Here is a 57,671-nt window from a genome sequence, read left to right on the forward strand (position 1 = left end):
ATTCACGACTGCTACGCAGCCGAACGCAGGCTTCGCCAGCTGCTACAGATCGCATTACGGCTTAACTGACTGGCATTGCCCCCCTCGCCACATAAGCCTCTCAGAGGCCTTTAAAGCGTACCAAACACCTTCTTCGCCAAACTGGTCGCCGCCGCAGCAGGGTTCTGGCGAATGGTTTCTTCCTGCTTGCCGATCATCTCGAACAGACCGTTCAACGCCTGCTCGGTCACGTAGCTTTCGATGTTGGCGTTTTTCGCATCCAGCACGCCCAGAGTCGCCGCTTGTCCGGCGAACGAGTTGTATTGCTGGGCCAAACCCACTTGGTCGGTGGCTTGTTTGACGATCGGCAGGAACTTGGTGCGGATCTGCTCGCGGCTGGTTTTGCTCAGGTATTGAGTGGCCGAATCCTTGCCGCCGCTGAGGATCCCCTTGGCATCTTCCACTGTCATCTTCTTCACCGCATCCACCAGAATCGGCTGAGCCTGCGTCACGGCCGTTTCAGCCGCTTTGTTCATGCTGGTTTCCAGTTGATCGACCTGATCGCCCATGCCGAACTGTTTCATTTTCTTGGCGACTTTACCCAGTTTGCCCGGCAGCTCGATTTTCACCTCCGGGTTGTTGCTGAAACCGCCGGGCGCGCCGAGTTGTTTAACGGCCAATTGCGCGCCTTGGGTCAGAGCGTCCTTGAGACCGCCGGTGGCGTCTTGTTGCGACAGGTCATTGAGAGACCCTGCCAAGGCGTTGGCGCAGATCATCAAGCCTGCGCACAGGCCGGCGAAGCGAAGGGGAGGGCGGAGCATGGCGGCTTCCTTGTTCGTAAAAAAGGTTCAGACAAAAGGGCGCCAGAAAAAGCCTGGCGCCTGTAGGAATTTAGACGGTCTGCACTGGCGCCGCGACTTGGTCCGCCGCATCTTCAATGCGATGCAGCGCCACCTGACGGATCGACAAGCGAATCTCCGCCGGCAACACACGTTTGGCGGCGCCTTCGGCCAGTTCGCCGAGCAGTTCGTGATAGCTCAACTTGCCGGCTTCATCGCGGCGCAGCACGTCGAGGTCCAGCATTGTCTGGATGAAGTGACGGAACAGGCTCTTGTCGAAGAACTCCGGGGCGTTCAGGCCGTGGAGGATCGACAGGCGCTGGGCCATGACCGTGCAGAGGTCTTCGAGTTCTTCGGCGCTGATACTGTTCTGGCCGCTGTTGAGCAGCAAGGAAACGGTCATGTAGAAGCGCTGCAAGGTCTGGGCGATGCTTTTCGACAGCAACGTCAGCAGCACGAAATGCCGCGAGCTCGGTGCCGGACGCAGGTACAGGTCCTTCTCGAAACGCAGCAGGCCTTGCTCGACGAAGGCTTCGAGCCATTGATCGATCACGCCGTCGAGTTCGTCCAGCGACCAGCGAATGAACAGCTCCGATTGCAAGTACGGGTACAGCGCGCGGGTGTAGCGCAGGATTTGCTCGCGGCTCATGCGCGAGGTGCTCTGGAAAAAACTCGCCAGCAACGACGGCAACGCGAAGATGTGCAGCACGTTGTTGCGGTAGTAGGTCATCAGGACGGCGTTTTGTTCGTCCAGGTACAGAATCTTGCCCAGCGCATCGCTTTGCTCGGACAGCAGGTCCATGTCCTTCACGTGTTCGATCAGTGCCCGACCGTCACCTTCCGGCAGGGTGGTGTGCGAGGAGTAGGGAACCTTGCGTAACAGCGCCAGATACAGATCGAGCACCCGCGCCATGGCGCGATCGTCCAGGGCCAGACGGCTGGTGGACAGCAACGCCAGGGCCACCAGATTCACCGGGTTGATCGCCGCCGCTTCATTCAAATGCTGTGCGACTTTCTCGCCGAGGCGGTTGGTGGTTTCGTTGAGCCAGGCCGGTTTGAACTGCGGGCCGAGTTCCTGTTGGCGCCAGTCTGGCTGTTCGCTGTCGAGGAATTCCGCCAGTTTGATCGGCTCACCGAAGTTGACCGCGACCTGACCGAAGCGCTGTTTGAGCGCGCCGATGACTTTGAAAATGTCGAAGATCGATTCTTTCTTCTTGCTCGCGCCACGTAATTCGCCAAGGTAGGTGCGGCCTTCCAGCACGCGCTCATAGCCGATGTACACCGGCACGAAGACGATCGGCATGCGCGACGAACGCAGGAAGCTGCGCAGAGTGATCGCGAGCATCCCGGTTTTCGGTTGCAGCATGCGTCCGGTGCGCGAGCGGCCGCCCTCGACGAAGTACTCGACCGGGAAGCCTTTGGTGAAGAGGGTGTGCAGGTATTCGTTGAACACCGAGGTGTAGAGCGGGTTGCCCTTGAAGGTGCGGCGCATGAAGAACGCCCCGCCACGCCGTAGCAAACTGCCGATCACCGGCATGTTGAGATTGATCCCGGCGGCGATGTGCGGCGGGGTCAGGCCGTTGCGGAACAGCAGATACGAGAGCAGCAGGTAGTCAATGTGGCTGCGGTGGCACGGCACGTAGATCACTTCGTGACCTTGGGCGACTTTCTGCACACCTTCGATGTGGTTGACCTTGATCCCGTCGTAGATCTTGTTCCAGAACCAGCTCAGCACCACTTCCAGAAAGCGGATCGCGGTATAGGTGTAGTCCGAGGCGATCTCGTTGCCGTAACGCAAGGCCTGGCTCTTGGCTTTTTCCGGGGAGATGTTCTCGCGCTCGGCTTCGTCGAGGATCGCCTGTTTGACCAATGGCTGATTGAGCAGGCCTTTGACCAGGTTGCGACGGTGGGAAATGTCCGGGCCGATCACCGCGGCTTTCAGGTTGCGGAAGTGCACCCGCAGAATCCGCTGGGCCATGCGCACGGTGCGCTCGTGGCCTTTGTTGTGATCGATCAGTTCACGCAAATGAATCGGTGCCGAGAACTGCACCCGGGTCTTGCGCCCCAGCACGATGATGCTCAGCAGTCGCCGCAAGCGCCCGGTGACCGCCCAGCTGTCGGCGAACAGCAGTTTCCACGGGCTCGACTCGCTGTCCGGCGACTGGCCCCAGAACACGCTGACCGGAATGATCTGCGCGTCTTCGGCGGCGTTCTGGCTCAGGGCGCTGACCAGACGGGTCAAGGTTGGTGGCGCGCCGCGCTTGTCCTGACGGCCGAGCCAGTCGGGCTCCGGCGTCAGGTAAAAGAACGCGGCGGGCTCCACCAGCGTACCCACTGATACAGGCAACACCGGGCGGGGTAGGCCGGCCTTGCTGCATTCGGTATCGACCACGGCGAGGTCGGTCAGTGAAGGATTTTGCAGGACGTAGAACACCGGCCGGCTGCGGTCGAGGTTAAGGGTGAACGACGACTGGTTGATCGTCTCCGAGCGAACCCAGAGGTACAGCAGTCGGCGCAGGGTGCCAAACACAAGACGGCGGAACGGGGAACGGGTCATACGGCTTCTGCGTGAGTGAAAAAAACCGAGCGTTTGCTCGGGCAGCAGATAGTGTGCCGTATTAGCCGAAAATCGGCAAAAAAGCGGCTAAGTAAACTTGAGTTGAGAGTTTTGATGGCTGTCATATACTCGGCCGTTCAAAATAAAAATAACGGGGTAACTGGAAATGGCTACGCGCGAAACCGGCAATGTGAAGTGGTTCAATGACGCCAAAGGCTATGGCTTCATTCAGCGCGAGGACGGGGTGGACGTGTTCGTGCACTACCGCGCGATCCGCGGCGAAGGGCACCGCTCTCTGACTGAAGGTCAGCAGGTTGAGTATGCGGTGGTGACCGGCGAGAAGGGCTTGCAGGCTGAGGATGTGGTGGGTCTCTGAAGATCGTTCCCACGCTCTGCGTGGGAATGCCTCAACGGACGCTCTGCGTTCGGCTTTTGAAGGGACGCGGAGCGTCCCGGGCTGCATTCCCACGCAGAGCGTGGGAACGATCAACGCGGAGCGTGGGAACAATCAGAGTCAGGCGGTTTTCCAGGTGATTTCTTCTTCACCATCGGCGCTGATGCGCATCCAGCGATCCGCCGTCTCTTCACCTTCTTCCTCGACCCAGCTACCCGGCGCGCAACGCACTTCGACGTTCAGTGCGGCAAAGGCTGCGCGGGCGCAGGCGATGTCGTCTTCCCATGGGGTCTGGTCGCTTTCCAGGTACAGGCTGTTCCATTTGCCGACGGCTTTCGGCAGCCAGGTGACTGGCACGTTGCCGGCCTTGCACTTGTAGGTCTGGCCTTTCTGAACCCAATCGGTGCATGGGCCTAAAGCCGCGCCGAGCCAGGCCGCGATGGCCTTGTGGTCGACGTCGGCGTCTTTCAGGTAAATCTCGATATCGGGTTGGCGCATGGATGTCCTCACTGCGGGTCTGAAAAATCCATTCGCGGATTTAGCCGGTCTCAAGCCATTGCTCAAGACCAAAAAATTAAGAAATCATTGAAGCACGAAGTAATCGTAGCGCATCGAAACAGTGACCTCGAACGGCTCGGCCTGTTCGATGACGGCCGCCCGGCGTTCGGCACTGGCGCGCCAGCCGTGGGGTGTCATGGCCAACAGGTTCGCGCGATCCTGACCGTTAACCAGCGTCAGTTTGAACTCCAGGGTTTCGCTGTGTTGCAGCGCCATGCCTTCCGGCACCAGGGCCAAATGCTTGTCGTCGGTGTACTCACGGACTTCGTCGTACAGCCGCTCGCGCAGTTCCATCAGATGGCCGCTGGTCGGCCCGACTTTCATCAAGCCGCCGCCGGGGCTGAGCAGGCGTTTGGCTTCTTCCCAGTCCAGCGGACTGAAAACGCTGGCGAGAAACTGGCAACTGCCGGAGGCCAAAGGCACCCGGGCCATGCTGGCGATCAACCAGGTCAGCGCAGGATTGCGTTTGCAGGCGCGTTTGACCGCTTCCCGGGAAATGTCCAGGGCGTAACCATCGGCGTTGGGCAAGGCTTCGGCGATTTGCGCGGTGTAGTAACCCTCGCCACAACCGATGTCCAGCCAGCGCTGGGGCGCGTATTGCGCCGCCAGTTCCGCCAGACGTTTGGCCACCGGCGCGTAATGGCCGGCGTTCAAAAAGTCGCGACGGGCTTCGACCATCGCCAGGTTATCCCCAGGGTCGCGGCTGTTTTTATGCTGCACCGGCAACAGGTTCAGGTAACCCTGCCGCGCACGGTCGAAACGATGCCCGGCGGGGCAAGCCACGCCGTTATCCACCGCGCTTAGCGGTTCGCTGCAGATCGGACACGCAAGCATCAGGCGAGCAACTTGATCAGGGTCTGGTAGTAGATTTCGGTCAGCACATCGAGATCGGCCGCCAGTACGCGCTCGTTGACCTGGTGAATCGTTGCGTTGACCGGGCCCAGTTCGACCACTTGAGTACCCATGGTCGCGATGAAGCGCCCGTCGGAGGTGCCGCCGCTGGTGGACGCCTTGGTCTCGCGACCGGTGATGTCCTTGATGCTCGCCGATACCGCGTCGAGCAGGGCGCCCGGCTCGGTGAGGAACGGCAGGCCGGACAGCGCCCAGTCGATGTGCCAGTCCAGACCATGCTTGTCGAGAATATCGGCGACGCGCTTTTGCAGGCCTTCGACGGTGGATTCGGTGGAGAAGCGGAAGTTGAATACCGCCACCAGATCACCCGGAATCACGTTGGTCGCGCCGGTACCGGAATTGACGTTGGAGATCTGGAAACTGGTTGGCGGGAAGAAATCGTTGCCGTGGTCCCAGTGCTCGGCGGCCAGTTCGGCCAGCGCCGGGGCAGCGAGGTGGATCGGGTTCTTCGCCAGATGCGGATAGGCCACGTGACCCTGCACACCGCGCACGGTCAGTTTGGCGCCAAGGGAACCGCGACGGCCATTCTTGACCACGTCGCCCACCAGGGTGGTGCTCGACGGTTCGCCGACGATGCACCAGTCCAGACGTTCCTTGCGGGCGGCGAGGCGCTCAACCACAGCTTTGGTGCCGTGATGAGCCGGGCCTTCTTCGTCGCTGGTGATCAGGAACGCGACCTTGCCCTTGTGATCCGGGTAGTCGGCGACAAAACGCTCAGCCGCCACGGTCATAGCCGCGAGGCTGCCTTTCATGTCTGCCGCGCCACGGCCGCAGAGCATGCCCTGCTCATCGATCAGCGCGTTGAACGGATCGATCTGCCAGGCACTTACCGGACCGGTCGGGACCACGTCGGTGTGGCCGGCGAAACACAGCACCGGGCCTTCGTGTTTACCGTGGGTCGCCCAGAAGTTATCCACATCTTCGATGCGCATCGGTTCCAGTTTGAAACCGGCATCGCCCAGGCGCTGCATCATCTGCTTCTGGCAATCGGCGTCGACCGGCGTCACGGACGGACGGCGGATCAGGTCGATGGCGAGTTGAAGGGTCGGCGAAAGGTCGGCGTGGGCCGTCATGGAAAGCTCCGAAAACATGAAGTATGGGCGCGGGCTAAATGTGGGAGCGGGCTTGCCCGCGAAGGCGTCGGCACAGTCAACATGGATCTTGAATGTTCCGGCCTCATCGCGGGCAAGCCCGCTCCCACAGGAATTGAGTTCGGTCGACAAGACCGTATATCACGCCAAGGCCTGCAAAATGGCGGTTATCTTAAAGCAAAACGGCGGCCATTGGCCGCCGTTTAGTGCATCTGTACTGATTTAGACAGCCGGTGCGGTCGTGGCTTCAGCCACCGGTTTTGGCAGCGAAGACAGGAACGCCATGATCAGCGCCGCCAGGTACGGCAGCGACTGCACCAGCAACATGGTCACCCAGAAGCGCATGTCGTTGCTCGGCAGGCCGTTCACCAGGAAGATTCCCAGTGCCGCGCCCCACAACAGCAGCATGATGAACACCTCTTCGCGAGCCTCCGAAATCGCTACCCAGAAGCCGTGGTTATCGGCGTTTTTCGGGGTGCGGAAGAACGGAATGCTGCTGGTGAAGAAGCCGTACAGCACCGCTTTGGCGATGGTGTGCGACAACGCCAGCCCTGCCAATGCCGCGCAGAACGCATCCTTGAGGTTGACCCCGACCGCGCGACGGTAGAGGAAGATGATCTTGCCGACCTTGAACACGAACAGCGCCAACGGCGGAATCGCGAAAATCAGCAGCGGTGGATCGACCCGTTGCGGCACGATGATCATCGCCGCCGACCACAACAGAGCGCCGACGGTGAAGAAGATGTTCATGCCGTCCGCCACCCACGGCAACCAGCCCGCGAGGAAGTGATAACGCTGGCCACGGGTCAGTTCGGTGTCTTTGCCGCGCAGCAGGCTGGCGGTGTGACGCTTGATGATCTGAATCGCGCCGTAGGCCCAGCGGAAACGCTGTTTCTTGAAGTCGATAAAGGTATCGGGCATCAGGCCCTTACCGTAGCTGTCGTGGTAATACGCCGCCGACAGACCTTTCTCGAACACGCGCAGACCCAACTCGGCGTCTTCACAGATGCACCAGTCGGCCCAGCCCAGTTCCTCGAGCACCGAGCGCCGGGTCATGGTCATGGTGCCGTGCTGGATGATCGCATCACGGTCGTTACGAGTGACCATGCCGATGTGGAAGAAGCCTTTGTATTCCGCGTAGCAGAGCTTCTTGAAGGTGCTTTCGTTCTGGTCGCGGTAATCCTGTGGCGACTGCACCACGGCGATTTTCGGATCGGCGAAGTGCGGCACCATGTGCTTGAGCCAGTTCGGGTCGACACAGTAGTCCGAGTCGATCACCGCAATCACTTCGGCATCTTTGGCGGTGTGCGGAATCAGGTAATTCAGCGCGCCGCCCTTGAAACCGGCCAGCGGTGCCACGTGGAAGAACTTGAAGCGCGGGCCGAGGGTTTCGCAATAATCGCGCACCGGTTCCCAGACCGCCGGATCTTTGGTGTTGTTGTCGATGATCAGGACTTCGAAGTCCGGATAGTCGAGGTTGGCCAAGGCGTTGAGGGTCTGTTTGACCATCTCCGGCGGCTCGTTGTAGCAAGGTACGTGGATCGATACCTTCGGTCGGTAGTGCGAATCGCCCACTACCGGCAGGAATTCGCGCCGGCGTTTGTGGGTCCAGACCGCTTCGGCCAGTTCATGGGCCTCGGTCAGCAGAACGATAAACACCCCGAGTGCACCGAGGGCGAGCAGGAACCCTACCGTCAGGCTGAACCAGGTGCTGTATTGCTGGCTGTAGTCATAACCGATCCACACCAGCACCGAACCGCACAGGAACGCGATAAAGGTCAGGAAGGTGCGGCCACGTTGACGCAGGGCCGAGCCGTCGATCATCAGCAGGGTCAGCGACAGCAATGCCAGCACTACCGAGCCGATCGCCAGCACGCGCCATTGCGGGATCGCGACGACCGGGCCTTCGAAATTGAATTTCTGCTGACGCGCGGCGTTGAAAACGCCCCAGTACGCGCCCACCGAACCTTCGTCACTGGCCTTCCACGGTTGGTCGAACGCTTCGATCACGAAGTAGTTGAAGCCTTGGCGGTTGAGCTTGTTGACCAGCGTGCGCAGGTAAATCGCCTGGTCCGCCGGCGACGCATCGGCGCCGCCACGCATGCGGCCGTTGCTCGGCCAGCCGACTTCGGAGAGCAGCAGCGGTTTTTTCGGGAACATCTTTTTCAGGTCACGGGCGCGGTCAAGAACGAATTGACCGGCCTTGTCCACCGGAACGAATTCCCAGTAGGGCAGAATGTGAGCCGCGATCAGGTCGACGTGCTTGGCCAGGCTCGGGTTTTCTTTCCAGACGTGCCACTGTTCAGAAGTGGTGACCGGAACCTTTACGGCCGCGCGGACGCGATCCAGGATCAGGCTCAGTTCTGCCGCGGTAATTTCCTTACGGAAGATCGCCTCGTTACCGACAATCACACGAACCACGCTGCGCGAGGTGTTGGCGATTTCGATGGCGCGGGTGATCTCGCGCTCGTTGCGCTCTTCGTCCGGGCTGATCCAGATCCCCAGGGTCACCCGCAGGCCGAATTCTTCCGCCAGTTTGGGAATGTTCTCCAGCGTGCCGTCGACCGAGTAGGTACGGATGTTGTCCGTCAGCTTGCTCATGATCTCCAGATCGCGACGCATTTCATCGTCGGTCGGCCACTGGGCTTTTTGCGGGTACTGGCCTTGTTGAAACGGCGAGTACGAAAAGCCGGAGATCTGTTCAGGCCAATTGGGGGCAGTGACGGGGCGATTGACCAGCGCCCAGAAACCGGTGAACAAGGCGGCGATTGCAAGAACCACGACCAGGTTGAGTCCAAATTTACGCGATGACATAGCTATTTCAGGTTCCAGGGGCTACTGAACGAAGTAACGGTCGGCGGCCGGCTGCCATGAGGCGGGGGCGCGCATCCTACACCGGGCGTTCACTGACCGTACAGCGGACAGGGAAATGCCGGACGTTGGGCAATCCAGGTCGACTTAAGTTCTTTGACCGGGGCGCCATAGCCCAATTCCAATAATTTGTAGTCATTTGAAGCGGTCAAGACTGCCGTCCATAGCCCAAAGGTGCTCTTGGCCGCCGACGGCCCTATAATGCGCGCCGGTTTTTGGGGTAATGGTCATGAGTACAGAAGATCCGCGGTTTGCTGGCATTGCCCGCTTGTATGGCATCGAAGGCCTTGAGCGTTTGCGCGCGGCCCATGTGGCGATCGTCGGCGTCGGTGGCGTCGGTTCCTGGGCGGCGGAAGCTGTTGCCCGGTGTGGCGTGGGCGAGATTTCGCTGTTTGACCTGGACGACGTCTGTGTCAGCAACGTCAACCGTCAACTGCATGCGCTGGACAGCACTGTCGGCAAGCCCAAGGTCGAGGTGATGGCCGAGCGTCTGCGCGGGATCAACCCGGACTGCACGGTGCATGCGGTGGCGGATTTCGTCACCCGCGAAACCATGGCCGAGTACATCACGCCGAACATCGACTGCGTGATTGACTGCATCGACAGCGTCAACGCCAAAGCGGCGCTGATCGCCTGGTGCAAGCGACGCAAGATTCAGATCATTACCACCGGCGGCGCGGGCGGGCAGATCGACCCGACACTGATCCAGGTCTGCGACCTGAACCGCACGTTCAACGATCCGCTGGCGTCGAAAGTGCGCTCCACGCTGCGCCGCGACTACGGCTTCTCCCGGACCGTGACCCGCCACTACAGCGTGCCCTGCGTGTTTTCCACCGAGCAACTGCGCTACCCGAAACCTGATGGCAGCATTTGCTTGCAGAAGAGTTTTGTCGGTGATGGCGTGAAGCTCGACTGCGCCGGGGGCTTTGGCGCGGTGATGATGGTGACGGCGACATTCGGCATGGTCGCGGCCACCAAGGCTGTGGATAAGATTGTGGCCGGAGTTCGGCGCCCCGCCGATAAGATCAAGCCTGCTTGATACTGATCGTTCCCACGCTCTGCGTGGGAATGCAGCCCGGGACGCTCCGCGTCCCTTTCAGAGCCGAACGCGGAGCGTCCGCGGAGGCATTCCCACGCAGAGCATGGGAACGATCAGTGCGCTAGCTCACGCATCCGCTGCAACACCGCATTCAAACCATTACTGCGCGAAGACGACAACTGCCGCGACAACCCCAGCTGATTAAACCAGTCCGGCAAATCCACCTGTTGCAGTTCAGCTGCCGATAACCCATTGACCCGGGCCAGCAGCAGCGCCACCAACCCGCGAATCAAGCGTGCATCGCTGCTGGCGCTGAACTGCCAATGACCGTCCTGCAGCGCACCGACCAGCCAGACCTGGCTTTCACAGCCATGCACGCGGTTGGCTTCGACTTTGTCCACATCGCTCAACCCAGGCAGGCGGTCGCCCCATTGCATCAGCAACCGCGCCCGCTGTTCCCAACTCGCAGTCTTCTGAAAAGTATCCAGCGCGGTGACGGCATCGGCGGGCAAGGTCATCGCAACAACTCCAGGGCCTGATCCAGCGCTGCAAAAAAGCGCTCAAGGTCTTCGGAGTCGTTGTACAACGCCAACGACACCCGAATCGCCCCGGCCAGTTCGAAGCTTTTGAGCAACGGCATGGCGCAATGATGACCGGCGCGAACGGCGATTCCCTGTTCGGTCAGCAAATGCGCCAGATCAGCGTTATGCACACCCTCGACGACAAAACTGGCCAGCGCCAGTTGTGGCTTGCCCAGCAGACGAATGCCGTTGCGCGCTTCAAGGCCTTTGAGTAAATAGTCATGCAGCGCCGCTTCATGAGCGGACACGGCGTCCTGATCCAGCCCTGCCAGATAATCCAGGGTCGCCCCCAGGCCAATCACGCTGGAAATCGGCGGCGTACCGGCCTCGAACCCCAGTGGCGCAGAACGAAAGCGCGCGTCATGGTAGTTGGCATCCAGCACCATTTCGCCGCCGAACTGCCACGGACGTAGTTGCTCGAGCGCTTCGTGACGACCGAACAGCGTACCCAGGCCATCCGGGCCGTAGAGCTTGTGACTGGAAAACACATAGAAGTCGCAGCCCAGCGCCTGCACGTCATGCCGACCATGCACCACGCCTTGAGCGCCGTCGACCACGGTCAGCGCGTTGTGCGCCTTGGCCATCGCCAGTAACGCGGGCAACGGCTGCCAGGCGCCGAGCACGTTGGACAGCTGACTGACTGCCAGCAAACGGGTGCGCGGGCCGATCAGGCGAGCGGCGGCTTCAAGGTCAATCAAGCCGTCGGCATCCAGCGGCAGGATCAGCAGTTTCAAGTCGCGACGGTGGGCCAGTTGCTGCCACGGCAACAGGTTGGCGTGATGCTCCAGAGCGCTGATGACAATTTCATCGCCCGGATTGAATGCGTGTTCCAGGCCATAGGCCAGGAGGTTCAGCGCGGACGTCGCGCCGTGAGTAAAGATGATCTTCCCGCAGTCGCCGGTATTGAGCCATTGCGCAACTTTGCTGCGGCTGTCTTCGAATGCCTGAGTCGCGTGGGCGCCGGGCAGGTGTTGCGCCCGATGCACGTTGGCCGCGCCATTGGCGTAGTAATGCGCCAGGGCGTCCAGCAGGGCTTGAGGTTTTTGCGTGGTGGCGGCGTTGTCCAGATAGGTCTGGTCTTGCCGTTGCAATGCGGCGATGGCCGGAAAATCGGCGCGCCAGGGAGAGGGAATCATCATGCTATTGGGCCCTGGTGAACATGGGCGGGTGGAACGCCTGACCTGTAGGAGCGAGGCTTGCCCGCGAAGGCGTCATCACTGGCGCTAAAAGCTTCGCGGGCAAGCCTCGCTCCTACAAGATCAGGTGATCGTGTGACGCTCTGCTTAGTTGTGAGCGTGCAGCGCTTCGTTCAATTCGATGGCCGATTTGTGGGTTTTGCACTCCACGGCACCGGTCTCCGAATTGCGGCGGAACAGTAGGTCAGGCTGACCGGCCAGTTCACGGGCCTTCACGACTTTGACCAGTTTGTTGTGCTCATCCAGCAGCGCAACTTTGGTGCCGGCCGTCACGTACAGGCCCGACTCAACAGTGTTGCGGTCGCCTAACGGGATACCGATACCGGCGTTGGCGCCGATCAGGCAGCCTTCGCCGACCTTGATCACAATGTTGCCGCCACCCGACAAGGTGCCCATGGTCGAGCAACCGCCGCCCAGGTCCGAACCCTTGCCGACGAATACGCCAGCGGAAACGCGGCCTTCGATCATGCCCGGGCCTTCGGTGCCAGCGTTGAAGTTGACGAAACCTTCGTGCATGACGGTGGTGCCTTCGCCCACGTAAGCGCCCAGACGAATACGAGCAGCGTCAGCGATACGCACGCCGGCCGGTACCACGTAGTCGGTCATTTTCGGGAACTTGTCCACCGAGAACACTTCCAGCAGCTCGCCACGCAGACGGGCTTCCAGTTGATGCTCGGCCAGTTCGGCCAGATCGATCGCGCCCTGACTGGTCCAGGCCACGTTTGGCAGCAGCGGGAACACGCCGGCCAGGTTCAGGCCATGCGGCTTGACCAGGCGATGAGACAGCAAATGCAGCTTGAGGTAAGCCTCAGGCGTCGTAGTCAGCTGAGCGTCTTCGGCCAAAACAGTGGCGACCAGCGGCTTGTGGCTCTCGGCCAGACGGGTCAGCAGCGCAGCCTGGGCAGCGTCGACGCCTTTCAGCGCTTCAGCCAGTTGCGACGCCTGAGCGGTACTGAAGGCGATGGCCTGATTGCCATCGGTGTAGCCCAGAATCGGCGCAATGGCAGCGACCAGTTCGGCCGACGGGTTGAGCAGTGGCTGCGCGTAAAACACTTCCAGCCATGCGCCTTGACGGTTTTGAGTGCCGACACCAAAGGCCAGGCTGAACAGGGTAGTGGACATGTTGATACCTCTAACAAAATGGAACGGGCTGCCTTACTTGAGTGCGGCCGCGTAGATATCTGGCTTGAAGCCAATCAGGGTTCGGTCACCGAGATCGAGCACCGGGCGCTTGATCATCGAGGGTTGCGCGAGCATCAGTTCGATGGCTTTCGGCTGGTCGAGATCGGCTTTGCGTTCGTCGTCGAGCTTGCGAAAGGTCGTGCCTGCACGGTTCAACACCACTTGCCAGCCGTGCTCGTCGCACCATTGGCTCAGGTGTTCACGGTCGATTCCGACCGTTTTGTAATCATGAAAGTCATAGCTGACAGCGTGTTCATCGAGCCAGGTGCGCGCCTTTTTCATGGTGTCGCAGGCTTTGATGCCGAAAAGGTGCAACGTTTTGCTTGAAACGGTCAAGGATTTGCCCCCTTTGCAGGTGCTGAAAATAAAAGGTGACGGATTATGCCATGACCGGACGGTTTCGCGTCGGCTGTGGTCGGGTTTGTCTTTTTGACTTGGCCATCCGCTGTACAGTCAGCCAGCAGTCTAAGGGGCTAATATGGCACTTCAATGCTGTCTATTGCCTGGTCGCCTGCACCGTCCTCATCATGCTGATGCTGGTCGGCGCTTCTCGCCTGGTCCGAGTATCGGCATGAGCTTGAAGTGTTCAACTATTCGGCCAAAGCCCGTCCTCACCGGATCGGTGATGACGTGCTGTGGGGAGGTGTTGGGTGAGTTGGATTTGAGTGAGGCTAATCCAGAGCCGATCAAATAGCCTCTACGCCATTTGCGGATTATTTACTGCGTATTCCAAGGAGTATCGTCAGGGGCCGCGGGGTAAATCTTTGAAGCTGCGTATTTGTCCCTCTCACTCAATCGAGTATTTATACCCACCTCCCAGACACCGTCGGTCAATTCGTTGGGAACAGGATAGTGCATGATCGATGCTTTATCGTATTCGGTGTCGACTAACGCTCCATTCGCGGGAGTCAATATATTTTTATCTACTTCCGCCTGAGTCCAACCCATCTTTCCATAGTATTCATATACCTTCTGTTTGTTCCACGGGATGTTGGCTTCGAGATGTGTGTGCTCGTGCAGAAGGCCTATGGCGTGACCAATTTCATGCAGTAGGTTGGCTTCGAAGTACTCCTCATCTGGGCGGAGGGAAATTGACATGGTGGGTTCGCTCTTATCAATCGTCAGTGCATCGGTGCCCAAGGCGGAGCGATCTTCGTCGGTTTTGGTTCTGATCCTGATTTCGGCCTCTCCGGTTAGTGCTAATTCAAAGTGCAAGTTGATGTGCTGTTCCCATTGCGCGAAGACCTGCATGAACATAAATAGTTCATAGGGTGACAGGGGGTCGAGAAAGCGCACTTTTAGGGTGCGTCCAGGTTTCCAGAACTTTGTGTGCTCGGCTACAGCACGTTTCTTGCGTCCGGAACTTTCGGTTATGGGTGAATTGCCGGGATTTTCTTCGATGGCGGCATCGTAAGATGTTAAATAATCCGCGGGTGGAATTATCGTGCATGGTTTTGTTTTATACATGTCATATTACCTTTGGATAAATGTTTTTCGTTTATAGGCTAAGAGCGCTTGGCGAAACGGAACAACGGGAGTGGCTTTAGGGCGGAATCGGACATTCTGTCGATCCTTTGCCGGATTATTCGCTTTGCTCTTGCTGGAAGGGGTAAACCTTGGACATGAAAGCCTTGTCCTTTTCACTGAGGACAAAATTAAGGTCAATCTTGAAGTCGCCCTCAGTCCAGTCCTGGCTGATTACATAGTGCATGATCGACAGCGGATCATAGGGCGAGTGATTGACTGCGCTGGCATCAAGAGGATTGAAGTAACGTTCGTCGACCATGCTCCGCTGATAATGGTCTTCGTCAGCGTGTTCATCCGCGCCATGCGCCGCGTAGACGGCTCGCTTATTCCAGGGAATATTCGCCTCGGGATGCAGGTGTTCATGTTCGGCGCCCAGTAAATGTCCAAACTCGTGCATCACATTGGCGGCGAAAAACGCAGGCATGCGCAAATCGGGCGACAGGCCCATGGTAGGCCCCTCTTCGCGCAGCAGGGCGTTGGTGCCGATTTCCGACCAATAGGTGCCCGGCGTCCTGCTGATACGGATATCGCCCTCTTCACCTTCGACGAAATCGAACGTCAGATTGACGTGCGGCAACCAGTTGTTGGCGGCAGCTTTGACGGCATTCTTGAACGCTTGATCGCCGTTCAGAAAGGCAATTTTCAACGTGCGGCCTGGCGCCCAGAAATGGGTGTGCCTGGCGACTGCCCGCTTCTTGCGACTGGAGGTGGAAACTTCGTGATTCGCCGGGTTTTCGGCGATGGCCACCGCGTAAGAGGCATTGAGATCTACTGGGTTGATGGCCAGGAAAGGTGTTACGATCCATGTTAAAGGTGATGAAAGTGTTACGGCATACTGTGCCAGTTGTGGTTTAGAGATTTTAAAGTTGCAGGTGGGTAAGTTAGTTTGAATGGGAGGGTGGGATAAAGTTATTTGTTGGTTGTTTGTATTGCTTGATATTGAAAGGTCCGCAGAGCGTTGCGCCATGCAGACTTGAAAGTGTGTGTTTATGGGGCGGGGTTTTAATTCGGGCGCATCGAAGTGCGCTGCCAAAGACTAAACTTCGATCTGCCGGTAAGTGAGGTATAAAGTTATATGAATTGTAACTTGATAGGCGAAGTGCCCGCGCCAGATTGCCTGGCACGGGCATTCAGGGGTTACTGGTGGCGAGTAATGAACGCACGAATGCGTTCAGCCGCTTCTACGCACTCCGCCAATGGCGCGACCAACGCCATACGCACACGCCCGGCGCCCGGGTTGACGCCATCCACGTCGCGGGACAAGTAGGAGCCCGGCACCACGGTCACGTGTTCTTGCTCGAACAGGTCACGGCAGAACGCCGCATCATCGCCCTTCACACTAGGCCACAGGTAGAAACCACCGTCCGGACGCTGCACATCCATCACCGGGCTGAGAATCTCCAGGACCGCATCGTACTTCTCGCGATACAGCGCACGGTTGGCGCGCACATGCACTTCATCATTCCATGCGGCAACGCTGGCCAGTTGTGTTTGAACCGGCATCGCACAGCCGTGGTAGGTGCGATAGAGCAGGAAGCCCTTGAGGATGTCGGCATCACCGGCCACAAAACCGGAACGCAGGCCCGGCAGGTTGGAACGCTTGGACAGGCTGTGGAACACCACGCAACGCTTGAAGTCCTTGCGGCCCAGTTCCACGCACGCGCTGAGCAGGCCCGGCGGTGGGGTTTGTTCGTCGAAGTACAGTTCGCTGTAGCACTCGTCGGCGGCGATCACGAAGTCATATTCGTCGGCCAGGGCGATCAGTTTCTTCAGGGTGTCGACCCGAATCAGCGCGCCGGTCGGGTTGCCCGGCGAACACAGGAACAGGATTTGGCAGCGTTTCCAGATGTCTGGCGAAACGGCGTCGAAATCCGGGTTGAAGCCGTTTTCATCCAGGCATGGCAGGTAATGCGGCTTGGCCCCGGCCAGGAACGCGGCGCCTTCATAGATCTGATAGAACGGGTTCGGGCTGACCACCAAAGCATCATCGCCACGGTTGACCACGGTCTGAGTGAAAGCGAACAGCGCTTCACGGGTGCCATTGACCGGCAATACATTGCGCGCCGGGTCGAGCCAGCCGTTCGGGACGTTGAAGCGACGTTCGCACCAGGCGGCGATGGCTTCACGCAGGGCCGGGATGCCGAGGGTGGTCGGGTACACGGCCATCTGATCCAGATTGCTCGCCAGCGCTTCGGCGACGAAGCTCGGCGAACGGTGTTTCGGCTCGCCGATGGACAGCGCAATGGCGCGTTTGTCCGGGTTTGGCGTGACGCTGCCGAGCAGGGCGCGGAGCTTTTCGAACGGGTAGGGCTGCAACTGGTTCAGAGCGTTGTTCATGGGGGACCTCTATAAATGTGGGAGCGGGCTTGCTCGCGAAAGCGGGGTGTTAGTCACCGACAATGTTGTTTGACAGGACGCTTTCGCGAGCAAGCCCGCTCCCACAGGGGGAATCTGTTAATTCAGATGCTGATGCGTGACAGTTTGATATCAGGTTCCTGGCTGACGCTCAGCTGTTCGACGATTGCGTCCTGCAATCGGCTGCACAGCAACGGGTCGGACAGCGGCTGATTGTTGGCGTCGGTGATGAAGAACACGTCTTCCACGCGCTCGCCCAGGGTGGCGATCTTGGCGTTCTGCAGCGACAGGTCGAACTCCAGGAAGATCGTGCCGATCCGTGCCAGCAGGCCGGGGCGGTCGGGGGCGCTGAGTTCCAGCACGGTCACCGGACGTTGGGCGTCGTTGTGGATCGTCACCTGTGGCGCAAAGGCAAAGTGCTTGAGCTGGCGTGGCACTCGGCGCTGAATGATGGTCGGGTAGTTGTCCGGATTACGCAGGGCTTCGGTCAGGCCTTCGCGGATCTGCTTGACCCGCGCCGGGTTATCGCCGATCGAGTCGCCATCGGTGTCGAGCACGATGTAGGTGTCGAGGGTGAACTGGCTGCTGGAGGTGATGACCCGGGCGTCGTGAATGTTCAGGTTGAGCTGGTCCATCGCCGCCACGGTCACGGCGAAGAAGTCGTGCTGGTCCGGTGCATAGATGAAAATCTGCGTACCGCCCTCGAACTCGCGCTGGGTGGTTTCCTTGATCAGCACCAGCGGGCCGCCGTCGATCGGCTGTTGCAGGATCGCATCCGTGTGCCAGGCCACGTCGCCGGCGGTGTGGCGCAAAAAGTAGTCATCGCCCAATTGCGCCCAGAGCTGCTCGACATCGTCCGGATCGTTGCCGCCGCGTACCAGTATGTCCAACGCCGCGCTCTGGGTCTGGCGGATCTGCTCTTCGCGATCCACCGGGTTTTCCAGGCCGCGACGCAAGGCGCGCTTGGTCTCGGTGTAGAGCTGGCGCAACAGGCTCGCGCGCCAGGAATTCCACAACGTCGGGTTGGTTGCGTTGATGTCCGCGACGGTCAGCACATACAGATAATCGAGGCGGGTTTCATCGCCGACGGTCTGCGCGAAATCGTGGATCACATGCGGGTCGGACAGGTCCTTGCGCTGGGCCGTGGTCGACATCATCAGATGGTTCTGCACCAGCCAGACGATCAGGCGGCTGTCCCAGATCGGCAACTGGTGGCGCTGGCAAAAGGCTTCGGCATCCACGGCGCCGATTTCCGAGTGATCGCCATGCCGGCCCTTGCCGATGTCGTGGTACAGACCTGCCAGATAAATCAGTTCGGGTTTGGGCAGTTTGGCCATGAGCTTGCTGGCCAGCGGGAATTTTTCCGACACCTGGGTGTACTGCAGCTTACGCAGGTGCTTGATGAGGTTCAGGGTATGCGCGTCGACCGTGTAGATGTGAAACAGGTCATGCTGCATCTGCCCGACAATGAAACCGAACTCCGGCAGATAGCGCCCAAGGATGCCGTAACGGTTCATCCGCCGCAGATTGCGGTGGATGCCGATCTTGCACTTGAACAGTTCGATGAACAGGCTGGTATTACGAATATCGTTGCGGAAGTCGTCATCGATCAGATGACGATTCTCGCGCAGCAGGCGGATGGTATCGGCGCGTACGCCTTTGATCTCCGGTTGTTGGGCCATCAGCACAAAGATCTCGAGCATGGCGAATGGCGTACGGCGGAACACGTTGTCGTTACGCGCCTCGATGTAGCCATCGTGCAGCTGGAACCGCGAGTTGATGGGTTGCGGCGGTGCTTCGTCTTCGGGGGCCAGGATCACTTCTTCGAAGTGCTGGATGATCAGGTCGCTGAGCTGGGCAATGCTCATGACCACCCGGTAATACTGCTGCATGAAGTTTTCGATGGCTTGCTTGGCGTCATTGCCTGCGAAACCCAGCAGCCCGGCGATGGAACGCTGGTGGTCGAACAGCAGACGGTCTTCGGAGCGGCCGGCGAGCATGTGCAGGGCGTAACGTACCTTCCACAGAAACTCCTGGGACGAGGCCAGCAGAGCGTTTTCGCTCTCCACCAGGAAGCCTTCGCCCGCAAGGGCTCGCAAGTTCAACGTGCCGTACTGACGACGGGCGACCCAGAGAATCGTCTGAATATCCCGCAGGCCGCCGGGCGAGCCTTTGACGTTGGGTTCCAGGTTGTACTCGGTGTCGTTGTACTTGTGGTGACGGGCTTTCTGCTCGGCGCGCTTGGCCAGGAAGAACTCCTTGCTGGGCCACATGTGCTCGGTGCTGGTCACGTCCAGCATGCGCTGACGCAAGCGTTCAGGGCCGCAGATGGTGCGGCTTTCCATCAAGTTGGTGACGACCGTCAGGTCCGCGCGGGCTTCCTCGGCGCATTCGTCCACCGAACGAACGCTCTGGCCAACTTCCAGGCCGATGTCCCACAACAGCGTCAGAAAACGCTCGATGGAATCCCGGAAAATTTCGTGATCGGCGCTGTCCAGCAAAATCAGCAGATCGATGTCGGAATAGGGGTGTAGCTCGCCGCGACCGTAGCCGCCGACTGCCACCAGGGCGATATCGGCGTCTTCGCTCCAGTTAAACTGTTCCCAGGCCTGTTGCAGGATATTGTCGATAAACCAGGCGCGATCCTCGATCAGCCGGCGAATATCCCGGCCACTGCGAAACCGCTCGTCGAGCACGTCGCGGGCCTGACGGATCGCCTTCTTGAAAGCAGCAATAGGGCTTGCCTTCAGGGCCAGTTCAGCCTGGAACTGGCCGCGGTCGAAGAGTTCGGGATCCACCTGCGGCATCGATTGGCTTTCCTTTCTATAAGGCTGGGAACTGAGCGGGCGGGATCAGGCCGAAACGCGCGCGATGGTATCGTCGCTGCGCAAAGTGAAGATCTCGTAACCGGTTTCGGTCACCAGCAGGGTGTGTTCCCACTGTGCCGACAGCTTGCGATCCTTGGTGATCGCGGTCCAGCCGTCGCCCAGCACCTTGGTGTCGGCCTTGCCTTGGTTGATCATCGGCTCGATGGTGAAAGTCATGCCGGCTTTCAGTTCCATACCGGTGCCTGCGCGGCCGTAGTGCAGGATCTGCGGTTCTTCGTGGAACACCTTGCCGATGCCGTGGCCACAGAATTCGCGAACCACAGAGAAGCCGTTCTTTTCCGCGTGCTTCTGGATCACTTCACCGATATCGCCCAGGCGGCAGCCGGGTTTGACCAGTTCGATGGCTTTGTACATGCATTCCTGAGTGACCTGGGACAGGCGCTCGGCCCAGACCGGCACGCTGCCGACGTGGAACATGCGGCTGGTGTCGCCGTGGTAACCGTCCTTGATGACGGTGACGTCGATGTTCAGCGTGTCGCCATCCTTCAACGGTTTCTCGTTCGGGATGCCATGGCAGACCACATGGTTGATCGAGGTGCAGATCGACTTCGGGAAGCCCTTGTAGTTGAGTGGGGCAGGGATGGCTTTCTGCTCATTGACGATGTAGTCGTGGCAGATGCGGTCCAGTTCTTCGGTGGTGACACCCGGTTTGACATAATCGGCAATCATTTCCAGCACATCGGCGGCCAATTTGCCGGCGATCCGCATTTTTGCGATGTCCTCTGGGGTTTTGAGGGTGACGGTCATACAGGCTCTCTCTGCGCTCAATGGCGCCTTCTAAAACGAAATGGGCATTGCGCGAATAATTGTCGCGGCCCTGAAAAACACGATTCTATCAGACGATCAGCGCAAATCTGAGCCTCTGTGCATCGCTTCTCTCTATAGGATGGCGCATTCTGGGGGGATTCCAAGGCAGGGCCAAAAGCATTCCCCTGGTTTTCAGAATCCGGGTTCCGTTTTTTTCTGCTCTGTGATATAAAATGCGCCGCTTTCCGGGGATACCCTGAAAAGCTTAAATCCACACACGTGTCGACACGATGACCTGGGTGCCTTCAGCTGAAGCTGCTGGTTGGTCATTGGGATACGTGGAGGCCAAACCCGACTTATTAAGGAACTATCATGTCCCAAGTCAACATGCGCGATATGCTGAAGGCCGGTGTGCACTTCGGTCACCAGACCCGTTACTGGAACCCGAAAATGGGTAAGTACATTTTCGGCGCGCGTAACAAGATTCACATTATCAACCTTGAAAAAACCCTGCCAATGTTCAACGAAGCTCTGACTTTCGTAGAGCGTCTGGCCCAGGGCAAAAACAAGATTCTGTTCGTCGGCACCAAGCGTTCCGCTGGCAAGATCGTTGCTGAAGAAGCAGCACGTTGCGGTTCGCCGTACGTCGATCACCGCTGGTTGGGCGGCATGCTGACCAACTTCAAAACCATCCGTGCTTCCATCAAGCGTCTGCGTGACCTTGAAGTACAAGCCGAAGACGGTACTTTCGCCAAGCTGACCAAGAAAGAAGCGCTGATGCGCACTCGCGATCTTGAGAAGCTGGATCGTTCCCTGGGTGGTATCAAGGACATGGGCGGTCTGCCAGACGCTCTGTTCGTTATCGACGTTGATCACGAGCGCATCGCGATCACCGAAGCCAACAAGCTGGGCATCCCGGTTATCGGCGTAGTCGATACCAACAGCAGCCCGGAAGGCGTTGACTACATCATTCCAGGCAACGATGACGCAATCCGCGCTATCCAGCTGTACATGGGTTCGATGGCTGACGCTGTAATCCGCGGTCGCAACCACGTTGCTGGCGGTACCGAGCAGTTCGTTGAAGAAGCTCCGGCAGCTGCAGCTGAGTAATTGACGCCCTGGCGTTGACTCAGTAAGCAAAAAGGGGGCTTGGCCCCCTTTTTGCCACCTCGAAAACCATTTGTGAGCAGCGCAGCTACAGCATCTGTAACGTGCAGCGGCTAACAAGGTGGCTCGGGAAGAATTGAACGCCCGTTCGATCGGGTGGAATGGTTGAAAACCTATCCAAGAGGATTTTTGAAATGGCAGAGATTACTGCAGCGTTGGTCAAAGAACTGCGCGAGCGTACCGGCGAAGGCATGATGGATTGCAAAAAGGCCTTGACCAAGGCCGGCGGCGACATCGAAAAAGCCATTGATGACATGCGTGCTTCGGGCGCCATCAAGGCTGCCAAGAAAGCAGGCAACGTTGCCGCTGAAGGCGCGATCGCTCTGAAGGAAGACGGTAAATCCGCCGTTCTGCTGGAAGTGAACTCGCAGACCGACTTCCTGGCCCTGCAAGACGACTTCAAGGCATTTGTTGCTTCGAGCGTAGAAAAAGCGTTCGCTGACAAGCTGACTGATGTCGCTCCGCTGATCGAAGCTCAAGAAGCTGATCGCCTGGTTCTGGTCGGCAAGGTTGGCGAAAACGTCAATATCCGTCGCCTGGCTCGCGTTGAAGGTGATGTTGTTGGCGGTTACCTGCACGGCAACAAGATCGGTGTCGCGGTTGTTCTTAAAGGCGGCAACGTTGAGCTGGCCAAAGACATCGCTATGCACGTAGCGGCCACCAACCCTGAATTCCTGCTGCCATCGGAAGTTTCCGCTGAAGCGGTCGAGCGCGAGAAAGGCGTGTTCCTGACCCTCAACGCTGACAAGATCGCCGGCAAGCCAGAAAACATCGTTGAAAACATGGTCAAAGGCCGTATCAGCAAGTTCCTGGCTGAAGCGAGCCTGGTTGAGCAGGCGTTCGTCAAGAACCCTGAAATCAAGGTTGGCGAACTGGCCAAGAAAGCCGGTGCAGAAATCGTTTCTTTCACCTACTTCAAAGTAGGCGAAGGCATCGAGAAGCCGGTCGACAACTTCGCTGAAGAAGTTGCTGCCCAGCTGGCTGCCGCCAAGCAATAAGACGGTTTTTAACTGTCGCCCTGAAGAGGCTGCCCGCTCACGCGCGCAGCCTCTTTTCAGATGGGGGCACCAATTTTATTGGTTTCCTTTTGGAACTGGCTTACAAAGTCATGTTCCGATGGCGCTGAAGCAGTGCCAAGCTAGAGTGAACGCCAGCTGTAAAACAGCTCGCAAAGAATTTTTAAAATACGCCGCAGGAGAGATTCGCAATGGCTCAGCAGGGCAGTGGTTATCAGGCTCGCTATAAACGCATTCTACTCAAGCTTAGCGGCGAGGCCCTGATGGGCTCGGAAGAGTTCGGGATCGACCCCAAAGTTCTGGATCGCATGGCACTGGAAGTTGGCCAGTTGGTCGGCATCGGTGTTCAGGTCGGTCTGGTGATCGGTGGCGGCAACCTGTTCCGCGGCGCGGCGCTCAGCGCGGCGGGCATGGATCGGGTCACTGGCGACCACATGGGCATGCTGGCCACTGTGATGAACGCCCTGGCGATGCGCGATGCGCTGGAACGTGCCAATATCTCGGCCATCGTGATGTCGGCCATTTCCATGGTTGGCGTGACCGATCACTACGATCGCCGCAAAGCCATGCGCCACCTGAACGCCAAGGAAGTCGTGATTTTTGCGGCCGGTACTGGTAATCCGTTCTTCACCACGGATTCGGCAGCCTGCTTGCGTGCAATCGAAATCGACGCTGACGTCGTGCTCAAGGCAACCAAGGTCGATGGCGTTTACACGGCTGACCCATTCAAAGACCCGCATGCCGAGAAGTTCGATCATCTGACTTATGATGAAGTACTGGATCGCAAGCTGGGCGTGATGGATCTGACGGCCATTTGCCTGTGCCGCGACCACAAGATGCCGTTGCGCGTATTTAACATGAACAAGCCCGGCGCCCTGCTGAACATCGTACATGGCGGCGCTGAAGGGACCCTGATCGAGGAAGGCCAACAATGATCAACGAAATCAAGAAAGACGCTCAAGAGCGCATGAAAAAATCCGTCGAATCGCTGGCGCATAACTTCGGCCGTATTCGTACCGGCCAAGCGCACCCAAGCATTCTGGAAGGCGTGATGGTTCCGTATTACGGCTCCGACACTCCGATCAAGCAGGTAGCGAACATCACCGTCAAAGACGCCCGTACCCTGCAAGTGGTTGCCTTCGAGCGCAACATGCTTGGTGCCGTCGACAAAGCCATCGGTAGCGCGGGTCTGAACCTCAACCCGACCAACCTCGGTGAGTTGCTGCTGATCTCCATGCCGGCCCTGACCGAAGAAACCCGCAAGGGCTTCACCAAGCAGGCTCGCGATGTCGCTGAAGATGCCCGTGTTGCGGTGCGCAACATCCGTCGTGACGCGAACAGCCAGCTCAAGGATCTGGTCAAGGAAAAGGAAATCAGCGAAGACGAAGAGCGTCGCGCTACTGGCGAAATTGATGATCTGACCAAAAAGTACGTGGCTGAAATCGACGCGAATTTGGCGCAGAAAGAAAAAGACCTGATGGCCGTATAAGGGTCACGTTTTAATGGATAAGACAAAGCAGACTGCGCCGTCCGCGGTGCCGCGCCATGTCGCGATCATCATGGATGGTAATAATCGCTGGGCGAAAAAACGCTTTATGCCGGGTGTCGCCGGGCATAAAGCGGGTGTGGATGCGGTGCGTGCGGTGATCGAGGTGTGTGCCGAGGCCAAGGTCGAAGTACTGACCTTGTTCGCCTTCTCCAGTGAGAACTGGCAGCGCCCGGCCGATGAAGTCAGTGCCTTGATGGATTTGTTCTTCAAGGCGTTGCGTCGCGAGGCCAAGCGCCTCAACGACAACAACATCAGTTTGCGCATCATCGGTGATCGTTCGCGTTTTCACCCCGAGCTTCAGGTTGCCATGCGCGAAGCCGAGGCGATGACTGCCGGTGCCAACCGCTTTGTCCTGCAGATCGCCGCCAACTACGGCGGTCAGTGGGATATCGCGCAAGCCGCGCAACGTCTGGCTCGCGAGGTTCAGGCCGGGCATCTGCGTCCGGAGGATATTACCCCTGAGCTGTTGCAAACCTGTCTGGCGACCGGCGATCTGCCATTGCCGGACTTGTGCATCCGTACCGGTGGCGAGCATCGCATCAGTAACTTCCTGTTGTGGCAACTGGCTTACGCCGAGTTGTACTTCTCCGACCTGTTCTGGCCGGACTTCAAACACGACGCCATGCGCAATGCGCTAGCCGATTTCGCTTCTCGCCAGCGTCGCTTCGGTAAAACGAGCGAGCAGGTCGAGGCTGGAGCCCGGGTTTAATGCTTAAACAACGAATCATCACGGCACTGATTCTGCTGCCGATTGCCCTGTGCGGGTTTTTCCTGCTCGAAGGGTCCGGTTTTGCGCTGTTCATCGGGCTGGTGGTGACGCTTGGGGCGTGGGAGTGGGCACGGTTGGCAGGTTTCGCTGCTCAGTCAATTCGCCTTGCCTATGCAGCTGTGGTCGCGTCGATGCTGTTTTTCATGCACATCCTGCCGGGGCTCGCGCCTTGGGTGTTGGGCGCGGCGGTGCTCTGGTGGGGCGTGGCCACGTACCTGGTATTGACCTATCCGCAGTCCAGTCAACATTGGGCCAGTGCTGCCTGCAAACTGGTGATCGGTTTGTTGATTCTGCTGCCGGCGTGGCAAGGCCTGGTTCTGATCAAGCAGGAGCCCTTGGGTAACTGGCTGATCATGGCGGTGATGGTGCTGGTCTGGGGTGCTGATATCGGTGCGTACTTTTCCGGTCGGGCCTTCGGCAAACGTAAGTTGGCGCCACAAGTCAGCCCTGGCAAGAGCTGGGAAGGCGTGTACGGCGGCTTGCTGGTGAGTCTGGTGATTACCGCCATCGTCGGTTTTGTGCGGGACTGGAGTTTCGCTCAGATGCTGATGGGGCTGTTCGGTGCCGCGGTCGTCGTGTTCATTTCAGTGGTGGGCGACCTCACAGAAAGCATGTTCAAGCGCCAGTCGGGGATCAAGGACAGCAGTAATCTGCTGCCCGGCCATGGCGGCGTGCTGGACCGCATCGACAGCCTGACGGCGGCGATTCCGGTATTCGCTGTGCTGCTGTGGATCGCAGCATGAGCCGGCCACAACTGATTACCGTGCTGGGAGCGACCGGTTCGATTGGTCTGAGTACCCTCGACGTCATTGCCCGTCATCCCGAGCGTTATCAGGTTTTCGCCTTGAGCGGTTTCACTCGGTTGAGTGAGTTGCTGGCGCTGTGCGTGCGTCATGCGCCGCGCTTCGCCGTCGTGCCGGAGTCCGGCGCTGCCCGCCGCTTGCAGGACGATTTGCGCGCGGCCGGTTTGTCGACCCGGGTTCTGGTGGGGGAGGAAGGCTTGTGTCAGGTCGCCTCCGATCCGGAAGTCGATGCGGTGATGGCGGCCATTGTCGGTGCGGCGGGCTTGCGTCCGACCCTGGCGGCGGTGGAGGCCGGCAAGAAGATTCTGCTGGCCAATAAAGAAGCGCTGGTGATGTCCGGTGCGCTGTTTATGCAGGCCGTGCGCAAAAGCGGTTCGGTGCTGCTGCCGATCGACAGCGAACACAACGCGATTTTCCAGTGCATGCCGCAGGATTTCGCTCGTGGGCTTGGCGCGGTCGGCGTGCGTCGGATTTTACTGACAGCCTCTGGTGGTCCGTTCCGGCTGACGCCCATGGCCGAACTGGCGCATGTTTCCCCCGAGCAAGCGTGTGCGCACCCGAACTGGTCCATGGGGCGCAAGATCTCGGTGGATTCGGCCAGCATGATGAACAAAGGACTCGAGTTGATCGAGGCCTGCTGGCTGTTCGACGCCACGCCGTCCCAGGTCGAAGTGGTGATTCACCCGCAGAGCGTGATCCATTCGCTGGTCGACTACATCGATGGTTCGGTATTGGCGCAGTTGGGCAATCCGGACATGCGCACGCCGATCGCCAATGCCCTGGCCTGGCCAGAGCGAATCGATTCGGGGGTTGCGCCACTGGACCTGTTTGCCATCGCTCGCCTGGATTTTCAGGCGCCCGATGAAGAGCGTTTCCCGTGCCTGCGCCTTGCGCGTCAAGCCGCCGAGGCTGGCAATAGCGCACCGGCCATGCTCAATGCCGCGAATGAGGTGGCGGTGGCGGCCTTTCTCGACGGACGGGTTCGCTACCTGGAAATCGCGAGTATTATCGAGGAAGTGTTGAACCTCGAGCCTGTGGTTGCGGTAGATGATCTCGAGGCAGTGTTTACGGCTGATGCGAAAGCACGGGTACTGGCCGGGCAATGGTTGAGCCGTCACGGGCGATAAGTGCTGCAATACGTTGCCCCATGCAGCACTGATAGTTGCGGAGAAAATACATGAGCGCGCTCTATATGATTGTCGGCACCCTGATAGCGCTGGGTGTGCTGGTTACCTTCCACGAATTCGGCCATTTCTGGGTCGCGCGTCGCTGTGGGGTCAAAGTGTTGCGTTTCTCCGTAGGCTTTGGCATGCCGTTGCTGCGCTGGCACGATAGCAAAGGCACTGAATTCGTGATCGCCGCCATCCCGTTGGGTGGCTACGTGAAGATGCTCGACGAGCGCGAAGGCGAAGTCCCGGCCGATCAGGTCGATCAATCCTTCAATCGCAAATCTGTCCGTCAGCGCATCGCCATCGTCGCGGCCGGCCCAATTGCCAATTTTCTGTTGGCAATGGTGTTTTTCTGGGCATTGGCAATGCTGGGCAGCGAACAGGTGCGCCCGGTTATCGGGGTGGTCGAGTCCGGCAGCATTGCCTCCAAGGCAGGTTTGAGCCCGGGCCAGGAGATCATGGCCATCGATGGCGAGCCAACTTCTGGCTGGGCCGCGGTGAACCTGCAACTGATCCGTCGTCTGGGTGAGAGCGGTGCCATTCAATTGCTGGTCCGCGAGCAGGGCTCCACGGTGGACTCCCCTCGTGAGCTAGTACTGGACAAGTGGCTCAAGGGTGCTGAGGAGCCAGATCCGATTCGCTCGCTGGGCATTCGCCCCTGGCGTCCGGCGTTGCCTCCAGTGCTGGCCGAATTTGATCCGAAAGGGCCGGCGAAGGCTGCGGGTCTGAAGCCAGGTGACCGCTTGTTGGCCCTTGATGGCAAGGCGGTGGACGACTGGCAGCAGGTAGTGGACATCGTCCGTATGCATCCGGATACCAAAATCATGCTGCGCGTCGAGCGCGAGGGTGCTCAAATCGACGTCCCTGTGATGCTGGCCGCTCGCGGTGAGAGCAAGGCACCCAGTGGTTATCTGGGCGCCGGGGTGAAAGCGGTCGACTGGCCACCGGAGATGATTCGCGAAGTCAGTTACGGTCCTGTTGCGGCGATTGGCGAGGGTGCCCGACGCACTTGGACCATGAGCGTACTGACCCTCGATTCGCTCAAGAAAATGTTGTTCGGTGAGCTCTCGGTAAAAAACTTGAGTGGACCGATAACCATTGCTAAAGTGGCGGGCGCTTCTGCCCAGTCGGGCGTCGCTGATTTCCTGAATTTCCTTGCTTATCTGAGTATTAGCCTGGGGGTTCTGAATTTGTTGCCCATTCCTGTACTGGATGGGGGGCATTTGTTGTTTTATCTGATCGAGTGGGCGCGTGGTCGCCCCTTGTCGGATCGGGTGCAAGGTTGGGGGATACAGATCGGTATCAGTTTGGTGGTCGGGGTGATGTTGCTTGCTCTGGTCAATGATCTGGGTCGACTGTAACGCTTCGCTGAATTGCGAATCTGCCGCATTTTGCGGCAGTTTTTATTGCCAGTTGGAATAAGAAAGGACTTCATGAAACGTCTGCTGCTAACTGCGGTTCTCACCGTATTGATGATCGCCGAAGTTCACGCCGAGTCCTTCACTATCTCTGATATTCGCGTCAATGGCCTCCAGCGGGTCTCCGCGGGTAGCGTCTTTGGTGCCTTGCCGTTGAACGTCGGCGAACAGGCGGATGATCGACGCCTGGTGGAATCCACTCGTGCGTTGTTCAAAACCGGGTTCTTTCAAGATATCCAGCTGGGTCGCGATGGCAACGTCCTCGTCATCACTGTAGTCGAGCGTCCGTCGGTCGCCAGTATCGAGATCGAAGGCAACAAAGCGATCTCCACTGAAGACCTGATGAAGGGCCTCAAACAATCCGGTCTGGCCGAAGGCGAGATCTTCCAGCGCGCCACCCTTGAAGGTGTGCGTAACGAGCTGCAGCGTCAATACGTCGCTCAGGGCCGTTACTCGGCTACCGTCGATACCGAAGTGGTGCCGCAGCCGCGTAACCGCGTGGCGCTGAAGGTCAACATCAACGAAGGCACCGTTGCGGCTATCCAGCACATCAACGTGGTGGGTAACACGGTTTTCCCTGATGAAGACCTGATCGACCTGTTCGAACTCAAGACCAGTAACTGGCTGTCGTTCTTCAAGAACGATGACAAGTATGCCCGTGAAAAACTCTCCGGTGACCTGGAGCGTCTGCGTTCCTACTATCTGGATCGCGGCTATATCAATATGGATATCGCTTCGACTCAGGTGTCCATCACCCCGGACAAGAAACACGTCTATATCACCGTCAACGTCAATGAAGGCGAGAAGTACACCGTTCGTGACGTCAAGCTCAGTGGCGACCTGAAAGTCCCTGAAGACCAGGTCAAGTCCCTGCTGCTGGTTCAGAAAGGCCAGGTGTTCTCGCGCAAGCTGATGACCACCACCTCCGAACTGATCACCCGTCGCCTGGGTAACGAAGGTTATACCTTTGCCAACGTCAATGGCGTGCCTCAGCCTCACGATGAAGACAACACGGTCGATATCACCTTCGCTGTGGATCCGGGCAAGCGTGCTTACGTGAATCGCATCAACTTCCGTGGCAACACTAAATCGGAAGACGAAGTGCTGCGCCGTGAAATGCGTCAGATGGAAGGCGGTTGGGCTTCGACTTACCTGATCGACCAATCCAAGACCCGTCTGGAGCGTCTGGGCTTCTTCAAGGAAGTCAACGTCGAAACGCCGGCCGTACCCGGTGTCGATGACCAGGTTGACGTGAACTATAGCGTTGAAGAGCAGGCGTCCGGTTCGATTACCGCCAGCGTCGGTTTCGCCCAGAGCGCCGGTCTGATCCTCGGTGGTTCGATCACTCAGAACAACTTCCTGGGTACCGGTAACAAGGTCAGCATCGGTTTGACCCGTAGTGAATATCAAAGCCGCTATAACTTCGGTTATGTCGATCCCTACTGGACTGCTGACGGTGTGAGCCTGGGTTACAACGCTTTCTACCGTACCACCGACTATGACGAGCTTGATGCCGACCTCACCAGCTATGCGGTAGATAGCCTGGGTGCGGGCGTGAACGTTGGCTATCCGATCAGTGAGACTTCGCGTCTGACCTTCGGTTTTTCGGCACAACAGGACGATATCAAGACTGGCCAGTACACCGTCGATGAGATTTTCGACTTCGTTAACCGTGAAGGCGATAGCTATCTGAACTTCAAGGCTTCGGCCGGTTGGTCCGAGTCCACCCTGAACAAGGGCGTACTGGCGACCCGTGGTCATTCCCAGAGCCTGACGCTTGAAACAACGACGCCTGGCAGTGACCTGTCGTTCTTCAAACTCGATTACCGTGGTCAGTTGTTCCAGCCGTTGACCGAAAACTACACCATGCGCCTGCACACCGAACTGGGCTATGGCGATGGTTACGGTTCTACCGATGGCTTGCCGTTCTATGAAAACTACTATGCTGGTGGTTTCAACTCGGTGCGTGGCTTCAAGGACAGTACCCTTGGTCCTCGCAGTACTCCTAGCCGCGGCGCGGATGTGACGGGTAACGACGGTACGATCCGCGACCCGGACCAGGATCCGCTGCCATTCGGCGGTAACGTCCTGATCCAGGGTGGTGTCGAAGTTCTGTTCCCGCTGCCATTCGTCAAGGATCAACGTTCCCTGCGGACTTCCGTATTCTGGGATGTGGGTAACGTATTCGACTCAAAGTGCGAGAAGACGACGAACGCCAATGTCGGTTCGACCTCTCAAACAGAGTGCAACGACATCAGCCTGAGCAACATGGCCAGTTCTGTCGGTGTCGGCGTGACCTGGGTCACCGCGCTGGGTCCTTTGAGCTTCGCGCTCGCCATGCCGATCAAGAAACCGGATGAAGCTGAGACTCAAGTGTTCCAATTCTCCCTCGGCCAGACGTTCTAAGCGTCTGACCCAAGATAACGACAATGGATTTTGTAGGAGTGCATCGTGCGTAAGTTGACTCAATTGGTTCTCCTGGCAACCGTCCTGGTAGCTGGTCCGGCTTTTGCCGACATGAAAATCGCCGTTCTGAACTATCAGATGGCACTGCTGGAATCCGACGCGGCGAAAAAATACGCCGTGGATGCCGAAAAGAAGTTCGGCCCGCAACTGACCAAGCTCAAAAGCCTGGAAAGCAGCGCCAAGGGTATCCAGGACCGTCTGATGGCCGGTGGCGACAAAATGCAGCAAGGCGAGCGTGAACGTCTGGAACTCGAGTTCAAGCAAAAGGCCCGTGATTTCCAGTTCCAGTCCAAGGAATTGAACGAAGCCAAGGCTGTTGCCGACCGTGAAATGCTGAAACAGCTCAAGCCGAAACTGGACAGCGCTGTGGAAGAAGTCATCAAGAAAGGTGCTTTTGACCTGGTCTTCGAGCGTGGCGCAGTGATTGATGTCAAGCCTCAGTACGACATCACTCGCCAGGTTATCGAGCGCATGAATCAGCTGAAGTAACCCATGACAGCGACTATAAAGCTCGGCCAGTTGGCCGAGTTCCTCGGCGCCACCTTACGTGGCGACCCGAAGAAAGAAATTACTGGGCTAGCCACTTTGCAAGAGGCTGGCCCAGCTCAGTTGAGCTTTCTGGCAAATCCTCAATACCGTAAATACCTGGCTGACAGTCGGGCCGCAGCGGTATTGCTGAAGGCCGCGGACGCTGAAGGGTTTGTCGGTGATGCGTTGGTGGTGCCTGATCCGTATCTGGCCTACGCGCGCGTTTCCCACCTGTTCGATCCCAAGCCCAAGGCGCCTGCCGGTATTCACCCGACAGCGGTGGTGGCGGCGGATGCAGTGGTCGACCCGGCGGCGAGCATCGGTGCTTTTGCGGTGATCGAAAGTGCAGCGCGTATTGGCGCAGGTGTGACCGTTGGGGCTCAGTGCTTCATCGGTGCGCGCAGCGCAATCGGCGAGGGCGGTTGGTTGGCCCCGCGCGTCACGCTGTATCACGACGTACGCATCGGCAAACGGGTGGTGATTCAATCCGGTGCCGTGCTCGGTGGTGAAGGCTTCGGTTTTGCCAACGAGAAAGGTGTCTGGCAGAAAATCGCCCAGATCGGTGGCGTCTCGATCGGCGACGACGTTGAAATAGGCGTAAATACCGCTATCGATCGTGGTGCGCTGGCCGATACCGTCATTGGTAATGGTGTGAAGCTCGACAATCAGATTCAGATCGCTCACAACGTCCAGGTCGGTGACCACACCGCCATGGCCGCCTGTGTGGGGATCTCCGGCAGCACCAAGATCGGCAAGCATTGCATGCTCGCCGGTGGCGTAGGGCTGGTGGGGCATATCGAGATTTGCGACAACGTTTTCCTGACCGGGATGACCATGGTGACCCACTCGATTACCGAGCCGGGTTCCTATTCTTCCGGTACGGCGATGCAACCGGCAGCCGAATGGCGCAAAAGCGCGGCCCGTATCCGTCAGCTCGATGATATCGCGCGACGTCTGCGACAGCTGGAAAAGCGTGTAGGGGACGTGACCCCTGGCGGTAATGCTTCATCAGATGGCTGATACCATTTCCATATCAAGTGTGCACAGCCGTTAGACTGCCTCCTTGATTTGCTAGAGGAGTGCGCGTCAGTCGCGCGCTCCCAATCTTTACATAGGCTTCCCCCCGAAATGATGGACATCAACGAGATTCGCGAATACCTGCCTCACCGTTACCCGTTCCTGCTGGTGGACCGGGTCGTGGATCTGGATGTGGAAGGCAAGCGCATTCGCGCCTACAAGAATGTCAGCATCAACGAACCGTTCTTCAATGGTCACTTCCCTGCGCATCCAATCATGCCGGGCGTATTGATCATCGAAGCGATGGCTCAGGCTGCCGGGATCCTTGGTTTCAAAATGCTGGATGTGAAACCCGCAGACGGCACTCTTTACTACTTCGTCGGCTCCGACAAACTGCGCTTCCGTCAGCCCGTGCTGCCGGGCGATCAGTTGATCCTGGAAGCCAAGTTCCTGAGCTGCAAGCGTCAGATCTGGAAGTTCGAATGCCAGGCTTCGGTCGATGGCAAGCCAGTCTGCTCCGCTGAAATCATCTGCGCGGAACGCAAACTATGAGTTTGATTGACCCTCGCGCAATCATCGATCCGACGGCCATTCTGGCCGACGACGTCGAGGTCGGCCCTTGGTCGATCATCGGCGCAGGTGTGGAAATCGGCGAGGGGACAGTGATCGGGCCGCATGTGATTCTCAAGGGCCCGACCCGAATCGGTAAGCACAACCGCATCTACCAGTTTTCTTCGGTAGGCGAGGACACGCCCGATCTGAAATACAAGGGCGAAGAAACCCGTCTGGTTATTGGTGACCACAACGTCATTCGCGAAGGCGTGACGATTCACCGTGGGACCATTCAGGACCGTTCGGAAACGACCCTGGGCGATCACAACCTGATCATGGCCTATGCCCACATCGGTCACGACAGCGTTATCGGCAACCATTGCATCCTGGTCAACAACACCGCGTTGGCGGGCCATGTGCACGTTGAAGACTGGGCGATCCTTTCCGGTTTCACCCTGGTTCACCAGTATTGCCACATTGGCGCCCACAGCTTTTCCGGCATGGGCACTGCCATTGGCAAGGACGTTCCAGCCTACGTCACGGTATTCGGCAACCCGGCCGAAGCCCGCAGCATGAATTTCGAAGGCCTGCGCCGTCGCGGTTTCAGCGAAGATGCGATCCACGCGCTGCGCCGTGCCTACAAGGTGGTTTATCGCCAGGGCCTGACCGTCGAGCAGGCGCTCGCCGAACTGGCCGAACCCTCGCTTCAGTTCCCGGAAGTCGCGGTGTTCCGTGATTCCATCCAGTCTTCGACCCGCGGCATCACCCGTTAACCATGGCCAATTTGCGTATTGCGCTGGTGGCGGGAGAGGCTTCCGGTGACATTCTGGGTGCGGGCCTCATGCGTTCGCTCAAAGCTCAGCATCCGGCGGTCGAGTTCATCGGTGTCGGCGGTCCGCTGATGCAGGCTGAAGGCCTGACGTCGTATTTCCCGATGGAACGCCTGTCTGTCATGGGCTTGGTGGAAGTGCTGGGCCGTTTGCGCGAGTTGTTGGCTCGTCGCAAGAAACTGGTCGCGGACCTGATCGCCGAGAAGCCGGACGTGTTCATCGGTATCGATGCCCCGGACTTCAATCTTAATATCGAACTCAAGCTGCGTCAGGCCGGGATCAAGACCGTGCATTACGTCAGCCCGTCGGTCTGGGCCTGGCGGCAGAAGCGGGTGCTGAAGATTCGCGAAGGTTGCGACCTGATGCTGACGCTCTTCCCGTTCGAAGCTAAATTTTATGAAGAGAAGGGTGTGCCGGTGCGGTTTGTCGGGCATTCCCTGGCCGATGCGATCCCGCTTGAGGCTGATCGCGCCGCGGCGCGGGCCGAGCTTGGCTTGCCGGACGGGCCGCTGGTCGCCCTGATGCCGGGCAGTCGTGGCGGTGAGGTCGGGCGCCTTGGTGCGTTGTTCCTCGATACCGCCCTGCGCTTGCGGGCCATGCGTCCGGGCGTACGGTTCGTCATGCCATGCGCGAGCCCTGAGCGCCGGGCCCAGCTTGAAGAATTGCTGGCCGGTCGCGATCTGCCGCTGACCTTGCTCGACGGCAAATCTCATCTGGCCCTGGCTGCTTGCGACGCCGTGTTGATCGCGTCGGGCACCGCTACGCTGGAAGCATTGTTGTACAAGCGGCCGATGGTGGTCGCTTATCGCTTGGCACCGCTGACGTTCTGGATTCTCAAACGGATGGTGAAGAGTCCCTACGTCTCCTTGCCGAATTTGCTGGCCCAGCGCCTGCTGGTGCCGGAGTTGTTGCAGGACGATGCGACGGTCGAAGCCTTGGCACAGACCCTGTCGCCACTGATCGAAGGTGGCCAGGAACAGACCCGAGGCTTTGACGAAATCCACCGAACCCTGCGCTTGGACGCCTCCAATCAGGCAGCGGATGCGGTACTGAACCTGATTGGCAGAGCATAATGAGCAAAGCAAGTAAGCAGCTGGGCCTGGATTTTATGCTAGTCGATGAACTTGAAGATCTGGTGGCGGGTGTCGATGAAGTCGGTCGCGGCCCGCTGTGTGGTGCGGTGGTGACGGCGGCAGTGATCCTCGATCCGAGCCGCCCCATCCTGGGCCTCAACGACTCGAAGAAGCTCACCGAAGCCCGCCGTGATGCGCTTTACGACGAAATCTGCGAAAAGGCCCTGAGCTGGTATGTCGCTCGCGCTGAAGTAGAAGAAATCGACGAACTGAACATTCTTCACGCCACCATGCTGGCCATGCAGCGTGCTGTCGAAGGGCTGCACATTCAGCCGAAACTGGCGATGATCGACGGCAACCGGTGCCCGAAACTCTCGATGCGCGCGGAAGCGGTGATCCAGGGCGATGGCAAGGTGCCCGCCATTGCCGCGGCATCGATTCTGGCCAAGGTCAGCCGTGATCGCGAAATGGCCGCGTTCGAACTGATTTACCCAGGTTACGGAATCGGCAGCCACAAAGGCTACGCGACGCCCGTCCATCTGGAAGCGCTGGTGCGCCTCGGTCCTACGCCGATCCACCGTCGTTCGTTCGCTCCAGTGCGGGAGGCTTACGAAGCGCTGGAAAACCTGATCGGTAGTTAGTCGCAGGCTGATGTTTTACTCAAGGCCCGGTACAATCCGGGCCTTGTTGTCTTTACGTTTCTAGTTTCTAGACAGGATCACTATGCCGGCTTCATTCGTTCATCTACGCCTGCACACTGAATATTCCCTGGTCGACGGTCTGGTGCGGATCAAACCGCTGGTCAAGACCCTGGTCGGCATGAACATGCCTGCCGTGGCGGTCACTGACCAGAACAACATGTGTTCCCTGGTCAAATTCTATAAAGCTGCCATGGGTGCGGGGATCAAGCCGATCTGCGGCGCCGACCTGTGGCTGTCGAACAAGGATCCGGACAGCCCCTTGAGCCGGATCAGCCTGCTGGCGATGAACGCCGTGGGCTATCGCAACCTCACCGAACTGATCTCCCGCGGCTTCATCGACGGCCAGCGCAATGGCTCGATCATCATCGAGCGCGAGTGGGTGGCCGAAGCCAGCGAAGGCTTGATCATGCTGTCGGCGGCGAAAGAGGGCGAGATCGGTCTGGCCATGCTCAGCGGCAACCCGGACGAAGCCGAAACCCTGGCACGCGAGTGGATGGCGGTGTTCCCGGATCGCTTCTATCTGGAAGTCCAGCGCACCAGCCGCCCCAATGACGAAGAGCAACTGCACGGTGCCGTGGCCTTGGCGGCGAAGATCGGCGCGCCGCTGGTGGCGACCAACGATGTGCGCTTCATCAAGCAAGAAGACTTCGAAGCCCACGAAACCCGCGTTTGCATCGGTGAAGGCCGCGCCCTCGACGATCCGCGGCGTTCGAAGAATTACAGCGATCAGCAATACCTCAAAAGCGCCGAGGAAATGGCCGAGCTGTTCAGCGACTTGCCCGAGGCGCTGGAAAACACCGTCGAGATCGCCAAGCGCTGCAACATCGAGGTGAAACTGGGCAAGCACTTCCTGCCCAACTTCCCGATTCCCGATGGCATGACCATCGACGAGTATTTCCGCAAGGTTTCCTTCGATGGTCTGGAAGAGCGCCTCAGCGTTCTGCTGCCCAAGGACACCACCGAAGACTACGAAGCCAAGCGTCAGGTCTATGTCGATCGGCTGAATTTCGAGCTGGATATCATCATCCAGATGGGCTTCCCCGGTTACTTCCTGATCGTTATGGACTTTATCCAGTGGGCCAAGAGCAATGGCGTGCCGGTAGGTCCGGGTCGTGGGTCGGGTGCCGGGTCGTTGGTGGCCTATGTGCAGAAGATCACCGACCTCGACCCGCTGGAATATGACCTGCTGTTCGAACGTTTCCTTAACCCGGAACGGGTATCCATGCCCGACTTCGACGTCGACTTCTGCATGGACGGCCGGGATCGGGTGATCGATTACGTGGCCGAGAAATACGGCCGTAACGCGGTTAGCCAGATCATCACTTTCGGTTCCATGGCGGCGAAAGCGGTGGTCCGTGACGTGGCGCGGGTACAGGGCAAGTCCTACGGCTTGGCGGATCGTCTGTCGAAGATGATTCCGTTCGAAGTCGGCATGACCCTGGAAAAGGCCTACGAGCAGGAAGAAATTCTGCGCGACTTCATCAAGGTCGATGAAGAAGCTGCGGAAATCTGGGAGATGGCGCGCAAGCTTGAAGGCGTTGTGCGTAACGTCGGCAAGCACGCGGGTGGCGTGGTAATTGCGCCGACCAAGCTGACCGACTTCTCGCCGATTTACTGCGATGAAGCGGGCGATGGCCTGGTAACCCAGTTCGACAAGGATGACGTCGAGGCGGCCGGTCTGGTGAAGTTCGACTTCCTGGGGCTGCGGACCCTGACGGTCATCGACTGGGCGCTGAAAACCATTAACCGCGATCGCGCCAAGGTCAACGAACCGCCGCTGGACATCGCGTTCATTCCGCTGGACGACAAACCGACCTACACGCTGTTGCAAAAAGCTGAGACTACCGCGGTGTTCCAGCTCGAGTCGCGCGGCATGAAAGAGCTGATCAAAAAGCTCAAGCCCGACTGCCTGGAAGACTTGATCGCACTGGTGGCCCTGTTCCGTCCGGGCCCGTTGCAATCAGGCATGGTTGACGACTTTATCAACCGTAAGCACGGTCGCGCGGAGCTCGCGTACCCGCACTCGGATTACCAGTACGAAGGCCTCAAACCAGTCCTGGCGCCGACTTACGGCATCATCCTGTATCAGGAACAGGTGATGCAGATTGCCCAGGTCATGGCCGGTTATACCCTTGGCGGTGCAGACATGCTGCGTCGCGCCATGGGTAAGAAAAAACCCGAAGAAATGGCCAAGCAACGTGGCGGTTTCATTGAAGGTTGCGCCACCAACAATATCGACGCCGACCTGGCCGGTAACATCTTCGACCTGGTAGAAAAGTTCGCCGGTTACGGCTTCAACAAATCCCACTCCGCCGCGTATGGCCTGGTGTCGTACCAGACCGCGTGGCTGAAAACCCACTACCCGGCGCCATTCATGGCCGCGGTACTGTCGGCGGATATGCACAACACCGACAAGGTCGTGACCTTGATCGAAGAAATTCGCACCATGAAGCTGCGTCTCGACGCGCCGGATGTGAATACTTCAGAGTTCAAGTTCACGGTGAATGACGAAGGCCGCATTATTTATGGCCTCGGCGCAATCAAGGGTGTGGGCGAAGGGCCGGTGGAAGCGATCACCGAGGCGCGTCAGGACGGACCGTTCAAGGATCTGTTCGATTTCTGCGCCCGTGTCGATCTCAAACGGATCAACAAGCGCACCCTGGACGGTTTGATCCGCAGCGGCGCGCTGGATCGTCTGGGCCCGTATTTCCATGACGAGCCAAAAGCCTATCAAGCCAGCATCGACCAGAACCGCGCGGTCTTGTTGAACGCGATGGAAGGGGCGATCAAGGCTGCCGAACAAACCGCGCGCACCCACGACAGTGGCCACGCCGACCTGTTTGGCGGGCTGTTCGTCGAGGAAGACGCCGACGTCTACGCCAACCACCGCAAGGCCAAGGAACTGACCCTCAAGGAACGCCTGAAAGGGGAGAAAGACACCCTGGGCCTGTACCTGACCGGTCACCCGATTGACGAATACGAAGGCGAGATTCGTCGCTTCGCCCGTCAGCGCATCATCGACCTGAAGCCGGCTCGCGATACGCAGACGGTTGCAGGCATGATCATTGCCCTGCGGGTGATGAAGAACAAAAAGGGCGACAAGATGGGTTTCATTACCCTCGACGACCGCTCCGGCCGGATCGAAGCCTCGCTGTTCGCCGACGCCTTCCATTCCGCGCAGTCGCTGTTGCAGACCGACGCGATGGTGGTGGTCGAAGGCGAAGTCAGCAACGACGACTTCTCTGGTGGCCTGCGGCTGCGGGTCAAGCGCGTGATGAGCATGGAAGATGCGCGCACCAACCTGGCCGAAAGCCTGCGCCTGAAATTGCATACCAAGGATTTGAAGGGCGATCAGCTACGCTGGCTGGGTGAACTGTTCAAGCGCCACCGCGGCGCGTGCCCGATCACCATGGAGTACACCAGTCCCGATGCGAAGGCCTTGTTGCAGTTCGGCGAGACCTGGCGGATCGATCCGGCGGATGCCTTGATTCAAGCCCTGCGTGACCAGTTCGGGCGAGACAACGTCTTCCTCCAATACCGTTGACGGTCAGGTGTGTTTGAAGCACCTGATCTTGACCCGAATTTTTAATCTCGACCTGAACGCGCCTGTCCCTTAAGGTAGGGCGCGAATAGACAACCGGCCGCCCCAAGTTCTCTTGGAGGTCGACCCAAGACGGACGCCTATGAACCCGAATTTTCTAGATTTCGAACAGCCGATCGCCGACCTGCAAGCCAAGATCGAAGAGTTGCGCTTGGTCGGTAATGACAATTCGCTGAATATCGGCGATGAGATCTCCCGCCTGCAGGACAAGAGCAGCACGCTGACCGAAGACATCTTCGGCAAGCTGACCAGCTGGCAGATCGCACGTCTGGCGCGTCACCCGAAACGTCCGTATACCCTGGACTACATCGAACACATCTTCACCGAGTTCGACGAACTGCACGGCGACCGTCACTTCTCTGACGACGCTGCGATCGTGGGCGGCATTGCCCGTCTGGACGACCAGCCGGTGATGATCATCGGTCACCAGAAAGGCCGCGAAGTGCGCGAGAAGGTTCGCCGCAACTTCGGCATGCCGCGTCCGGAAGGCTACCGCAAGGCGTGCCGTCTGATGGAAATGGCCGAGCGTTTCAAAATGCCGATCCTGACCTTCATCGACACCCCGGGTGCTTACCCGGGCATCGACGCCGAAGAGCGCAACCAGAGCGAAGCGATTGCCTGGAACCTGCGCGTCATGGCTCGCCTGAAAACCCCAATCATCGCCACCGTGATCGGTGAGGGTGGTTCCGGTGGTGCACTGGCGATCGGTGTCTGCGATCAGCTGAACATGCTGCAATACTCGACCTACGCGGTGATTTCGCCGGAAGGTTGCGCCTCGATTCTGTGGAAAACTTCCGAGAAAGCGCCGGATGCCGCTGAAGCCATGGGCATCACTGCCGAGCGTCTGAAGGGCTTGGGCATCGTCGATAAAGTGATCGGCGAGCCATTGGGCGGCGCTCATCGTGATCCGGCCGCTGCCGCTGCCTCGATCCGCGCCGAACTGAGCTCGCAACTGGCGATGCTGAAGAAGTTCGATAACGAAGCGCTGTTGGCCCGTCGTTACGAGCGTCTGATGAGCTACGGTCTCTGATTCGACCTCGCTATACCCATGTGGGAGCGAGCTTGCTCGCGATGGCGGCTTAACATTCAACAAATAGGTTGGCTGTTACACCGCTATCGCGAGCAAGCTCGCTCCCACATTTGATTTGGGCGAAGTGAACACTATGAGCTCATCCAAGAATGATTTGCCAACCAGACTCCTGCTGAATCTCACGCCTTGGCGCACCGCCACAACCTGGCGCATCGCGTTCTCCGGTGGTCTCGACTCCACCGTCCTGCTGCACCTTCTCGCACACCTTGCGAAAAACCAATCCCTGCCGGCGCTGACCGCCATCCATGTCCACCACGGCCTTCAGGCTGCGGCTGATGCGTGGCCGGAACATTGTCAGTCGGTCTGTGATGCGTTGGGCGTGCCGCTAGAGGTTGTGCGTGTTCAGGTTGAACCCGGCGCCAGCCTTGAGCGCGCGGCGCGGGATGCGCGTTATGGCGCCTTCATCGCGGCAACCCACACCGGTGAAGTGCTACTCACAGGCCAACATCGTGACGATCAGGCAGAAACCCTGTTGTTTCGGCTGATGCGTGGGGCAGGGGTGAGAGGGTTGTCGGGGATGCCGAGCGAGCGTCCTTTGGGTCGGGGGCATCTGTTGCGGCCCTTGCTCGATGTCACTCGCGCCGAGCTTGAGGCCTACGCGACTGAATATCAGTTGAGCTGGATCGAAGATCCTTCGAACCAGGACCAACAGTTCTCGCGTAATTACCTGCGTCATGAAGTATTCCCCGTGTTGATCCAGCGCTGGCCGCAAGCAATGGCGACCATGGCTCGCAGCGCGGCGCACCTGCGTGAGGCGCAGGAGTTGCTTGATGAACTGGCGCAAATCGATCTGGCCCAAGCCACCACGGTCAGCGATTTCGATTGGCTGGGTTTGCCGTCGCTGGAGGTGGCACCCCTGGAAAAACTGTCTGATGCGCGCCAGCGCAACGCGTTAAGTCACTGGCTCAAACCGCTGACGACTTTGCCGGACAGTGACCATTGGTCGGGTTGGGAGAATTTGCGCGATGCGACCGGCGATGCGCGTCCGGTCTGGCGGTTGGGGGCGGGTGAATTGCATCGCGCCGGTGGGCGTCTCTGGTGGTTGTCGGGTGGTTGGCTGCGTACTCCGCCATCGCCGGGATCTTGGGCTGATCCCTCGGTATCACTGGCGTTGCCGGATAATGGCGTACTCACGTTCACCGGTCAGATCCCTGCGGGCCCATTGCAGATCCGCTATCGTGAGGGAGGCGAGGTCATGAACCTGCCCGATCGCGGTCACCGTGACTTGAAGCGTTTGCTCAATGAAAGCGGCGTGCCGGGCTTCGCCCGTGGCAGATTGCCGCTGGTCTACAGAGGCCAGCAATTGCTGGCGGTGGCGAACCTGCGGGGGCTAAATGGCGGTGAGCAAGGTGGCTGGTATTTGCATTGGCAGCCGCAGGTCGAAGATCAAGGTTTGAGCTGAAAGGGGCTTTCCGGTAGACTACGCTCCCTTCTTGATACAACTTCTGTGGATTCGCCTGAATCGCAGGAGTTGCCGATTACCAAGCAGTCTTTGCTGGGCGATTCCAAAAAATGTGTAGCGAGCAACCTACCGGTGTTTCATCTACCGGTCTGTCCCAACGCGGCGGTTTTTTTGAAAGGTGCACTGTGATTAATGCAGGTGATCGGGGGCTTCGGCCTTCCTTCGCTTTCCCCGGCGGCTCGGACCGCTTTAACGCAGACTTCTAGGGTTTTTCATGACGCGCTACATATTCGTCACGGGCGGTGTTGTTTCTTCATTGGGGAAAGGCATTGCCTCGGCTTCATTGGCGGCCATCCTGGAGGCGCGGGGACTTAAGGTCACCATGCTGAAGCTGGACCCGTACATCAACGTTGACCCGGGCACCATGAGCCCGTTCCAGCACGGTGAAGTGTTCGTCACCCACGACGGCGCCGAGACCGACCTGGACCTGGGCCACTACGAGCGGTTCATCCGCACGACCATGACCCAGAACAACAACTTCACCACCGGCCGTGTCTACGAACACGTCCTGCGCAAAGAGCGCCGTGGTGATTACCTGGGCGCAACCATCCAGGTGATCCCGCACATCACCGACGAAATCAAGCGCCGGATCATCAAGGGTGCCGGCGATGCCGACGTGGCCATGGTCGAGATCGGTGGCACCGTGGGCGACATCGAATCGCAACCGTTCCTCGAAGCGATCCGCCAATTGCGTTTCGAAGTCGGCGCCAAGCGCGCGATGCTGATGCACCTGACGCTGGTGCCGTACATCGCCACTGCCGGCGAAACCAAAACCAAACCGACTCAGCACTCGGTCAAGGAACTGCGTTCCATTGGCCTGCAGCCAGACGTGCTGGTGTGCCGCTCCGATCACCCGATCGACATCTCTTCGCGTCGCAAGATCGCCCAGTTCACCAACGTTGAAGAACGTGCGGTGATCGCACTGGAAGACGCCGACACCATCTACAAGATCCCGGGCATTCTGCACTCTCAGGGCCTGGATGATTTCGTCGTCGAGCGTTTCGGCCTGCAATGCGACAGCGCCGATCTGTCCGAGTGGGAAGCGGTGGTCGATGCCAAGCTGAATCCGGAACACGAAGTCACCATCGCCATGGTCGGCAAGTACATGGAACTGCTGGACGCCTACAAGTCGCTGATCGAAGCGATGAGTCACGCCGGCATCAGCAACCGCACCAAGGTCAACCTGCGCTACATCGATTCCGAAGACATCGAAAACCAGGGCACCGCACTGCTGGAAGGCGTCGACGCGATTCTGGTACCGGGCGGCTTTGGTCTGCGTGGCGTTGAAGGCAAGATCACTGCCGTTCAATACGCTCGCGAAAACAAGGTTCCATACCTGGGTATCTGCCTGGGCATGCAAGTGGCCGTTATCGAGTTCGCTCGTAACGTCATGGGCTGGAAAGACGCCAACTCCACCGAGTTCGATCGCACCAGCGGTCACCCGGTCGTGGGTCTGATCACCGAGTGGGAAGATGCCACCGGCGCCGTCGAAACCCGTACCGAAACCTCCGATCTGGGCGGCACCATGCGCCTCGGCGCTCAGGATTGTCTGCTCGAGCCAGGTTCCCTGGTGCACGATTGCTACGCCAAGGACGTGATCGTCGAGCGTCACCGTCATCGCTATGAAGTGAACAACAATCTGCTGCCGCAAATCATCGAGGCCGGTCTGAAAATTTCCGGTCGTTCCGGTGATGGCGCGCTGGTTGAAGTGGTCGAAGCGCCGGATCATCCATGGTTCGTCGCTTGCCAGTTCCACCCTGAGTTCACCTCGACGCCACGTGACGGTCACCCGTTGTTCAGTGGTTTCGTCAAAGCCGCTTTGGCTCAACACCAGAAGAAGGCGTAAACCAGATGGCGCAGAAGATCATCCGCGTAGGCGATATCGAGATTGCCAACGACAAGCCAATGGTGCTGTTCGGTGGCATGAACGTGCTGGAAAGCCGCGACATGGCGATGCAGGTCTGCGAAGAGTACGTAAAGGTCACCGAAAAACTCGGTATCCCTTATGTGTTCAAGGCCAGTTTCGACAAGGCGAACCGTTCTTCTGTAACCTCTTACCGTGGCCCAGGCCTGGAAGAGGGCATGCGGATTTTCCAGGACATCAAGCAGGCCTTTGGCGTGCCGGTCATCACCGACGTCCACGAGCCTGATCAGGCCGCGGTTGTCGCTGAAGTCTGCGACATCATCCAGTTGCCGGCCTTCCTGTCGCGCCAGACCGACCTCGTGGTCGCGATGGCCAAGACCGGCGCGGTGATCAACATCAAGAAAGCCCAGTTCCTTGCACCTCAGGAAATGAAACACATCCTGAACAAATGCGTAGAAGCCGGTAACGATCAGTTGATCCTCTGCGAACGCGGTTCGAGCTTCGGCTACAACAACCTGGTCGTCGACATGCTTGGCTTCGGCATCATGAAGCAGTTCGAATACCCGGTGTTCTTCGACGTGACCCACGCGCTGCAAATGCCCGGCGGTCGTGCCGATTCCGCCGGCGGTCGTCGCGCCCAAGTGCTCGATCTGGCGAAAGCCGGGATCAGCCAGTCGCTGGCCGGTCTGTTCCTCGAAGCGCACCCGGATCCGGATAACGCCAAATGCGACGGCCCTTGCGCCTTGCGTCTGGACAAACTGGAACCTTTCCTGGCCCAACTCAAAGCACTGGACGAACTGGTGAAGAGTTTTCCGACGGTAGAAACCGCGTAAACCTCAATTCTCCGGTAAAGTACCGCACGATTTAATGCTCAGGCCCTCGGGCTTGAGCCTTATCGTCCGCAAGCCTGCCCGCTGTCTGTCGCTTGCCGACGATAAAAGATTTCCTTCAGCTGCGTCGTTTTCGTCAACTTTGGAGTGTTTACAACAATGGCAAAAATCGTCGACATCAAAGGTCGTGAAGTTCTCGACTCCCGTGGCAATCCCACTGTGGAAGCAGACGTGCTTCTCGATAACGGCATCATCGGCAGCGCTTGCGCGCCATCCGGTGCTTCCACTGGCTCGCGTGAAGCACTCGAGCTGCGTGATGGCGACAAGAGCCGTTACCTGGGCAAAGGCGTTCTGAAAGCCGTCGGCAACATCAACGGTCCGATCCGCGATCTGTTGCTGGGTACAGACCCGAGCGACCAGAAAGCGCTGGATCACGCGATGATCAAACTCGATGGCACCGAAAACAAAGCGACCCTGGGCGCCAACGCTATCCTCGCCGTTTCCCTGGCCGCGGCCAAGGCAGCAGCACAGGACCAGGACCTGCCGCTGTACGCACACATCGCTAACCTGAACGGTACTCCGGGTGTTTACTCGATGCCGGTTCCGATGATGAACATCATCAACGGTGGCGAGCACGCCGATAACAACGTCGACATCCAGGAATTCATGGTTCAGCCAGTCGGCGCCAAGTCTTTCTCGGAAGGTCTGCGCATGGGCACCGAGATTTTCCACCACCTCAAAGCGGTTCTGAAGGCTCGCGGCCTGAGCACTGCTGTCGGTGACGAAGGTGGTTTCGCTCCGAACCTGGCCTCCAACGAAGACGCTTTGAAAGTGATCTCCGAAGCCGTGGCCAACGCCGGTTACAAGCTGGGCACCGACGTGACCCTGGCCCTGGACTGCGCGGCCAGCGAATTCTACGAAGACGGCAAGTACAACTTGTCCGGCGAAGGCCAGGTGTTCACCGCTGAAGGTTTCGCCGATTACCTGAAAGGTCTGACCGAGCGTTACCCGATCATCTCCATCGAAGACGGTCTGGACGAGTCCGACTGGGCTGGCTGGAAAATTCTCACCGACAAGATCGGCGAGAAGACTCAGCTGGTAGGCGACGATCTGTTCGTGACCAACACCAAGATCCTGAAAGAAGGCATCGATAAAAAGATCGCCAACTCGATCCTGATCAAGTTCAACCAGATCGGCACCCTGACCGAAACCCTGGAAGCGATCCAGATGGCCAAGGCCGCTGGTTACACCGCCGTAATCTCGCACCGCTCCGGCGAAACCGAAGATTCGACCATTGCCGACCTGGCTGTGGGCACTGCGGCTGGCCAGATCAAGACCGGCTCCCTGTGCCGTTCCGACCGCGTTTCCAAGTACAACCAACTGCTGCGTATCGAAGAGCAGTTGAACGGCAAAGCCAAGTACAACGGTCGCAGCGAATTCCGCGGCTAATTGCTACAGGGTAAAAAAGACACCGGATTGTGTCGGAAAAATCGCAGCAGCGATGGATTTGCCACTAATCTGATGCCTTAAGAGCACAAGCCTGGTTCTTCCAGGCTTCGTGCTATCAGAAGCTTCAAAGTTTTGGCATGGCTGTCTTTTTTCACTGGATACCTGATATTCGATGCGCAGTCCCAATTGGTTGTTCCTCGTCTTGCTCTTGCTGCTGGCCGGCCTGCAGTACCGCCTGTGGGTGGGTAATGGCAGTCTGGCGCAAGTGGCCGAGCTGAAGCAGCAGATTGCGGATCAACACGCCGAGAACGAGGCGTTGCTGGAGCGCAATCGGGTGATGGACGCCGAAGTCAGCGAATTGAAAAAGGGCATGGAAACCGTTGAAGAACGGGCTCGCCATGAGTTGGGCATGGTCAAGGACGGTGAAACCCTTTACCAGTTGGCCCAATGATTAATTCGTTACCGGCCTTCTGGGCCGTGATTCCTGCCGCGGGTGTCGGTGCCCGTATGGCCGCGGACCGTCCCAAGCAATACTTGCAACTGGGCGGGCGTACTATTCTCGAACACAGCCTCGGCTGTTTCCTCGATCATCCGGCCCTGAAGGGGTTGGTGGTCAGTCTTGCAATCGATGATCCTTACTGGCCGAACCTGGCGTGCGCTGCCGATCCGCGTATTCAGCGGGTTGAAGGTGGCGCCGAGCGCTCCGGGTCGGTGCTCAATGCCTTGCTGCATCTGCATGCCCAAGGCGCTGACGATGAGGATTGGGTGTTGGTTCACGATGCCGCACGACCGAATCTGGCACGTGATGATCTCGATAAATTGCTCAGTGAGCTGGCCGACGATCCGGTAGGCGGTCTGTTGGCCGTGCCTGCGCGCGATACCCTCAAACGGGTCGACAAGCACGGGCGAGTACTGGAAACGGTGGATCGCAGCGTGATCTGGCAAGCGTATACGCCGCAAATGTTTCGCCTTGGCGCGTTGCATCGGGCATTGGCGGACAGTCTGGTGGCGGACGTTATCGTCACCGACGAAGCCTCGGCCATGGAGTGGTCAGGCCAGGCGCCGCGCTTGATTGAAGGGCGATCCGATAACATCAAAGTCACTCGCCCTGAAGACCTTGAGTGGTTGCGTCAGCGTTGGGCTAACCGCCGCTGATTGACGTTGTTTCTGCGTTGCCCTCAATCGCGAGCAAGCTCGCTCCCACAGGGTTCTATGGTGTTCACAAGTTTTGAGGTCGACTCCGCTCACTGTGGGAGCGAGCTTGCTCGCGATAGCGGTAGTTCAGACAACCGACATCTCGCTGAACGCCGGCAAGCTCCTAGCTTCGGTACTCCGGCCGTTCAGCCAACCCTTCCTTCAAATAATCCACCAACTTGCGCACCTTCGGCGACAGATGCCGTTGCTGCGGATAAAGCGCCCAAACCGCTGTGTTTGGCGGTTGATGTGCTTCCAGCAGCGAGATCAATTCGCCGTTTTTCAGGTATTCCAGCACGTAGTAATCCGGCAACTGACACAACCCCACCCCTTGTAATGCGGCATCCAGCACTGCCTGCCCACTGTTGCAGCGCCAGTTTCCCTGCACTCGCTGGGAAAATTCCCGCCCGTTCTGTTCCAGTTGCCAGATGTCCGAGCTACCGATGAGGCAGTTATGGCGACTCAATTCCGACAAGCTATGTGGGCGACCATACCGTTCAAGGTAGGACGGCGAGGCGCACAAGTACATGCGCCGTGGTGCCAGGCGTGTAGCGACCAATCTTGAATCCTGCAGACGACCGAGGCGGATGGCCAGGTCCAGCCCTTCATGCACCAAGTCGAGCGGGCGGTTGCTCAATTCGATGTCGACGCGCAGTTGCGGATACTGCCCCATGAAGCGAGTCACCAGTGGAACGATGAATCGTTCGCCATAGGCCACGGCGCAGGTCATGCGCAGCATGCCCTTGGGTTCGCTGGTCAGGTCGCCGACAGCGCGCAAGGCTTCTTCGCGACCGTCCTGCAAACGCTGGCAATGCTGCAAAAAGGTTTGCCCGGCCTCGGTCAGCGTGACCCGGCGGGTGCTGCGATAGAGCAAACGGGTTTGCAGGCGCTCTTCCAGCCGTACGATTTGGCGACTGATGTGAGAGGAAGACACCCCGAGGCGTTCTGCCGCAGCGGTGAATTGGCTGCACTCGGCCACGGCGACGAATTCATCGATGCCTTCCCAGCGGTTTTCGGACATCAGGATTATCCCTGTATGGCAATAATGTTTTGCTTTTGCCCTGATTATTCATCGTATGTCGCTGTATTACACTCCTTGTCTCGTTTTTTATTCACTGGAGAAACAGCATGATCAAGTCGCGCGCCGCCGTTGCCTTCGAGGCCAAGAAACCCCTCGAGATCGTTGAAGTCGATGTCGCCATGCCCAAGGCTGGGGAAGTTCTGCTGCGCGTCGTCGCCTCCGGTGTTTGCCATACCGATGCCTACACCCTCTCGGGTGCGGACCCGGAAGGTATCTTCCCGTCGATCCTGGGTCACGAAGGTGGCGCGGTGGTCGAAGCGATCGGTGAGGGTGTGACTTCGGTCGCGGTCGGCGACCATGTGATCCCGCTGTATACCCCCGAATGCGGCAAGTGCAAATTCTGTCTGTCCGGCAAAACCAACCTCTGTCAAGCGATTCGTGCGACTCAGGGTAAAGGCCTGATGCCGGATGGCACTTCGCGTTTTTCCTACAAGGGCGAAACGATTTTCCACTACATGGGCACCTCGACTTTCTCCGAGTACACCGTGCTGCCGGAAATCTCCGTCGCCAAAATTCCTAAAGAAGCGCCATTGGAAAAAGTCTGCCTGCTGGGTTGTGGCGTCACCACGGGCATCGGCGCGGTAATCAACACCGCCAAGGTCAAACCGGGTGACACCGTCGCCATCTTCGGCCTGGGCGGCATCGGTCTGTCGGCTGTGATTGGCGCGGTCAAAGCCAAGGCAGGGCGGATCATCGCCATCGATATCAACCCGGCCAAGTTCGAGATCGCCAAGCAATTGGGCGCTACCGATTGTGTAAACCCGAAAGACTTCGATCGTCCGATTCAGGAAGTGATCGTCGACATGACCGATGGCGGCGTCGACTTTTCCTTCGAGTGCATCGGCAACGTCCAGTTGATGCGTGCTGCACTTGAGTGCTGCCACAAAGGTTGGGGGGAGTCGGTGATCATCGGCGTGGCTGGCGCCGGTCAGGAAATCTCTACCCGTCCGTTCCAACTGGTGACCGGTCGCGTCTGGCGCGGTTCGGCGTTCGGTGGTGTGCGCGGACGTACCGAGTTGCCGAGCTATGTCGAAATGGCCCAGAGCGGCGAGATTCCGCTGGATACCTTCATCACCCACACGATGGGCCTGGAAGATATCAACAAGGCCTTTGAGCTGATGCATGAAGGCAAAAGCATCCGTACCGTCATCCATTTCTGAGGTCGGTCATGAGCCTGGAAAATATCTCCTGTCAGAAAAGCTTCGGCGGTTGGCACAAGCGCTACCGGCACCGCTCCGAAGTGCTCGGTTGCGACATGGTGTTTGCCGTGTACCTGCCACCGCAAGCGGAGCAGGGCGGCAAACTGCCGGTGCTGTACTGGTTGTCCGGCCTGACCTGCACCGACGAGAACTTCATGCAGAAGGCCGGCGCCATGCGCATGGCCGCCGAGCTGGGGCTGATCATCGTCGCACCGGACACCAGCCCGCGCGGTCCTGATGTGCCGGGTGATCCGGATGGCGCCTGGGACTTCGGCCTCGGTGCCGGGTTTTATCTGAATGCCACGCAGGAACCGTGGTCCCGGCACTATCGGATGCATGACTATGTCGTGCAGGAATTGCCGGCATTGGTTGAAGCGCATTTCCCGGCATCGGACAAGCGTGGCATCAGCGGTCACTCCATGGGCGGCCACGGCGCGTTGATCTGTGCGTTGCGCAATCCGGGGCGTTATCAGTCGGTATCGGCGTTCTCGCCGATCAATAATCCGATTGATTGCCCTTGGGGCCAGAAAGCCTTTTCCCGTTACTTGGGGGAGGACCGTTCGAAGTGGCGCGAATGGGATGCCTGTGCATTGATCGCCGAGGCTGACGAGAAGCTGCCGTTGCTGGTCGATCAGGGTGATCGCGATGATTTTCTCGCCAGCCAGCTCAAGCCTGAAGCCCTGCAACAGGCCGCCAAACTGGCAGGTCATCCGCTGACGTTGCGCCTGCAACCAGGCTACGACCACAGTTATTTCTTCATCGCCAGCTTCATTGACGACCACTTGCAGCATCACGCACGCGCTCTAGGCGTCTAATGCAGGTAGAATCACGCCCTGACAAAAATCGGGGCGTTTTTTTATGCGTATTGGCCACGGCTACGATGTGCACCGTTTCGCTGAAGGCGATTTCATCACTCTGGGCGGCGTGCGGATTGCACACAGCTTCGGGCTGCTCGCCCATTCCGACGGTGATGTCCTGCTGCACGCCTTGAGCGATGCCTTGCTAGGCGCCGCCGCACTGGGTGATATCGGCAAGCACTTCCCGGACACCGACCCGCAATTCAAGGGCGCCGACAGCCGTGTGCTGTTGCGTCACGTTGTCGCGCTGATCCACGCCAAGGGCTGGAAAGTCGGCAACGTCGATAACACCATCGTCGCCCAGGCCCCGAAAATGGCCCCGCATATCGAATCGATGCGCGCGCTGATTGCCGCGGATCTTCAAGTTGAGTTGGATCAAGTGAACGTGAAAGCTACCACCACCGAAAAGCTCGGCTTTGTCGGTCGCAAAGAGGGTATTGCCGTGCACTCCGTTGCCCTGTTGCTGCGCGCATGAACGAACTGCAATTGCTCGGCCCGCGGGCCTATGGTGAGTCTCTTGGCAGCGCTGTACTGAAAGCCACCGCAGAAGATTTTCAGGTCGATGAGGTGCTTGATATCCCCCTCAGTGGTGATGGCGAACACCTGTGGATCTGGGTGGAAAAGCGCGGTCTGAATACCGAAGAAGCGGCACGGCGCATCGCCAAGGCGGCGGGTGTGCCGTTGCGCACCGTCAGCTATGCCGGCCTCAAGGACCGTCAGGCGCTGACGCGTCAGTGGTTCAGCGTGCAACTGCCGGGCAAGGCTGATCCTGATCTGTCGGCGGCGGAAAACGATACGCTGAAAATCCTCAAGACCGGTCGGCATAAACGCAAACTGCAACGCGGTGCCCACTCGGCCAACGGCTTCACTTTGCGCCTTACTCAATTCACTGGCGACAAGGCGGCGATCGAAGAGCGTCTGCAACTGATCGCCAAGCAAGGTATTCCCAATTATTTCGGCGCCCAGCGATTCGGCTTTGATGGTGGCAACGTCGTCGACGCTCGTGCCTGGGCGGCGCGCAAGGCCTTGCCGGAGCAACGCAATGTACGTTCGCGTCTGCTCTCTACTGCTCGTAGTTTTTTGTTTAACCAGGTGTTGGCGGCGCGTGTTGCCGATGGCACCTGGCAGCGCGCTCAGGTGGGCGATCTGCTGGCGTTCACCGACAGCCGCAGTTTTTTCCCGGCAGGTGTTGCCGAATGCAGCGACCCGCGCCTGGCGATTCTCGACCTGCACCCGACCGGCCCGCAGTGGGGCGAGGGTGACTCGCCGACGTCAGGCGCAGTCCATGAACTGGAGCAGGCAATCGCCGCGCGCGAAGCGGATTTGCGCGATTGGTTGATTAACGCCGGAATGAGCCACGAACGTCGCATCCTGCGGCTGCCCATTGGCGGGTTGACGTGGCATTATCCCCAGCCTGACATTCTGCAACTGGAATTCGTCCTGCCGGCCGGATGCTTCGCCACCGTATTGGTGCGTGAACTCGTCGATCTGGTGCCGGTGGGGCAGACGGACAGCCCATGCGTATTCTGATTTCTAACGACGATGGGGTAACCGCACCCGGTCTCGCCGCGCTTTATGCTGCGCTGGCGGATTACACCGAATGCGTGGTTATCGCCCCGGACCAGGACAAAAGCGGCGCCAGCAGCTCGCTGACGCTCGACCGTCCGTTGCACCCGCAAACCCTGGCCAACGGCTTTATCAGCCTCAACGGCACACCCACCGACTGCGTGCACCTGGGCCTTAACGGCTTGCTGGAACTCGAGCCGGACATGGTGGTTTCCGGCATCAACCTGGGTGCGAACCTGGGGGACGACGTGCTGTATTCCGGCACTGTAGCGGCGGCCCTCGAGGGGCGTTTCCTTGGGCGTCCTTCGTTCGCCTTTTCATTCGTCTCACGGCAAGTAGAGAACCTTCCCACAGCCGCCTATTTTGCGCGCAAACTGGTAGAGGCCCATGCGGACCTCGATCTGCCCCCGCGCACGGTACTGAACGTGAACATTCCCAACTTGCCGCTGGAACACATCCGCGGTATTCAGCTGACCCGCCTCGGCCATCGCGCCCGCGCCGCGGCACCGATGAAAGTGGTCGACCCGCGCGGTAAGTCCGGTTACTGGATCGCCGCGGCGGGGGACGCTGAAGATGGCGGCCCGGGTACCGATTTCCATGCGGTGATGCAAGGCTATGTTTCAATCACGCCATTGCAACTGGATCGCACCTTTAATGATGCCTTCAGAAGTCTCGATGGCTGGCTGGAGGGTCTGCGTTAATGGCTCGTGAACAAGATCATATTCTGCATCGCGGTATCGGGATGACCTCTCAACGGACCCGTGAGCGTCTGATTCAGCGCCTCTATGAAGAGGGGATCTCCAACGCCAAGGTACTGGAAGTCATCCGTCGCACCCCGCGTCACCTGTTCGTCGATGAGGCACTGGCTCATCGTGCCTATGAAGATACAGCGCTGCCGATCGGCCATAACCAGACCATCTCCCAGCCTTATATGGTGGCGCGCATGAGCGAGCTGCTGCTGGAAGCGGGGCCGCTGGACAAGGTGCTGGAAATCGGCACCGGTTCGGGTTACCAGACGGCCGTGCTGTCGCAATTGGTCGAGCGGGTTTTTTCCGTGGAGCGCATCAAGGTGCTGCAAGACCGGGCCAAGGAGCGCCTGGTGGAACTGAACCTGCGCAACGTGGTATTTCGCTGGGGCGATGGTTGGGAAGGCTGGCCGGCACTGGCGCCTTACAACGGCATCATCGTCACCGCCGTGGCCACCGACGTGCCTCAGGCACTGCTCGATCAGTTGGCACCGGGTGGGCGATTGGTGATTCCGGTCGGCTCCGGTGAAGTTCAACAATTGATGTTGATCATCCGTGAAGAACAGGGCTTTTCCAGACGTGTTCTGGGGGCGGTGCGCTTTGTGCCATTGCTCAACGGGCCGTTGGCCTGAGCATTTGTTTAAGCGCGCTGAATTCTCTTCGATTGCCCGGGTCTTACAGCGGCATCGATTGGTTAAACGCAATTCATCGTCTGACAGCAAACGTGTGCGCGAAGCGAATCCGCTTCATTAAAGGTAAAGCCTGTTCGGTCCGTTATACATGCGACAGTTCGTGCCGGAGCACGGCAATTCATATTTTCAGCCACCACAAAGGGAGCGGCGGGTGAGTCTCACAGTCATTGCGCAGCGAATGGGTATAACGAGCTTTCAGCGTCTGGTGACTGGCCTTGTCTTGAGTACCTTGCTGGTCGGATGTTCCAGCACCAAATCAGGGAGTGCGAGCGTCGTCGATCGCAACAATGCGGTCGCCCAGCGTCCGGCCGTCACCACCGGCCAGTATGTTGTTCGCCCCAAGGACACTTTGTTCTCCATCGCTTTTCGCTACGGTTGGGACTACAAAGCCCTCGCGGCACGGAACAACATTCCTACGCCTTACACGATCCATCCGGGTCAGACGATTCGCTTCGACGGTCGCAGCGGTTCAACGCCGACGGCGGTAGTGAGTTCGTCCAGTTCCTCGCCTTCGTCGTCGAGTAAAACCACGGTGATTCGGCGTCAGGCAAATGGCGCGACGACCAGCACAACAGTGCTTGCACCGTCCGTCGCCAACAAGCCGGCACCCGTTCCACTGCCTCCCGCCGGTCCAGCCCCGACGGGCTGGGGGTGGCCTTCTAATGGCATTCTGATTGGTAAATTCTCTTCAAACGGTAGTTTGAATAAAGGAATTGATATCGCCGGAGATTTGGGACAGCCTGTTTTAGCTGCGTCTGATGGGACGGTGGTATACGCCGGGAGTGGCTTAAGGGGCTACGGCGAATTAGTCATCATCAAACACAGCGATACCTACGTCAGTGCCTACGGACATAACCGCAGGCTGTTGGTTCGGGAGGGGCAGCAGGTCAAAGTCGGACAGACAATTGCCGAAATGGGGTCAACGGGTACAGACCGGGTGAAGCTGCATTTTGAGATTCGCCGACAAGGTAAACCAGTAGATCCGCTGCAGTTCCTGCCACGTCGTTGATTTGTTAGCCAGCCTGTTCCGTCACGTAGAGGGAACAGGCTCCAGCGTTGCCAGGGATAAAGGCGCCGCTTGAGCTTGAGGTCGAACTCACCAAAGGACTATAACAATGGCTCTCAGTAAAGAAGTGCCGGAGTTTGACATCGACGATGAGGTTCTCCTGATGGAGACCGGCATCGCCACGGATTCGATGTCGAATGATGAAGGGGATGCACCACCTTCCGTTCGTGCAAAATCCAGACACTCCGCTTCGCTTAAGCAACACAAGTACATCGACTACACACGGGCACTCGATGCCACTCAGTTGTACCTCAACGAAATCGGCTTTTCCCCATTGCTCTCCCCCGAGGAAGAAGTTCATTTTGCGCGCTTGTCGCAAAGTGGCGATCCGGCCGGGCGCAAGCGCATGATTGAAAGCAACCTGCGGCTGGTGGTGAAAATCGCCCGGCGTTACGTCAATCGTGGTCTGTCGCTGCTGGACCTGATCGAAGAGGGCAACCTCGGCCTGATCCGGGCAGTGGAAAAGTTCGATCCTGAACGTGGCTTCCGCTTTTCGACCTACGCCACCTGGTGGATTCGTCAGACCATCGAGCGCGCGATCATGAATCAGACCCGGACCATCCGGTTGCCGATCCATGTGGTCAAAGAGCTCAACGTGTACTTGCGGGCTGCACGGGAGCTGACTCAAAAGCTCGATCATGAACCCTCACCCGAAGAAATCGCCAACCTGCTGGAGAAACCGGTAGGCGAGGTCAAGCGCATGCTCGGCCTGAATGAGCGGGTTTCTTCGGTCGACGTCTCGCTGGGTCCGGATTCGGATAAAACCCTGCTGGACACCCTGACCGACGACCGCCCGACCGATCCATGCGAACTGTTGCAGGACGACGACCTGTCCCAGAGCATCGATCAATGGCTCTCGGAGCTGACCGACAAGCAACGCGAGGTGGTCATTCGCCGCTTTGGCTTGCGAGGTCACGAGAGCAGCACGCTTGAAGACGTAGGCCTGGAAATCGGCCTGACCCGGGAGCGGGTCAGGCAAATCCAGGTTGAAGGTCTCAAGCGTCTTCGGGAGATTCTCGAGAAAAACGGCCTGTCGAGTGAGTCGCTGTTCCAATAAGCAATTCGCTCAACCGGTAACAAATAGCCCCAACTGGTTTGGGGCTTTTTGTTATCTGAAATATGGAAAGGGAGTTGTCTGGGACATCACCTCAGGTTTGTAGTCTCGTGTTGTAAGTCTTTGCTTACTCTTTCGTAAGTGTTCGTTATTTTTACACCCTGGTAGTTGTCTATTTAACTTTCGATGTCGGTTTATAGTATTGATTTATATGATTATTTTTTTAGATTAACGGCGTGTGACAGACGATTTCAGCGACAGATGCCGATTGCCCTTAGTGGGGAATTCTCTAGTATCTGAACTGTGTCGACGGATAGACACGCCCTTCAAGGAAGAGGGGAACGGACATCGCAGGAAGCGGTTCATCAGGACGATGAAAGGGAATACAAGGAATAGGGAAAAAATGTGGGCGGGTCATACCGCCCCTTTTTTTGCCTGCAGAAAAGCGAAAAGGCCCACAAGGGCCTTTTCGAGAACTCGGGGGAAATCAACGTTCGAGGTCTTTGAGCTTGCTGCCTATAGATTTGTTGATGACGCGATCAAACTCTTCCGCATTGGGCAGCGATTCTTTCTTCTCGGTGATGTTGGGCCAGATTTCCGCCAGCTCAACGTTCAGCTGAATGAATTCCTGCATATCTTCCGGAACTTCATCTTCGGAGAAGATGGCCACGGCAGGGCATTCTGGTTCGCACAGGGCGCAGTCGATGCACTCATCCGGGTGAATCACCAGGAAGTTCGGGCCTTCGTAAAAGCAGTCCACCGGACAGACTTCTACGCAGTCGGTGTACTTGCACTTGATGCAGTTGTCGGTGACGACGAAGGTCATTTCTAATTTTCTCCTCAGGCGCGGCTTGCTGCGCCCCTTCACGTAGGGGTCGCCAGGTTTGGGAGCGATAGTCTGCAGGTCAGGCTATTAGCCTGCAGCATCCCAAACCGCGCGAGATTCTAACAGCTTGCAGGCAAGTGCGTTAGATCCGTGTCTTTAGTGTATAGAGCATTTCGAGCGCACGACGTGGTGACATGTCGTCCAGATCAAGTTTGGCCAGTTCATCCAGCACCGGGTGCGGCAGGCTGGCGAACATGTCGCTCTGTTGTGGCGTAACCGGTTTGCCTTTGATCGGCTTCGGAACCTCATGAGGCAGCGCAGTGGATTCCAGTCGGCTCAGATGTTCGCGAGCACGCACGATCACTTCGCTCGGCACACCGGCCAACTGCGCAACCGCCAGGCCATAGCTCTGGCTGGCAGGCCCAGGCAACACGTGGTGCAGGAACACGATGCGTTCGTTGTGTTCGGTGGCATTGAGGTGCACGTTGGCCACCAGCGGTTGGGCTTCCGGTAGCACTGTCAGTTCGAAATAGTGGGTAGCGAACAATGTGTAGGCCCGCAGGTGCGCCAGACGCTCAGCCGCAGCCCAGGCCAGGGACAGACCGTCGAAGGTGCTCGTGCCGCGACCGACTTCGTCCATCAGCACCAGACTGCGTTCGGTGGCGTTGTGCAGAATGTTCGCGGTTTCGCTCATTTCAACCATGAAGGTCGAACGTCCGCCCGCCAAGTCATCGCTGGAACCGATCCGGGTGAAGATCCGGTCCACCAAGGACAATTCGCAACTGGCCGCCGGCACGAAACTGCCGATATGCGCCAGCAACACGATCAACGCGGTCTGACGCATGTAGGTGGATTTACCGCCCATGTTCGGACCGGTGATCACCAGCATGCGGGTGTTGTCGTCGAGGCTCAGGTCGTTGGCCACGAACGGCGTGGTGAGTACTTGCTCGACCACCGGGTGACGACCCTGGCTGATGCGCATGCACGGCTCGCTGACGAAACGCGGGCAGTTCAGATCGAGGTTCAGCGCACGTTCGGCAAGGTTGCTCAGCACGTCCAACTCGGCCAGTGCCGCAGCGGTGTCCTGCAACGGTGGCAACTGGGCGATCAAATCTTCGAGCAGTGCTTCATAAAGCATCTTCTCGCGCGCCAAGGCGCGGCTCTTCGCCGACAGGGCCTTATCTTCGAAAGCCTTCAGTTCCGGCGTAATGAAGCGCTCGGCACCTTTCAACGTCTGGCGACGGATATAGTCTGCTGGCGCCGACTCAGCCTGTTTGCTCGGCAACTCGATGAAGTAGCCGTGAATCCGGTTGTAGCCGA

The 57,671-nt window shown here is 58.5% G+C and carries 51 protein-coding genes (1 of these 51 running past the window's edge); 33 read left to right on the forward strand and 18 right to left on the reverse strand.

Annotated elements, in window-relative coordinates; genetic code table 11:
• Window positions 1-110 precede the first annotated feature (110 nt).
• Together NHU87_RS21445 and plsB are read right to left on the reverse strand one after the other, a co-directional pair.
• On the reverse strand, window positions 111-800 hold the full coding sequence (locus NHU87_RS21445) for a DUF4197 domain-containing protein (RefSeq protein WP_253552309.1): 690 nt from the start codon (window positions 798-800) through the stop codon (window positions 111-113).
• A 70-nt stretch (window positions 801-870) separates the two neighbouring features.
• Window positions 871-3,375, reverse strand: coding sequence for a glycerol-3-phosphate 1-O-acyltransferase PlsB (plsB, locus tag NHU87_RS21450; RefSeq protein ID WP_253552310.1), 2,505 nt, complete (start codon window positions 3,373-3,375; stop codon window positions 871-873).
• Window positions 3,376-3,541: 166 nt separating this feature from the next.
• Here plsB and NHU87_RS21455 point away from each other — a divergent pair, with 166 nt between their 5' ends.
• Window positions 3,542-3,751 (forward strand): cold-shock protein, encoded by a 210-nt coding sequence (locus tag NHU87_RS21455; RefSeq protein ID WP_007964248.1) that lies wholly within the window; start codon window positions 3,542-3,544, stop codon window positions 3,749-3,751.
• A 138-nt stretch (window positions 3,752-3,889) separates the two neighbouring features.
• Here the strand turns inward: NHU87_RS21455 and NHU87_RS21460 are convergent, their stop codons facing one another.
• The 4 genes from NHU87_RS21460 to NHU87_RS21475 form a co-directional block, all read right to left on the reverse strand.
• Window positions 3,890-4,267, reverse strand: a complete 378-nt coding sequence (locus NHU87_RS21460; protein WP_253552311.1) for a hypothetical protein — start codon at window positions 4,265-4,267, stop codon at window positions 3,890-3,892.
• 84 nt (window positions 4,268-4,351) lie between these two features.
• Entirely contained in the window at window positions 4,352-5,161 is an 810-nt protein-coding gene (locus NHU87_RS21465; protein ID WP_253552313.1) for a putative RNA methyltransferase, read from the reverse strand.
• The gene (gene dapE, locus NHU87_RS21470) at window positions 5,161-6,312 is read right to left on the reverse strand and encodes a succinyl-diaminopimelate desuccinylase (RefSeq protein ID WP_253552315.1); all 1,152 of its coding nucleotides are present in this window, start codon (window positions 6,310-6,312) and stop codon (window positions 5,161-5,163) included. The genes NHU87_RS21465 and dapE overlap by 1 nt, the downstream gene beginning before the upstream one ends.
• A 240-nt stretch (window positions 6,313-6,552) precedes the next feature.
• A complete protein-coding gene (locus tag NHU87_RS21475; RefSeq protein WP_253552318.1) occupies window positions 6,553-9,144 on the reverse strand; it encodes a glycosyltransferase in 2,592 nt (863 codons plus the stop codon).
• Window positions 9,145-9,424: 280 nt separating this feature from the next.
• On the opposite strand from NHU87_RS21475, the gene tcdA reads away from it, so the two are divergent.
• Window positions 9,425-10,240, forward strand: coding sequence for a tRNA cyclic N6-threonylcarbamoyladenosine(37) synthase TcdA (gene tcdA / locus NHU87_RS21480; protein ID WP_437180847.1), 816 nt, complete (start codon window positions 9,425-9,427; stop codon window positions 10,238-10,240).
• A gap of 113 nt (window positions 10,241-10,353) precedes the next feature.
• Here the strand turns inward: tcdA and NHU87_RS21485 are convergent, their stop codons facing one another.
• The 9 genes from NHU87_RS21485 to map form a co-directional block, all read right to left on the reverse strand.
• Window positions 10,354-10,758 carry a SufE family protein gene (locus NHU87_RS21485; protein WP_253552323.1) on the reverse strand — a complete coding sequence of 135 codons (405 nt, stop codon included), beginning with the start codon at window positions 10,756-10,758 and terminating at the stop codon, window positions 10,354-10,356.
• On the reverse strand, window positions 10,755-11,960 hold the full coding sequence (locus NHU87_RS21490; protein ID WP_253552325.1) for an aminotransferase class V-fold PLP-dependent enzyme: 1,206 nt from the start codon (window positions 11,958-11,960) through the stop codon (window positions 10,755-10,757). The genes NHU87_RS21485 and NHU87_RS21490 overlap by 4 nt, the downstream gene beginning before the upstream one ends.
• 144 nt (window positions 11,961-12,104) lie before the next feature.
• Complete coding sequence (dapD, locus tag NHU87_RS21495) at window positions 12,105-13,139, reverse strand: 2,3,4,5-tetrahydropyridine-2,6-dicarboxylate N-succinyltransferase (protein ID WP_253552327.1); 1,035 nt, start codon at window positions 13,137-13,139, stop codon at window positions 12,105-12,107.
• 33 nt (window positions 13,140-13,172) lie between these two features.
• Complete coding sequence (locus tag NHU87_RS21500) at window positions 13,173-13,535, reverse strand: ArsC family reductase (protein WP_038979145.1); 363 nt, start codon at window positions 13,533-13,535, stop codon at window positions 13,173-13,175.
• A 381-nt stretch (window positions 13,536-13,916) separates the two neighbouring features.
• The gene (locus NHU87_RS21505) at window positions 13,917-14,666 is read right to left on the reverse strand and encodes a M12 family metallopeptidase (protein ID WP_253552329.1); all 750 of its coding nucleotides are present in this window, start codon (window positions 14,664-14,666) and stop codon (window positions 13,917-13,919) included.
• Window positions 14,667-14,781: 115 nt separating this feature from the next.
• Window positions 14,782-15,759 carry a hypothetical protein gene (locus NHU87_RS28510; protein WP_367399049.1) on the reverse strand — a complete coding sequence of 326 codons (978 nt, stop codon included), beginning with the start codon at window positions 15,757-15,759 and terminating at the stop codon, window positions 14,782-14,784.
• A gap of 104 nt (window positions 15,760-15,863) precedes the next feature.
• Window positions 15,864-17,063 (reverse strand): succinyldiaminopimelate transaminase, encoded by a 1,200-nt coding sequence (gene dapC / locus NHU87_RS21515; RefSeq protein ID WP_253552331.1) that lies wholly within the window; start codon window positions 17,061-17,063, stop codon window positions 15,864-15,866.
• Between the two features lie 122 nt (window positions 17,064-17,185).
• On the reverse strand, window positions 17,186-19,888 hold the full coding sequence (locus NHU87_RS21520; protein ID WP_253552334.1) for a [protein-PII] uridylyltransferase: 2,703 nt from the start codon (window positions 19,886-19,888) through the stop codon (window positions 17,186-17,188).
• A 45-nt stretch (window positions 19,889-19,933) separates the two neighbouring features.
• Window positions 19,934-20,716 (reverse strand): type I methionyl aminopeptidase, encoded by a 783-nt coding sequence (gene map / locus NHU87_RS21525; protein WP_007907990.1) that lies wholly within the window; start codon window positions 20,714-20,716, stop codon window positions 19,934-19,936.
• 372 nt (window positions 20,717-21,088) lie between these two features.
• On the opposite strand from map, the gene rpsB reads away from it, so the two are divergent.
• The 23 genes from rpsB to ispD all read left to right on the forward strand — a co-directional run bounded on the left by rpsB (window position 21,089) and on the right by ispD (window position 47,225).
• Window positions 21,089-21,826 carry a 30S ribosomal protein S2 gene (rpsB, locus tag NHU87_RS21530; RefSeq protein ID WP_007907989.1) on the forward strand — a complete coding sequence of 246 codons (738 nt, stop codon included), beginning with the start codon at window positions 21,089-21,091 and terminating at the stop codon, window positions 21,824-21,826.
• Between the two features lie 191 nt (window positions 21,827-22,017).
• Window positions 22,018-22,881, forward strand: a complete 864-nt coding sequence (gene tsf / locus NHU87_RS21535; RefSeq protein ID WP_063342635.1) for a translation elongation factor Ts — start codon at window positions 22,018-22,020, stop codon at window positions 22,879-22,881.
• 209 nt (window positions 22,882-23,090) lie between these two features.
• Window positions 23,091-23,834, forward strand: a complete 744-nt coding sequence (gene pyrH, locus NHU87_RS21540) for a UMP kinase (protein ID WP_003172271.1) — start codon at window positions 23,091-23,093, stop codon at window positions 23,832-23,834.
• Window positions 23,831-24,388 (forward strand): ribosome recycling factor, encoded by a 558-nt coding sequence (frr, locus tag NHU87_RS21545; RefSeq protein ID WP_007907979.1) that lies wholly within the window; start codon window positions 23,831-23,833, stop codon window positions 24,386-24,388. Before pyrH ends, frr begins: the two co-directional genes overlap by 4 nt.
• Before the next feature lie 13 nt (window positions 24,389-24,401).
• A complete protein-coding gene (gene uppS, locus NHU87_RS21550) occupies window positions 24,402-25,157 on the forward strand; it encodes a polyprenyl diphosphate synthase (RefSeq protein WP_253552336.1) in 756 nt (251 codons plus the stop codon).
• Window positions 25,157-25,960: a phosphatidate cytidylyltransferase gene (locus NHU87_RS21555; protein ID WP_253552339.1), complete on the forward strand. Its 804-nt coding sequence runs from the start codon at window positions 25,157-25,159 to the stop codon at window positions 25,958-25,960. The genes uppS and NHU87_RS21555 overlap by 1 nt, the downstream gene beginning before the upstream one ends.
• Window positions 25,957-27,147 (forward strand): 1-deoxy-D-xylulose-5-phosphate reductoisomerase, encoded by a 1,191-nt coding sequence (ispC, locus tag NHU87_RS21560; RefSeq protein WP_253552341.1) that lies wholly within the window; start codon window positions 25,957-25,959, stop codon window positions 27,145-27,147. The genes NHU87_RS21555 and ispC overlap by 4 nt, the downstream gene beginning before the upstream one ends.
• A 50-nt stretch (window positions 27,148-27,197) precedes the next feature.
• Window positions 27,198-28,550 (forward strand): RIP metalloprotease RseP, encoded by a 1,353-nt coding sequence (gene rseP / locus NHU87_RS21565; RefSeq protein WP_253552343.1) that lies wholly within the window; start codon window positions 27,198-27,200, stop codon window positions 28,548-28,550.
• Window positions 28,551-28,622: 72 nt separating this feature from the next.
• Complete coding sequence (gene bamA, locus NHU87_RS21570; protein ID WP_253552345.1) at window positions 28,623-31,013, forward strand: outer membrane protein assembly factor BamA; 2,391 nt, start codon at window positions 28,623-28,625, stop codon at window positions 31,011-31,013.
• 45 nt (window positions 31,014-31,058) lie between these two features.
• Window positions 31,059-31,562, forward strand: a complete 504-nt coding sequence (locus NHU87_RS21575) for an OmpH family outer membrane protein (protein WP_007907155.1) — start codon at window positions 31,059-31,061, stop codon at window positions 31,560-31,562.
• 3 nt (window positions 31,563-31,565) lie between these two features.
• Window positions 31,566-32,621: a UDP-3-O-(3-hydroxymyristoyl)glucosamine N-acyltransferase gene (gene lpxD, locus NHU87_RS21580; protein WP_253552347.1), complete on the forward strand. Its 1,056-nt coding sequence runs from the start codon at window positions 31,566-31,568 to the stop codon at window positions 32,619-32,621.
• A gap of 108 nt (window positions 32,622-32,729) precedes the next feature.
• Window positions 32,730-33,170, forward strand: coding sequence for a 3-hydroxyacyl-ACP dehydratase FabZ (fabZ, locus tag NHU87_RS21585; protein ID WP_007907157.1), 441 nt, complete (start codon window positions 32,730-32,732; stop codon window positions 33,168-33,170).
• Entirely contained in the window at window positions 33,167-33,943 is a 777-nt protein-coding gene (lpxA, locus tag NHU87_RS21590; protein ID WP_008010226.1) for an acyl-ACP--UDP-N-acetylglucosamine O-acyltransferase, read from the forward strand. The genes fabZ and lpxA overlap by 4 nt, the downstream gene beginning before the upstream one ends.
• A 2-nt stretch (window positions 33,944-33,945) precedes the next feature.
• Window positions 33,946-35,073, forward strand: a complete 1,128-nt coding sequence (gene lpxB, locus NHU87_RS21595; RefSeq protein ID WP_253552349.1) for a lipid-A-disaccharide synthase — start codon at window positions 33,946-33,948, stop codon at window positions 35,071-35,073.
• On the forward strand, window positions 35,073-35,714 hold the full coding sequence (gene rnhB, locus NHU87_RS21600; protein WP_253552352.1) for a ribonuclease HII: 642 nt from the start codon (window positions 35,073-35,075) through the stop codon (window positions 35,712-35,714). Before lpxB ends, rnhB begins: the two co-directional genes overlap by 1 nt.
• A gap of 82 nt (window positions 35,715-35,796) precedes the next feature.
• On the forward strand, window positions 35,797-39,318 hold the full coding sequence (gene dnaE, locus NHU87_RS21605; RefSeq protein WP_253552354.1) for a DNA polymerase III subunit alpha: 3,522 nt from the start codon (window positions 35,797-35,799) through the stop codon (window positions 39,316-39,318).
• 139 nt (window positions 39,319-39,457) lie between these two features.
• On the forward strand, window positions 39,458-40,405 hold the full coding sequence (locus NHU87_RS21610; protein ID WP_030127981.1) for an acetyl-CoA carboxylase carboxyltransferase subunit alpha: 948 nt from the start codon (window positions 39,458-39,460) through the stop codon (window positions 40,403-40,405).
• Between the two features lie 133 nt (window positions 40,406-40,538).
• On the forward strand, window positions 40,539-41,867 hold the full coding sequence (gene tilS / locus NHU87_RS21615; RefSeq protein WP_253552357.1) for a tRNA lysidine(34) synthetase TilS: 1,329 nt from the start codon (window positions 40,539-40,541) through the stop codon (window positions 41,865-41,867).
• 274 nt (window positions 41,868-42,141) lie between these two features.
• Window positions 42,142-43,773, forward strand: a complete 1,632-nt coding sequence (locus tag NHU87_RS21620) for a CTP synthase (RefSeq protein ID WP_030127979.1) — start codon at window positions 42,142-42,144, stop codon at window positions 43,771-43,773.
• Window positions 43,774-43,778: 5 nt separating this feature from the next.
• On the forward strand, window positions 43,779-44,624 hold the full coding sequence (gene kdsA, locus NHU87_RS21625; RefSeq protein WP_253552359.1) for a 3-deoxy-8-phosphooctulonate synthase: 846 nt from the start codon (window positions 43,779-43,781) through the stop codon (window positions 44,622-44,624).
• A 156-nt stretch (window positions 44,625-44,780) separates the two neighbouring features.
• Window positions 44,781-46,070 carry a phosphopyruvate hydratase gene (gene eno, locus NHU87_RS21630; RefSeq protein ID WP_253552361.1) on the forward strand — a complete coding sequence of 430 codons (1,290 nt, stop codon included), beginning with the start codon at window positions 44,781-44,783 and terminating at the stop codon, window positions 46,068-46,070.
• A gap of 172 nt (window positions 46,071-46,242) precedes the next feature.
• Window positions 46,243-46,521 (forward strand): cell division protein FtsB, encoded by a 279-nt coding sequence (gene ftsB, locus NHU87_RS21635; RefSeq protein WP_007907178.1) that lies wholly within the window; start codon window positions 46,243-46,245, stop codon window positions 46,519-46,521.
• Window positions 46,518-47,225 carry a 2-C-methyl-D-erythritol 4-phosphate cytidylyltransferase gene (gene ispD / locus NHU87_RS21640; RefSeq protein WP_253552363.1) on the forward strand — a complete coding sequence of 236 codons (708 nt, stop codon included), beginning with the start codon at window positions 46,518-46,520 and terminating at the stop codon, window positions 47,223-47,225. Before ftsB ends, ispD begins: the two co-directional genes overlap by 4 nt.
• Before the next feature lie 163 nt (window positions 47,226-47,388).
• Here ispD and NHU87_RS21645 read toward each other — a convergent pair whose 3' ends face one another.
• Complete coding sequence (locus NHU87_RS21645; RefSeq protein ID WP_253552365.1) at window positions 47,389-48,285, reverse strand: LysR substrate-binding domain-containing protein; 897 nt, start codon at window positions 48,283-48,285, stop codon at window positions 47,389-47,391.
• Window positions 48,286-48,392: 107 nt separating this feature from the next.
• On the opposite strand from NHU87_RS21645, the gene NHU87_RS21650 reads away from it, so the two are divergent.
• The 8 genes from NHU87_RS21650 to rpoS all read left to right on the forward strand — a co-directional run bounded on the left by NHU87_RS21650 (window position 48,393) and on the right by rpoS (window position 55,528).
• Window positions 48,393-49,505: an S-(hydroxymethyl)glutathione dehydrogenase/class III alcohol dehydrogenase gene (locus NHU87_RS21650; RefSeq protein ID WP_253552367.1), complete on the forward strand. Its 1,113-nt coding sequence runs from the start codon at window positions 48,393-48,395 to the stop codon at window positions 49,503-49,505.
• 8 nt (window positions 49,506-49,513) lie between these two features.
• Window positions 49,514-50,359, forward strand: a complete 846-nt coding sequence (fghA, locus tag NHU87_RS21655; RefSeq protein WP_253552369.1) for an S-formylglutathione hydrolase — start codon at window positions 49,514-49,516, stop codon at window positions 50,357-50,359.
• Between the two features lie 43 nt (window positions 50,360-50,402).
• Window positions 50,403-50,876: a 2-C-methyl-D-erythritol 2,4-cyclodiphosphate synthase gene (gene ispF, locus NHU87_RS21660; RefSeq protein WP_253552371.1), complete on the forward strand. Its 474-nt coding sequence runs from the start codon at window positions 50,403-50,405 to the stop codon at window positions 50,874-50,876.
• The gene (truD, locus tag NHU87_RS21665) at window positions 50,873-51,931 is read left to right on the forward strand and encodes a tRNA pseudouridine(13) synthase TruD (RefSeq protein WP_253552374.1); all 1,059 of its coding nucleotides are present in this window, start codon (window positions 50,873-50,875) and stop codon (window positions 51,929-51,931) included. Before ispF ends, truD begins: the two co-directional genes overlap by 4 nt.
• On the forward strand, window positions 51,919-52,668 hold the full coding sequence (gene surE / locus NHU87_RS21670) for a 5'/3'-nucleotidase SurE (protein ID WP_123501180.1): 750 nt from the start codon (window positions 51,919-51,921) through the stop codon (window positions 52,666-52,668). The genes truD and surE overlap by 13 nt, the downstream gene beginning before the upstream one ends.
• A gap of 41 nt (window positions 52,669-52,709) precedes the next feature.
• Window positions 52,710-53,345, forward strand: coding sequence for a protein-L-isoaspartate(D-aspartate) O-methyltransferase (locus tag NHU87_RS21675; RefSeq protein WP_253552472.1), 636 nt, complete (start codon window positions 52,710-52,712; stop codon window positions 53,343-53,345).
• Between the two features lie 211 nt (window positions 53,346-53,556).
• Window positions 53,557-54,414, forward strand: a complete 858-nt coding sequence (locus NHU87_RS21680; RefSeq protein ID WP_253552376.1) for a peptidoglycan DD-metalloendopeptidase family protein — start codon at window positions 53,557-53,559, stop codon at window positions 54,412-54,414.
• A 106-nt stretch (window positions 54,415-54,520) separates the two neighbouring features.
• Window positions 54,521-55,528 (forward strand): RNA polymerase sigma factor RpoS, encoded by a 1,008-nt coding sequence (gene rpoS / locus NHU87_RS21685; RefSeq protein WP_105340288.1) that lies wholly within the window; start codon window positions 54,521-54,523, stop codon window positions 55,526-55,528.
• Between the two features lie 484 nt (window positions 55,529-56,012).
• Here rpoS and fdxA read toward each other — a convergent pair whose 3' ends face one another.
• Both fdxA and mutS read right to left on the reverse strand, forming a co-directional pair.
• Window positions 56,013-56,351, reverse strand: coding sequence for a ferredoxin FdxA (gene fdxA, locus NHU87_RS21690; RefSeq protein WP_253552378.1), 339 nt, complete (start codon window positions 56,349-56,351; stop codon window positions 56,013-56,015).
• 142 nt (window positions 56,352-56,493) lie between these two features.
• A protein-coding gene (gene mutS, locus NHU87_RS21695) for a DNA mismatch repair protein MutS (RefSeq protein WP_253552380.1) crosses the window boundary here: on the reverse strand, window positions 56,494-57,671 show its 3' end. The gene runs 1,399 nt beyond the window's last position; only the last 1,178 of its 2,577 coding nucleotides appear in the window; the start codon falls outside the window, past its right edge; the stop codon is at window positions 56,494-56,496.

Origin of the sequence: Pseudomonas mandelii (genome assembly GCF_024138395.1) — a bacterium.
In the GTDB taxonomy this organism is placed as follows: Bacteria; Pseudomonadota; Gammaproteobacteria; order Pseudomonadales; family Pseudomonadaceae; genus Aquipseudomonas; species Aquipseudomonas mandelii_E.

Bases quoted from the DNA above. Each gene is read 5' to 3' on its own strand.
- NHU87_RS21445 (WP_253552309.1), bottom strand. From the start codon at position 800: ATGCTCCGCCCTCCCCTTCGCTTCGCCGGCCTGTGCGCAGGCTTGATG.
- plsB (WP_253552310.1), bottom strand. From the start codon at position 3,375: ATGACCCGTTCCCCGTTCCGCCGTCTTGTGTTTGGCACCCTGCGCCGA.
- NHU87_RS21455 (WP_007964248.1), top strand. From the start codon at position 3,542: ATGGCTACGCGCGAAACCGGCAATGTGAAGTGGTTCAATGACGCCAAA.
- NHU87_RS21460 (WP_253552311.1), bottom strand. From the start codon at position 4,267: ATGCGCCAACCCGATATCGAGATTTACCTGAAAGACGCCGACGTCGAC.
- NHU87_RS21465 (WP_253552313.1), bottom strand. From the start codon at position 5,161: ATGCTTGCGTGTCCGATCTGCAGCGAACCGCTAAGCGCGGTGGATAAC.
- dapE (WP_253552315.1), bottom strand. From the start codon at position 6,312: ATGACGGCCCACGCCGACCTTTCGCCGACCCTTCAACTCGCCATCGAC.
- NHU87_RS21475 (WP_253552318.1), bottom strand. From the start codon at position 9,144: ATGTCATCGCGTAAATTTGGACTCAACCTGGTCGTGGTTCTTGCAATC.
- tcdA (WP_437180847.1), top strand. From the start codon at position 9,425: ATGGTCATGAGTACAGAAGATCCGCGGTTTGCTGGCATTGCCCGCTTG.
- NHU87_RS21485 (WP_253552323.1), bottom strand. From the start codon at position 10,758: ATGACCTTGCCCGCCGATGCCGTCACCGCGCTGGATACTTTTCAGAAG.
- NHU87_RS21490 (WP_253552325.1), bottom strand. From the start codon at position 11,960: ATGATGATTCCCTCTCCCTGGCGCGCCGATTTTCCGGCCATCGCCGCA.
- dapD (WP_253552327.1), bottom strand. From the start codon at position 13,139: ATGTCCACTACCCTGTTCAGCCTGGCCTTTGGTGTCGGCACTCAAAAC.
- NHU87_RS21505 (WP_253552329.1), bottom strand. From the start codon at position 14,666: ATGTATAAAACAAAACCATGCACGATAATTCCACCCGCGGATTATTTA.
- dapC (WP_253552331.1), bottom strand. From the start codon at position 17,063: ATGAACAACGCTCTGAACCAGTTGCAGCCCTACCCGTTCGAAAAGCTC.
- NHU87_RS21520 (WP_253552334.1), bottom strand. From the start codon at position 19,888: ATGCCGCAGGTGGATCCCGAACTCTTCGACCGCGGCCAGTTCCAGGCT.
- map (WP_007907990.1), bottom strand. From the start codon at position 20,716: ATGACCGTCACCCTCAAAACCCCAGAGGACATCGCAAAAATGCGGATC.
- rpsB (WP_007907989.1), top strand. From the start codon at position 21,089: ATGTCCCAAGTCAACATGCGCGATATGCTGAAGGCCGGTGTGCACTTC.
- tsf (WP_063342635.1), top strand. From the start codon at position 22,018: ATGGCAGAGATTACTGCAGCGTTGGTCAAAGAACTGCGCGAGCGTACC.
- pyrH (WP_003172271.1), top strand. From the start codon at position 23,091: ATGGCTCAGCAGGGCAGTGGTTATCAGGCTCGCTATAAACGCATTCTA.
- frr (WP_007907979.1), top strand. From the start codon at position 23,831: ATGATCAACGAAATCAAGAAAGACGCTCAAGAGCGCATGAAAAAATCC.
- uppS (WP_253552336.1), top strand. From the start codon at position 24,402: ATGGATAAGACAAAGCAGACTGCGCCGTCCGCGGTGCCGCGCCATGTC.
- NHU87_RS21555 (WP_253552339.1), top strand. From the start codon at position 25,157: ATGCTTAAACAACGAATCATCACGGCACTGATTCTGCTGCCGATTGCC.
- ispC (WP_253552341.1), top strand. From the start codon at position 25,957: ATGAGCCGGCCACAACTGATTACCGTGCTGGGAGCGACCGGTTCGATT.
- rseP (WP_253552343.1), top strand. From the start codon at position 27,198: ATGAGCGCGCTCTATATGATTGTCGGCACCCTGATAGCGCTGGGTGTG.
- bamA (WP_253552345.1), top strand. From the start codon at position 28,623: ATGAAACGTCTGCTGCTAACTGCGGTTCTCACCGTATTGATGATCGCC.
- lpxD (WP_253552347.1), top strand. From the start codon at position 31,566: ATGACAGCGACTATAAAGCTCGGCCAGTTGGCCGAGTTCCTCGGCGCC.
- fabZ (WP_007907157.1), top strand. From the start codon at position 32,730: ATGATGGACATCAACGAGATTCGCGAATACCTGCCTCACCGTTACCCG.
- lpxA (WP_008010226.1), top strand. From the start codon at position 33,167: ATGAGTTTGATTGACCCTCGCGCAATCATCGATCCGACGGCCATTCTG.
- lpxB (WP_253552349.1), top strand. From the start codon at position 33,946: ATGGCCAATTTGCGTATTGCGCTGGTGGCGGGAGAGGCTTCCGGTGAC.
- rnhB (WP_253552352.1), top strand. From the start codon at position 35,073: ATGAGCAAAGCAAGTAAGCAGCTGGGCCTGGATTTTATGCTAGTCGAT.
- dnaE (WP_253552354.1), top strand. From the start codon at position 35,797: ATGCCGGCTTCATTCGTTCATCTACGCCTGCACACTGAATATTCCCTG.
- NHU87_RS21610 (WP_030127981.1), top strand. From the start codon at position 39,458: ATGAACCCGAATTTTCTAGATTTCGAACAGCCGATCGCCGACCTGCAA.
- tilS (WP_253552357.1), top strand. From the start codon at position 40,539: ATGAGCTCATCCAAGAATGATTTGCCAACCAGACTCCTGCTGAATCTC.
- NHU87_RS21620 (WP_030127979.1), top strand. From the start codon at position 42,142: ATGACGCGCTACATATTCGTCACGGGCGGTGTTGTTTCTTCATTGGGG.
- kdsA (WP_253552359.1), top strand. From the start codon at position 43,779: ATGGCGCAGAAGATCATCCGCGTAGGCGATATCGAGATTGCCAACGAC.
- eno (WP_253552361.1), top strand. From the start codon at position 44,781: ATGGCAAAAATCGTCGACATCAAAGGTCGTGAAGTTCTCGACTCCCGT.
- ftsB (WP_007907178.1), top strand. From the start codon at position 46,243: ATGCGCAGTCCCAATTGGTTGTTCCTCGTCTTGCTCTTGCTGCTGGCC.
- ispD (WP_253552363.1), top strand. From the start codon at position 46,518: ATGATTAATTCGTTACCGGCCTTCTGGGCCGTGATTCCTGCCGCGGGT.
- NHU87_RS21645 (WP_253552365.1), bottom strand. From the start codon at position 48,285: ATGTCCGAAAACCGCTGGGAAGGCATCGATGAATTCGTCGCCGTGGCC.
- NHU87_RS21650 (WP_253552367.1), top strand. From the start codon at position 48,393: ATGATCAAGTCGCGCGCCGCCGTTGCCTTCGAGGCCAAGAAACCCCTC.
- fghA (WP_253552369.1), top strand. From the start codon at position 49,514: ATGAGCCTGGAAAATATCTCCTGTCAGAAAAGCTTCGGCGGTTGGCAC.
- ispF (WP_253552371.1), top strand. From the start codon at position 50,403: ATGCGTATTGGCCACGGCTACGATGTGCACCGTTTCGCTGAAGGCGAT.
- truD (WP_253552374.1), top strand. From the start codon at position 50,873: ATGAACGAACTGCAATTGCTCGGCCCGCGGGCCTATGGTGAGTCTCTT.
- surE (WP_123501180.1), top strand. From the start codon at position 51,919: ATGCGTATTCTGATTTCTAACGACGATGGGGTAACCGCACCCGGTCTC.
- NHU87_RS21675 (WP_253552472.1), top strand. From the start codon at position 52,710: ATGACCTCTCAACGGACCCGTGAGCGTCTGATTCAGCGCCTCTATGAA.
- rpoS (WP_105340288.1), top strand. From the start codon at position 54,521: ATGGCTCTCAGTAAAGAAGTGCCGGAGTTTGACATCGACGATGAGGTT.
- fdxA (WP_253552378.1), bottom strand. From the start codon at position 56,351: ATGACCTTCGTCGTCACCGACAACTGCATCAAGTGCAAGTACACCGAC.